Origin of the sequence: Rhodococcus sp. ACPA1 (assembly GCF_002300195.1) — a bacterium.
GTDB classification, from domain to species: Bacteria; Actinomycetota; Actinomycetes; order Mycobacteriales; family Mycobacteriaceae; genus Rhodococcus_F; species Rhodococcus_F opacus.
Window position 1 is genome coordinate 340,055 of the sequence record NZ_NSDX01000005.1, and the last position, 56,550, is coordinate 396,604.

Below are 56,550 nucleotides of genomic sequence, written 5' to 3' on the forward strand. Positions count from 1 at the left end.
AGTGGTGGCGCAAGGTGACGGTCCGGCGCTGGTACGGCTTTCTGCGCATGCAGAAGCGGGTGGCGCGTGCCATCCCCGCGCTGCTGACGGTGTCGCAGTCCTCCGCCGACGACATCAGCGTGGCCTTCGACGTTCCCGCCGACAACCTGCAGACCATCCCACTGGGCGTGGACACCGATGTCTTCCGACCCCCGGCCGCCGCCCGGGTTCCGGGCCGAATCGTGTGCGTCGCCAGCGCCGACATGCCCCTCAAGGGGGTGTCGACGCTTCTCGAGGCGGTCGCGAAGGTGCACACCGAGCGCGCCGTCGAACTGGTGCTGGTCACCAAACTCGCACCCGGGGGAGTGACGGAGAAGCTCATCGAGGCGCTGGCCATCGGCGACGTCGTCCGGACGGTGTCGGGTATCGACGACGCCGAACTGGCGTCGCTGCTGGCATCGGCCGACGTCGCATGCGTCCCGTCGCTGTACGAGGGCTTCTCGCTGCCCGCCGTCGAGGCGATGGCATGTGGCACCCCGCTGGTGGCGAGCCGCGCCGGCGCCATTCCCGAGGTGGTGGGAACGGACGAGGAGGCGTGTGTGCTGGTGACGCCCGGCGACCCACAGGAACTCGCGGACGTGCTGGGCGCATTGCTCGACGATCCGCAGCGCCGGGCCCGGCTCGGCGACGGTGGCCGTCGACGGGTGCTCGAGCGCTACAGCTGGGCCGCCGTGGCCGCGAGAACCGCGCAGACGTATGCCGAAGCGATAGCGCAGACCCGTGAAGGAGGCCGACCGTGCTGACCGTGGACTTCGACCGGCTGGGTGTCAAGCCCGGCGACAAGGTGATCGACATCGGGGCGGGCGCCGGACGGCACTCGTTCGAGCTGTATCGACGCGGCGCCGACGTCATCGCCTTCGACCACAACGCCGACGAACTCGCGGACGTCGAAAAGATGTTCGTGGCGATGGCCGAGGTCGGTGAGGTCCCCGCGGGAGCCTCGGCTCGGGTGGAGGTCGGCGACGCGCTGAACCTGCCGTACGAGGATGCGACGTTCGACGTCGTCCTCATCTCCGAGGTCCTCGAACACGTGCCCCGCGACGGCCGCGCCATCGCCGAGCTGACCCGCATCCTCAAGCCGGGTGGTGTTGCGGCGGTGACGGTTCCGCGGTGGCTGCCGGAGAAGATCTGCTGGGCGCTGTCCGACGCGTACCACGAGGTCGAGGGTGGCCACGTCCGCATCTACCGCGCCGACGAACTGGCGGAGAAGCTGACGACCGCCGGCCTGCAGGTCCGGGGCCGGGACCACGCCCACGCCCTGCATTCGCCGTACTGGTGGCTCAAGTGCGCGGTCGGGGTGGAGAACAACGACAACCCCCTCGCGAAGGCCTACCACCAAGTTCTGGTGTGGGACATGATGAAAGCCCCCTGGCTCACGCGCACCGCCGAGAAGGTCCTCAACCCTGTGGTCGGCAAGAGCGTCGTGTTCTACCTCGAGAAGCCGAGGGAACCGAGCGTGGTGAAGGCGCCGCGGTGAGAGCCGCCGGCGTCCCGTCGGTACCGAACGTGTTGTCGGAGAGCCAGGTCAGGCAGACAGCACGGTCGATCGCGGCAGCGCAGGAGTCGTCGGGGGCGCTGCCGTGGTTTCCCGGCGGGCACACCGACCCGTGGGATCACGTCGAATCCGCCATGGCCCTCACCGCCGCCGGCCTGATCGACGAGGCGGAGGGCGCGTACGAGTGGTCGCGGCGGACGCAACGCCCGGACGGTTCGTGGCCGATGAAGTTCCGCGACGGGGCTGTGGAGAATCACGATTCCGACAGCAACTTCTGCGCCTACCTCGCGGTGGGGGTGTGGCACCACTACCTGATCACCGGTGACCGGAATTTCGTCGACGCCCTGTGGCCGTCCGTGCAGGGCGGTCTCGATTTCGTCGTCGACATGCAGTCGTCGAGCGGCGAAATCTGGTGGGCCCGCGGCGAGAACGGTCAGGACTGCCCCGAGGCGCTGCTGACCGGGAACTCCAGCATCCATCACAGCCTGCACTGCGGTCTGCTCCTCGCCCGGCTGGTCGACGACCCGCAACCGGAATGGGAGTTCGCGAAATACACGCTGGGCCACGCGATCAGGCAGCACCCGGAGGCGTTCGCGATCAAGGACGAGTACTCCATGGACTGGTACTACCCGATCCTCGGGGGCGCCGTCCGCGGTGAGACCGCGTCGGACCGCATCGCGTCGCGGTGGGACGACTTCGTGGTCGAGGGACTCGGCATCCGCTGCGTGGACCACCGGCCGTGGGTGACCGGCGCCGAAACGTGTGAACTGGTGCTGGCTCTCGACGCGATGGGAGAACACAGCCGCGCGCTCGCACAGTTCGCCGCCATGCAGCACCTGCGGGATCCGGACGGCTCGTACTGGACGGGGCTCGTCTACAGCGACGGCAAGCGGTGGCCGGTCGAACAGACCACGTGGACGGGCGGGGCGATGATCCTCGCGGCCGACGCGCTGTCCCGCACCACGCCCGGACACGGAATCTTCCGGGACGCGGCGCTGCCCGTGGGACTACCGATCGGCCTCGACCGCTGCGGCGACTACTGTCACGCCAGCGGTTCGCCCGTCTGACCGCCCACCCGCTCGAGAACTCGCAGCGACCCGGTGACGGACGTCTCCTTGAATTGCCCCGTCCCCAAAGCCCGTTCGTAGATCTCGAACGGCGGTCGCCCGCCGTCCGCCGGGTCCGGGAACACGTCGTGGATCACCAGGGCGCCGCCGACGTTCACCCACGGCGCCCACCCCTCGAGATCCGCCGACGCCGCCTCCGACGTGTGGCCGCCGTCGATGAAGACGAAGTTCACGGGAGTACGCCAGAACGTCGCCACCGTCGACGACCGGCCCAGCACACCCACGACGTACTCCTCGAGCCCGGAGTCGGCCATCGTGTGCCGGAACCGGCCGACCGTGTCGAGCAGACCGGTGTGCGGGTCGACGAACGCCGGTTCGTGATACTCCCAGCCGGGCTGATGCTCCTCGGAACCGTGATGGTGATCGATGGTGACGATGCGGGCGCCCCGCGCCTTCGCCGCCGCCCCGAGGTAGATCGTCGAACGACCGCAGTACGTGCCGATCTCGACGCCCACCCCGCCGGGGGTCAGGTACTGCATCGCGGCCTCGTGCAGGGCCGTCCCCTCGTCCTCCGGCATGAAGCCGGGGGTGGAGTCGGCGAGTCGGAGAAGCTCTGGTGTCAGGTGTTCGGTGCTCATGTGGCCTCTGCGTCCGGGGCGGCCGCTCTGGCCGCTTTCTTCCGCTTGTGTAGCACCCCGCCGATCATCGAGTCGAGTTTCGTCCCCAACGGCCAGCCCACGTAGTGGCACAGGAACAGCGCGATCTCCCGGAGTTGGTCCTCGTCCAGTTCCTCGTTGTGCAGGGCAGCCCCCACCTGGATCTCGGCGACGTCGACGAGCCCCTGTGCGGTGAGCGCACCGAGGAGGAGAAGCCGGCGGTCGCGGATGCTCAGCCCGGGCCGCGACCAGATGTCGGCGAACAGGTGGTCGGCGGTGACGGCGAAATGCGCGCCGGGCCCGTCCTGCATCTCGAATCCGTAGACCTTCTCCATCATGGCCAGGCCACGGGTGCGGGTGTCGTCGGTCATGGTTGCTCCTTCTTGTCGACGGTGCTGTCGACGCCGAGTCCAGGACCCAGGCCCGTGAGCGCGAGCCGGGCGAGCGGCAGTGCGACGTCGAGTCGTTCGCCGAGCCCGATCGCCAGCGAGAGATCCTTCTCCCCGAGGTCGCGGACGTGGGTCATGATCGGGTACCAGTTGTCGGTCTCGTCGAGAGCGTCGGTGGTGTCGCGGAGCATGATCGCTCCGGCGCCACCGGTGATCGCGTCGGTGTGACGGACGACCTTTCCGAGTTCGGTGATGTCGAGACCGGCGGCCTCGGCGAGCCGCTGCGCCTCGGCGGCAGCCGTGAACGAGACGAAGTGCAGCAGGTTGCGGGCCAGCTTCATCCGCGTACCGGCGCCCACGTCTCCGGCGTGCACGACGAGTTCGGCCCAGTGCCCGAACGGCTCCCGGACCTTCTCGAACGCGTCGTCGCTCGCCCCGACCATCACCGCCAACTTTCCCTTGTGCGCGCCGGGTGCGCCGCCGCTGACGGGCGCGTCGATCAGGTCGACGCCGTGCACACGGCAGCGGTCGGCGAGTTCGACGGCGGTGACGTCGCTGATGGTGGAATGCACCGCCACGACGGTGCCCGGCCGCGCGGTGTCGAGGATCTGTGTGACGACCGCGCGCACCTGCTCGTCGTTCAGCACGGTCACCGAGATGACGTCCGCGTTCTCCGCCACCTCCCGCGGACTCGACGTCACCTTCGCGCCCGCCTTGCCGAACGGTTCCAGCGCCTCCGGCCGGGTATCGCACACGATGAGCCCGCCGGGCCGGTCCAGCAGCCGCTTCGCCATGGGCGCACCCATGTTTCCGAGGCCGATATAGCCGACGGATACCTGTTCGGTCGTGGTCATGCGCGGAAGATCTGTCCGCCGTCGACGTTGAAGATCTGCCCGGTGATCCAGCTCGCCTCGTCGGAGAGCAGGAAGAGGCAGGCGCCGACGAGGTCGTCCGGGGTGCCCATCCGCTTCAGTGGCAACGTCTTGACCATGTCTGCCACCATATTTCCCGGCGTGACGGTGCGGGTGGCTTCGGTGTCGATCGGCCCGGGCGCGATGGCGTTGACCCGGATGTTCATGCCGCCCACCTCGTGGGCGAGTTGCTGGGTGAGGCCGTTGATCCCGACCTTCGCGAGGCCGTAGAAGCCGGAGTACAGCCAGGCGGCCGTGGACGACTGGTTGACGATGGAGCCGCCACCGCCGCTGTTCATGTGCGGCCACACGGCCCGGGTCACGTTGAGGGCGCCGTCGAAGTTCACGGCCATGAACTTCTTGTAGTAGTCCCACGGCACGGTGATGAGGAGATCGAGCTTCATGCCGCCGTAGATCGCGGCGTTGTTCACGAGATGGTCGATGCCGCCGAACTTCTCGACCGTGAACTCGGCGAGTTGCTTCGCCGAATCCTCGTCGGCGACGTCGACATCCTTGAACACCGCAGTCCCGCCGTCCGCGCTGATCTGCTTGGCCACGGTCTCACCGAGCTCTGCATTGAGATCGGCCACCACCACGTTCGCACCCTCGCGGGCGAGGGCGCGCGCGTAGCCCTCGCCGATGCCCTGCGCGGCGCCGGTGACGATGGCGGTCTTACCGTCGAAACGTCCCATATCGATTGACTCCTGTGTTGTCGGGCCGGCTCGCCGGCGTACTATTGGGCCGGTTCCGCGACCAGCTTGGTCTCCAGGTATTCCTCGAAACCGGCCACACCCATCTCGCGGCCGATTCCGGACTGCTTGTATCCGCCGAACGGGGCGTCGGCCGAGTACCAGACGCCGCCGTTGACGCTGAGCGTGCCGGTGCGCACTCCACCGACGACCCGCTCGATGCGGGCGGGATCGGTGCCCCACACCGACCCGGACAGCCCGTACGGCGAGTCGTTGGCGATGCTGATCGCGTCCTCGTCGCCGTCGTGGGGAATGATCACCAGCACGGGTCCGAAGATCTCTTCCCGAGCCACCCGGGCGGTGTTGTCGAGGCCGGTGATCAGGGTGGGTTCGACGAAGAATCCACGGTCCCGATCGGCCGGGCGGCCGCCACCGACCACGATCGTGCCGCCTTCCTCCCGCGCGATCCGCAGGTAGTCCTCGACGCGGGCGCGTTGCCGCGCGGAGATGAGGGGACCGCAGATGGTGCCGGGTTTCGCAGGATCGCCCGCGTGCAATCCGCCGAGGGTCCGGGCCGTGGCCTCGACCGCCTCGTCGTACTTCTCCCGGGGAACGAGCAGCCGGGTGGTGATGGCGCAGCCCTGCCCCGCGTGGGTGGACACGGTGAATGCGGCGACCCCACACGCGCCCGCGAGGTCGGCGTCGTCGAGCACGATGAACGCCGATTTGCCGCCGAGTTCGAGGAAGACCTTCTTCAGCGACTCGGACGCCGCCGCCATGACGGCCTTGCCCGTGGCGGTCGAACCGGTGAACGACACGAGGTCCACGCGGGGGTCGGTGGAGAGCTGAGCGCCGAGGGAGTGGTCGCTCGACGTGACGATGTTGACGACACCGGCCGGGAGGTCGGTCTCCTCGGCGATCAGGTGCCCGACGAGGGCGGCGCACCACGGAGTGTCGGGCGCGGGCTTGAGGACCACCGTGTTGCCGGCCGCGAGTGCGGGGCCGATCTTGGCGAAGTTGATCTGGTGCGGGAAGTTCCACGGCGTGATGGCCCCGACGACGCCGACGGCCTCCTTGAGGACGCGTCGGCGGGTCTTGATGCCCATCGGCTCGGCGATGCCCAGATCCTGTTCCCAGGAATAGCTTTCGGCGAGGTCCGCGAAATACCCGAGGTCGGCGACCGGGCCTTCGAGTTGCGGTCCGCTGGTGAGGAAGGCGGGGGCGCCGACTTCGGCGATGGTGATGTCGCGCAGTTCCTCGATGTGGGACTGCAGCACGTCGCGCAGCTGCCGCAGGCAGCGGGCGCGGAAGGCGTGGTCGCGGGACCACGTGGTGTCGTCGAAGGCCCGCCGTGCGGCGGCGACCGCGGCGTCCATGTCGGACGCGGTGGCGTCGGCGGCTCTCCCGAGTACCTCCTCGGTGGCCGGGTTGATCACCTCGAACGTGCCGCCGGAACCGGGAATCAGTTTGCCGTCGATCAGGAGAGCAGAGCTGTCGGTGGGGCGCAGAGTCATGGGTATTCGCTTCCGAATCGGGTGAGTGTCACAGCGATCTCCGAAAACTGGACATGTGTCTGGACTATAGTTTGAACAACTGGATGCCGCAATGACGAGTTCGGCGGAGGTGTGATGAATTCACGCGACGAGAGACGGCTGGACGGGCGAGGCGCCGTCGTGACCGGCTCGAGCCGGGGGATCGGCCGGGCCGTCGCGCACGCGCTCGCGGCGGAGGGGGCCGGCGTGGTGGTCAACGGCCGTGATCCGGCCGCGGCGGAGAAGGTGGCCGACGCGATCGTGCTCGGCGGTGGCCGGGCGATCGCGGTGGCTGGTTCGGCGGCCGCGGACGGCGTCGCGGAGGCGCTGGTCGACGCCGCGGAATGTGCGTTCGGCCAGGTGGACGTGCTGATCAACTGCGCCGGTGTCGCGGAGCCTGCCGGGTCGTCCATCCTCACCGTCACCGACGAGCAATGGCGCGAACTCATCGATGCGCACCTGACGGCGACGTTCCGCACGTGCCGGGCCGCGGCGCCCCTGATGGCGGAACGGGGGCGCGGAGCGATTGTGAACACGAGTTCGTTCGCTTTCCTCGGCGACTACGGCGGAACCGGATATCCCGCCGGCAAGGGGGCGGTCAACAGCCTGACCCTCGCCATCGCGGCCGAACTCGCCGAGTCCGGCGTCCGCGCCAACGTCGTGTGCCCCGGTGCGAAGACCCGCCTGTCCGTGGGAGCGGAGTACGAGCAGCGCGTCGAGGAACTGCACAGGCGGGGGATGCTGGACGATGCAACACGCTACGGCTCGCTGCATCCGGCACCCGCCGACTACGTCGCCCGGCTGTACGCGTTCCTGGCCAGCGACCTCGCCGCCGGAATCACCGGCGGGATCTTCGCCGGATCAGGGTGCTTCGTCGGCAGATTCGACCGGCCGGCTCCGACTGTGCTGGCCTACCGCGACCACGAGACCGAGCCGCCGTGGTCGCTCGACGAGCTGGCGAAGTTGGTGGGTTCCGCTCACGGTGAGCGGTGATGTGAATTGTCCGGCATCGCATGGGCCACGACTTCGTCGTAGGCGGCCGGCGACGTGTCCCGGAAAGATCAGCCCTCCGTCCCGTAGGGATAAGTCTTTCGGATTCCGTGCCGCTACTATGGAATGCATCACGCCGCGGGAACTCGACGCCTACATCGGCAGAACCCGCGGCCCGCACGGGCGAGTGAAATCGTCCCGGCGCACGCGGCGGGCGACGCCGCGTACGAATCAAGGTCGAAAATAACACGAGCGCAAAGACTTCGGTAATCACGTCGCTCTGGCGGCGGATTACGGCTCGTGTAATCGACTTGTGCCTGGGTGAAAGCGGCCCAATGAAGCTGACGCAGAGGCCCGCGGATAGCCGAGCACTATGTATCGGCATTACGCACGGAGAGAATGTATGTTGTTTTGCACCAAGATTGTTCGACAGTGTCCTCCCGGTGAATGTGCTGGTGACGGACGATCGCGGGCAACGATAATTCGACGATCTGGCCGACGATCGACGTTGCCTTCACCGTTCGGTCTTGCACGGTTCGATGTGTTGGTCCGCTGGGGGAGACGGAGGTGGGCGTCGGCAGGGCAGGGTAGGGACAGGCGGCGGTCGGACCCGAACACCGCGCTGGGCTATTTGGAGCAGCTTCCGGCACTGAGGTTGCTCGAGCGGCTTCCGGTTCCCGCCCTTGCTGTCGATGAAGAGGGGTTGATTGTGCATGCCAACCCGGCACTCGGGCGGATGCTGGGGTACCCCGAGCACTGGTTCGCCGGGTGTTCGGTCGCGGACGTGGTCGTTCCGGCGTCGTCGCCGGGCGGCCCCGCATCGGTGGCGCTGCTGCGGGACTTTGCGGGAAAGGTAATCGAACTCGCCCATCGCGAAGGCTTCGTTGTGCGTGCAGCGGTGAGCAGGTCGGTGTTGTGCAGGAAGGACGACCCCGTCACGTTCGTGTGCTTCCAGGACCTCACCGAGCAGTTGTGGGGCGGTGGGCGGGCCCCCGACTTCGAGTGATGTCGTCGCCCGGTTTCCTCGCAGTACCGAGGGTGAGCATGCGTGGCGAGTTCAGGTGGGCGACGACTCCGAGTCGGTGCCGTCCGAGCCGGGATCGGCGAACATCGCCTCGATTCGGTTCGTTTACTTTCGGTGCGCGGTTGTGGACCGAGCGGAGCGGCCGGGGCGCGCGAGGGATTCGCGGCAACCGAACGGTCTCGCCGGCTGTGTCCGGTGGCCTTCTCGACCGGAACATTTGGATTCCAGGTGGGTGGGAAACCCCGCGGTTTCGACGCGAACGCACATCGAATCGGCGGACAATGAATGCACCCGGCAGTGGGTTGCGGCGAGGAAGGGGCGTCATGTCCGAAGGTTCGTCGGTCAAACAGGGCGTCGCGGCGGGGACCGCGATGGGTGCAGCGGTCATCATGGTCACCGTCGGACTCCTGCAGTTCTTCCAAGGGCTCGCGGCGGTCTATGAGAACGAGGAGTTCGTGGTGGGGGTGGAGTACCTCTACAAGTTCGACTTCACGGTCTGGGGCTGGATCCATCTCGTGCTGGGTGCGTTGGTCGCGGTGACCGGCCTCGCGTTGTTCACCGGCGCCGCGTGGGCCCGGGTGTCGGCGATCGTGATCGCCGCGATCTCGATCGTGGCCAATTTCCTATGGCTGCCGCACTACCCGTGGTGGTCGGTGATCGTCATCGCGCTCGACGTGGTGGTGATCTGGGCGATCTCGACGTGGCGGCCGAACCCTTCTGACGCCTGGGCCTGAGAACGGCACCAGTAGAGGTGGTGGCCTTTCAGGACGGGGTGTGCGCTCGCTCCGGCCACCCGACGCTGGACAGTGCTCCGCGCAGCACCGATTCGTAGATCGAGTCCAGGTCCAGCTCGTCGCCGAGGAAGTCGGTGTTCACCAGCATCACGAAGCCGTGCATCGCGGCGAAGATGCTGACGGCCGCGTCGAGGGTGTCCTCGGGCGGCAGTCCGCACGACGCCAGCATCGTGCGCAGCGCCGTGTTGGCGTCCAATGCCGCGGAGATGAAGGCGTCCCGGTCCACCGGGCTGGTGGTCAGCGTCTGATACCGATGCGGATGCTCGGTCGCCCAGACGCGGTGCGCGTCGACGAGCGCACGAAGGCCGTCCGGACCGCTTCGGCCCATGGCGATCTCGCGCAGGTGGGCACCGAGTTCCGCCATGGTGCGCACCTGGACGGCACCGCGGATGTCGTCGAGGTTGCGGACGTGGTTGTAGAGCGACGCGGTGACGACGTTCAGCCGGGCGGAGAGACTCGTCATCGACAGTGGCTCCCAGCCGAGTTCGTCGATGATCTCGATCGCGGCATCCACGACCTTGTCTCGCGTGAGTGTGCGCCGTCGGATCGGTCCGTTCTGCCCTTTCACCATGGGTCCAGCATAAGGGCTTCCATTACAAATGAAAGTGTGTAGTTTAAGACGCATCCCATTCGTTTATCGATCGAGGAGCAATGTATGACCGCGTCTCGGATTGATCTCAAATCCCCCGACGTCTACGCGGAAGGGGTCCCCTACACGTTCTTCGACCATCTGCGGGCGAGCGAACCCGTCTATTGGCAGCCCGAGGAGAACGGCACCGGGTTCTGGGCGGTGACCAAGCATGCCGACGTCGTCGCCGTGTCCCGCGACAGCGCGACGTTCTCATCGGCGGTGGGCACCACCCAGATCGACGATTTCGACGAGCAGACCCGCGCGAAGCAGGCCGCCATGCTCGTCAACCTCGACCCTCCCGACCACACCCGGCTCCGGCAGCTCGTCAGCCGCGGATTCACCCCGCGCACAGTCAAAGTGCTCGAGGGGCACATCCGCGACATCTGTGCGCGGATCGTCGATCGGCTGCTCGACGCACGCGACGTCGACTTCGTTCCCGAGGCGGCAGCGCCGTTGCCGCTCGAGGTCATCGCGGCGCTGCTGGGTGCGCCTGCCGGGGACGTCGACAAGCTGTACGACTGGTCGAACCGGATGATCGGCTTCGACGACCCCGAGTACGGCACCACCCAGGCCGACGGCGAGATGGCTGCGGCGGAGATCTTCCTGTACGCCAACGAGCTTGCGGCGCAACGCCGGATCGAACCTCGGGACGATATCGTCACCAAGCTCGTGCAGCCGGACGGGAACGGCGACACGCTCACCGAGATGGAATTCAACATGTTCTTCGTCCTGCTCGTGGTGGCGGGGAACGAAACGACGCGCAACGCGACCGCCGGTGGGATGCAGGCCTTTATCGATCATCCCGATCAGTGGCGACGACTTCAGTCCGAGCCGGAACTGGCTGCGAGCGCGGTGGAGGAGATCCTGCGGTGGGTGACCCCGGTGATGGACTTCCGGCGCACCGCCACCCGGGACGCCTACATCGGAGATCAGTTGGTCAGGGCCGGCGACAAGGTGGTGATCTACTACCCGAGCGCCAACCGGGACGAGGACGTCTTCGACGAGCCGTACCGGTTCGACATCGGCCGGAGTCCCAACCCGCAGATCGCGTTCGGCGGTAGCGGGGTGCACTTCTGTCTCGGCGCCCACCTGGCGCGTCTCGAGCTGAAGATCCTGTTCGAGACTCTCGCCGCGCGGATCGACCGCGTGGAACCCACCGGCCCGGTCGTCCGGCTGCGGTCGAATTTCATCAGCGGCATCAAGACGATGCCCGTGCGAATCCACCCGCGCAGTCCGGTGTGAGAGTCCGATTTTCGTTGCCAGCCGCTGGTAACTGTAGTAGCGTCCAGACACGTGTCCAGTAGTATGAATTTCGAGTCCACCCGCCGCCGTCTGACCGAGAAGCAGGCCGACACCGTCGACCGCCTCACCAAGGCGGCAGTCGAAGTGCTGCGTGAAGAGGGATTCGCGGGACTCACCGTCCGCTCGGTGGCCGGCATCGCCGGGGTCGCGCCCGCGACGGCCTACACATACTTCTCGTCCAAGGAGCACCTCGTCGCCGAGGTCTTCTGGCGGCGCCTCGCCGCCTCACCGCAGCCGGTGGACGACGGACTCGATCGCACTGGACGCGTGGTCGCTGTGCTCCGTCACATCGCTCTCCTGGTGGCGGACGAACCCGAACTCGCCGGCGCCGTCACCAACGCGCTGCTCGGCCGCGACCCCGACGTGGAGCACCTCCGCGCCCGCATCGGGCTGGAGATCCGCGACCGTCTCGCCACCGCACTGGGCGACGGCCACGATCCCGACGTCCTCGAAGCGCTGGAGTTGCTGTACGCCGGTGGCCTGGTCCGCGCGGGAATGGGCTACGGGTCCTACGCACAATTCGCCGATCGACTCGAAACTTCCGCCAAGCTGATTCTGGAGTAGATGCCATGACCGCAGCCTCGATGCCCGGGGTGTCACACAATCCGGTGACGTTCAATCCGTACGACTATGGCTTCCACGAAGATCCGTACGTCACGTATCGAAGACTGCGGGAAGAAGCGCCGGTCTACTACAACGAGGATCTCGACTTCTGGGCGTTGTCCCGGCACGAGGACGTCGTCGCGGCGTTCCGGGACAACCAGCGCCTGTCGAGCGCGAACGGGGTGTCGCTCGACCCGGCGGCCTACGGTCCGCACGCTCACAAGACGATGTCCTTTCTCGCGCTGGACGATCCGCGGCACATGCGGATGCGGCAGTTGGTGTCCCGCGGCTTCACTCCGAGGCGGGTGAACGAACTCGAGGGGCGGATCCTGGATCTGACCCGGCAGTACCTCGACCCGGCGCTCGCGGCGGGTGAGTTCGACTGGATCGGCGAGTTCGCCGGCAAGCTCCCGATGGACGTGATCTCGGAACTGATGGGGGTGCCGGAGGCCGACCGCGTGGAACTCCGCCGGCTCGCCGACCTGGTGGTGCACCGCGAGGAGGGCGTCCTCGACGTGCCCCACGCCGCGATGGAGGCGTCGCTCTACCTCGTCGGCTACTACGCCGACATGCTGGCCGAGCGGCGCAGGAAACCGACCGAGGACCTCACGTCCGCCCTGCTCGAGGCGGAGATCGACGGCGACCGGCTCACCGACGACGAGATCATCGCGTTCATGTTCCTGATGGTGGTGGCGGGTAACGAGACCACCACCAAACTGCTCGGCAACGCGCTGTACTGGGGTTTCCGCTATCCGGGCGAGGCCAGGCACGTGTTCGAGGATGCGAGCCGGGTGCCGGAGTGGGTGGAGGAGACCCTGCGTTTCGACACGTCCAGCCAGATGGTCGCCCGGACGGCGTCCGTCGACCTGGACTTCCACGACCGGACGGTTCCCGCCGGCGGCAAGGTGCTGATCCTCATCGGCTCCGCGAACCGTGACTCGGCGGTGTTCGAGGACGCCGACGAATACCGGATCGGCAGGGACACGTCCAACAAGCTCGCGAGCTTCGGCGGCGGCACCCACTTCTGCCTCGGCGCCCACATGGCCAGGCTCGAAGCGCGGATCGCGCTCACCGAACTCGTCTCCCGCATCGACGACTACGACATCGACGAGGCGAACAGTGTGCGCGTCCACTCGACCAACGTGCGCGGTTTCGCCACCCTCCCCATGAAAGTGCAGGTCCGCGATGCCTAGGTTCGAGCCCAACCCGCAGCGGCGCCCGTCGATCGTCGCCGGGGCCTCTTCGGGAATCGGCACGGCGACGGCCTATGCGCTGGCCGAGGCCGGTCACCCCGTCGCGCTCGGTGCCCGCCGGGTGGCCGAATGCGAGGAGATCGCGGAAAAGATCCGCAGCAACGGCGGAGAAGCGTTCGCGCACTACCTCGACGTCACCGACACCGCATCCGTCGACGAATTCGTCACCGCGGCGGAGAAAGCCCTCGGCCCCACCGAGATCGCGTTGTCGGGGGCAGGCGACCTGGAGTTCTCCGTCGCGCACGAGATGGACCCCGACCAGTTCCTGGGCCAGGTCAACGTCCATCTGGTCGGTGCGCAGCGTCTCGCGCACCGCCTCCTTCCCGGCATGATCGAACGCAGGCGCGGAGATTTCGTCCTGATCGGATCCGATTGCGCCGACACCCCCCGGCCCCGGATGGGCGCCTACAACGCCGCGAAGGCCGGCGTCGAGATGATGGGCCGGCAGATGCGAATGGAGCTGGAAGGCACCGGCGTCCGGGCGTCGGTCGTCCGTCCGGGCCCCACCCAGACATCCATGGGGATGAACACCACCGAGGAGGTCATCGGACCCGTCCTCGAAGACTGGGCGAAATGGGGATTCGCCCGGCACTCGTACTTCCTGCGCGCCTCCGCGATCGCCGACGCCGTCGTCGCCGCCGTCAGTGCGCCGCGCGGCGCACACATGGTGCTGATCGAAGTGCAGCCCGAGGCGCCCCTGCGAAAGGATGGAGAATGAACCTGGCTACCCCGCAACGGGTGTCCGGCGGTGAGCACGAGCACGGACATCTCGAAGAATTGCGCACCGACCCGATCGCGCTGATGCGCCGCGTCCGGGAGGAGTGCGGCAACGTCGGTGTCTTCCAGCTCGCCGACAAGAAAGTGGTGCTGCTGTCCGGCGGCGAGGCCAACGAATTCTTCTTCCGCTCCACCGACGAGGATCTCGACCAGCAGGCCGCCTACCCGTTCATGAAGCCGATCTTCGGCGAGGGAGTCGTGTTCGACGCGAGTCCCGAGCGCCGCAAGGAGATGCTGCACAACCAGGCGTTGCGCGGCGAGCAGATGAAGGGCCACGCCGCGACGATCGCGCACGAGGTCGACCGCATGGTGGCGCAATGGGGCGACGAGGGGGAGATCGATCTCCTCGAATTCTTCGCGGAGCTGACCATCTACACGTCCTCGGCCTGCCTGATCGGCAAGAAGTTCCGGGAACAGCTCGACGGCCGGTTCGCGCACCTGTACCACGAGCTCGAGCAGGGCACCGACCCCATCGCCTACGTCGACGCCTACGCCCCGATCGAGAGCTTCCGCCGGCGGGACGAGGCGAGGGTGCAGTTGGTGGCCCTCGTCCAGGAGATCATGAACGGGCGCATCGAGAACCCTCCTCAGGGCAAGGAGGATCGGGACATGCTCGACGTGCTCGTCTCGATCAAGGACGAGGACGGCAACGAGCGCTTCACGGCGGACGAGATCACCGGCATGTTCATTTCGATGATGTTCGCCGGGCACCACACCACGTCCGGCACCGCGGCCTGGACCCTGATCGAGCTGCTGCGGCACCCGGACTACGCCAAGCAAGTGGTCGCCGAACTCGACGACCTCTATTCGGACGGCTCCGACATCAGTTTCGGGGCGCTCAGGCAGATCCCGAAACTCGAAGCGGTGCTGAAGGAGACGCTGCGGTTGCACCCGCCGCTGATCATCCTACTGCGCGTCGCGCGGGGCGAGTTCGAGGTCGGCGGCTACCGGATCGCCGAGAACGACCTGGTGGCGGCCACGCCCGCGATCTCCAACCGGATCGCGGAGGACTTCCCGAACCCGGACACGTTCGATCCCGAACGCTACATCGACCCCAACCAGGAAGACATCGTCAACCGCTGGACGTGGATTCCGTTCGGCGCAGGCAGGCACCGTTGCGTCGGGGCCGCGTTCGCGCTGATGCAGTTGAAGGCGATCTTCTCGATTCTCCTGCAGGACTGGGAGTTCGAAATGGCGCAACCGTCCGACACGTACCGCAACGATCACAGCAAGATGGTGGTGCAGCTGCAGCAGCCGTGCACGGTGAGGTACCGGAAGCGAAGCACGTGATGAAAGTCGAAGCCGACCTCGACCTGTGTCAGGGTCATGCCGTGTGCGAGATGGAGGCACCGGACGTCTTCGCCGTCCCGAAACACGGCAAGGTCGAGATCCTCGACACCGACCCACCCGAGAACCTGCGCGCCGAAGTCGAGAGCGCCGTGCGTTTCTGCCCGACCCAGGCCCTGCGGATCCTCGGGGACGACGACTCTGAAGGAGATAGCTGATGGCACAGTTCGATCGAAGGATCGGCCCGGCGGTGCAGTTCGATCGTGCGGAGCTCGACGAGATGGTGCAGCGCTGGGTGGACGAGAACAAGCGGTGCGAGTCGCTCGGCGACTGGAAGCCGCTCGCCGAGATGTACACCGAGGACGCCACGTACGGATGGAACTACGGGCCGAAGGACGACTTCATGGCCGTCGGCCGGGACGAGATCCGCGACCTGGCGCTCGGGCAGGAAATGGACGGGCTCGAGGGCTGGCAGTACCCGTACCAGCAGTTCGTCATCGACGATCGCAGCGGCGACGTCATCGGATTCTGGAAGCAGGTGTCCGAACGCACCCGCGACGACGGCACGCACTATCAGGTCACCGGAATCGGCGGCAGCTGGTTCCGCTACGGCGGCAACTTCCAATGGTCCTGGCAGCGTGACTTCTTCGACTTCGGCAACGTCTCGAGTCTGTTCCTCGAGATGATCACGAACAACGCGATGTCCGACGGCATGAACGCGCGGATCCAGCGCGCGACGTCCGGTCGGCTGCCGGGGTGGTATCCGGTCGGCACGGCACCGGTCCCGCTGTGGTGAGTACGGTGAAGGTTCCGGCGTCGTTCGCCGATCTGTCGCGCGAGGATCTCGCGATTCTCGTTCCGGAACTGCTCCTGTGCGGTCATCTCATCGACCGCTCCGGTATGCCGCACCTCATCGGTGCGTTCGGTCGCGAGGGCATGACGCAGGTCGCGATCGAGGAGTGGATGGCGTCGAGCCCCCTCTACACGCGGCGTATGCAACGCGCGCTGGGATTCGAGGGCGACGGCGTCGTGACGATCTTCAAGGGTCTGCAACTCGACATCGGTGCGCCGCCCCAGTTCATGGACTTCCGGTACCGCGTCACCGATCACGACCACGGCGAATTCTGGCTGGATCACTGCGGCGCGTTGATGGACGTCGAACCGATGGGCGACGAGTACGTCACCGCGATGTGCCACGACATCGAGGACCCGACGTTCGACGCCACCGCATTGGCGACCAACCCGCATGCGCAGGTGCGTCCCGTGCACCGTCCGCCCCGCAGACCGGCGGACCGGACACCGCACTGTCTCTGGACGGTCACCATCGACGACACGAACGTGCCACCCCCGATTCCGGAAGGACTGGTGACGGTGGGGAAGTCGCGGGCGGCGACGGTCGAGTTGTCGCCGATCGACACCGGCGGGCCGGGGCAGCACGACTACGCGGGCGCGCTCCTCGACGACCTGCGGTTCCCGGACTTCTCCCATTCGGCTCTGACCCGGATCGCGGAGGAGGTGTGCCTGCAGCAGCACCTGCTGACCCTCGGTTTCCTGCTCGCGGTGCGGGCCCGCACCGATGCCGAATCCGCGCTCGACATCGCCCGCAAGCAACTCACCGGCATCGCCGGCCTCACGTCGGAGCGGATCCGGAACGCGCTCGGGCTGCCGGCTGACCTCGAGGGCCTCGCCGTCGTCCTCGCCGTGCATCCGGCGTTCAATCCCCGTCAGTACGTGGACGTCACCATCACCCTCGGCGACCGCATGCTGCTGACCCTCGGCAGGGACTGCGGAGCCGGGGAGGACGGGGCGTGGCCGTCCATGATCGACGCCGAGCACCTCGGGCCGTTGAACGCGCTCGTGCGCGGGGTGTCGCCGCGCTTCGCAGTGCAGGTGGTCGAGGAGACGGATGCGGCGCTGACCGTGGAAATCGTGATCGGTGAGCCGCCCGCGAAGGAGGCACCCGAGGTGGCGCTCACCCGGTTCAGCACGGGAGCCGACTTCGCGTTCACCGATCGAGGAATACCCCTACCACTCACAGTCGTCTGAGAGAGGACGCCCCCGTGGCCTACAACCTTGCGGACCTCTTCGAGCATTCCGTCGACGCGATGCCGGAACGGGTGGCGTTGATCTGCGGCGCCCGTCGCGTCACCTACCGCGAACTGGAGGACCGCGCCAACAGGCTGGCCCACCACTTCCTGGACGTCGGGCTGACCGTCGATTCGCACATCGGCGTGCACCTGCACAACTCCATCGAGACCATGGAGACGTTGCTGGCGGCGTACAAGATTCGTGCGGTTCCGGTCAACATCAACTACCGCTACACCAGCGACGAACTCGCCTATGTGTACGGCAACGCGGAACTCGACGCCGTGGTCCACCATCGGATCTACTCGCCGCGCATCGCGGAAGTCCTGCCCTCGCTGCCGCGGATCCGGCATACCGTCGTCGTCGAGGACGATGTCGGCGGCGCCGGTGTGCCCAGCGACTCGGTGCCGTACGAGGAGGCGCTGTCCGGTAGTGGCGACCGGGACTTCGGCGAGCGCAGCTCCGAGGACCTGTTCATCATGTACACCGGCGGCACCACCGGACGTCCCAAGGGTGTGGTGTGGACGCACGAGGCGATCTGGCGTGTCCTCGCGGGCGGTCTCGACTTCTACACCGGTGACGCGATCGAGGACGAGTACCAGCAGTCACGGTTCGGGTCGCAGGGGGAGCCGACCCTGTGGTTCGCGTTGCCGCCGTTGATCCACGCGGCCGCGATGATGCCGACGTTCACCGCGCTGTTCAGCGGGAACACCGTGCTGCTGGAATCGAAGTTCGACGCCGACCGGACGTGGGAGTTGGTCGAACGGCACAGGGTGCAGATCCTGATCATCACCGGCGACGCGATGGGACGGCCGCTGATCGAGGCGCATCAGTCCTCGCGCACCGACACGTCGAGTCTGGGTGTGGTGGCATCCGGGGCCGCGCTGTTCTCGCCGGTGATCAAGGACGCCTTCCTCGACGCGTTCCCGGGACTGCTGGTCTCCGATTCCATCGGCGCGTCGGAGACAGGTTTCGGCGGAATCGGTTTCGCGACCAAGGGGGAGAAGCAGGTGGGTGGGCCCCGGGTGCCTGCCGGACGGTACGCCCTGGTGATCGACGAGGACGACGTTCCCGTCGAACCGGGGTCGGGGAGGGACGGCTGGTTCGCGAAGGGCGGGTACGTCCCGGTGGGTTACTACAACGACCCGGACAAGACCCGGGAGATCTTCCGGGAGGTCGACGGGCGACCCGTCGTCATCACCGGCGACCGCGCGCGGATCGAGGCCGACGGATCGATCACCCTGCTCGGCCGCGGCAACATGGTGATCAACACCGGCGGCGAGAAGGTGTTCGCCGAAGAGGTCGAGAGCGCGGTGAAGGCGTACCACGACGTCTACGACGCCATCGTCGTCGGCGTCCCCGACGAACGGTGGGGGCACCGGGTCTCCGCGGTCGTGCAGGCGCGCGACGGGCGGGGCGTCGACTTCGCCGGACTCGAGGAACACGTACGGCAGAGCCTGGCCGGCTACAAGATTCCGCGCCTGGTGTGGGTGGAAGACACCGTCCAGCGCACCCCGAGCGGCAAGCCCGACTACCGCTGGGCCCAGGGCGTCACCAAACAGCGCGACCCCGACCACCGTACGTGAGTGGCGAAGCGTGCTCCCGCACGCTTCGCCACTCACGTACGGGTCAGGCGGGGGCGCGGACGACCAGGACCGTTCCCGGGAACTCCGCGGCGAGTTCCTGACGGCTGTGCTTCACGGCCGCGGTGCCGTAGCCCTTCTTCCGGGCGTCGGGGGCGATCCAGATGGCGACGTCGACCTCGCGTCCCGACAGTTCGCCGAACACCATGCCGACGGCCGTGTTCTCCGCGGTGTCCTCACACACGAACCACGCTGCGGACTCGTCGTCGACACGGCTCAGGCCTTCCGTGCGTTCCTTCTCGACCCGCTCCTCGGACCACTGCGTGCCCGCGTCGTCGACCTGCTCGCCGCAGCGGCGGCGGAACAGTTCGGCGTCTTCCTCGGTTTCGGTGAACGGACGGAGGCGGAAGTTCCGCCCGGTGCTCGCCGGCCGGTCCGTCGACGTCCACTCGAGGGTGGCGTCGAGGTCCTTCAGTTCCGTCTGGATGCGGAGCCGTTCGACCTTGGTGAGACGGCGAAACGTCAGGTTGAGGACGGCTTCCGCGTACGCCTCGGACGTGTCGAGGAGTCCGGCGACGGTGGTGAGGGCCTCGGCGTGGTCCTCGCTGTCGACGATGGCGTCGAGAACCTCGTGGCGCTGCTCGAGTGCGCGCAGCAGGACCGCGGTGAGCTCTCGACGGTCGTGTATCCGATCTTGAACCTGTGTACTCATGTCTGCAATTCCTCGCCCTCGGCCGTCGTACAAGTCCGTACGCGTCAATACTGCAAGAAGTCCTCCGACATGGCACCCGTTACCCGGCGGTACATACACGTGCTATCGGGGGTTGCAGACCACGACGGGGATCGTGCGGTCCGTCCAGGCCTGGTAATTGTCGAAATCTGGGTACATGTCGACGAGCCGCGGCCACAGGCGCGCGCGTTCCTCGGGATCCGCCACGTGGGCGGTCATCGGCCGCACCCGCGACTTCACCTGGACGGTCACCCCCGGGTTGGCGCGCAGGTTGAGGTACCACATCGGGTGCTTCGGGAGGCCGCCCTGCGAGGCGACGAGGATGATGCGGTCGCCGTCCTGGAGGAACAGCAGCGGGCTGATTCTCGGCTCGCCGCTCTTCCGTCCGGTGGTGGTGAGCAGGCAGACGGGCAACCCGCGCGGGAAGGCGCTGCCCACCCGCCACTTGCTGCCCAAGCGCCCGCCCGTCCGCCGGTACAGCACCACGTTGATCTTCGACATCCACTTGATGAAGGAGACCGTCCACTTCGAGTCGAGGCCGGGCGGTCGGGCGGGGGCGGGTGCATTCATCGGCAGATCCTAGATCCGCTCGATGATGGTGCCGGTGGCGAGCGCGCCGCCGGCACACATCGTGATCAGTGCCGTCGACCCGTCGGTGCGTTCGAGTTCGTGCAGCGCGGTGGTGATGAGACGAGACCCGGTGCTGCCCACGGGATGGCCGAGTGCGAGCGCACCGCCGTTGACGTTGACCCGATCCATGTCGGGCTCGTGCACCGACGCCCACGACAGCAGTACCGACGCGAAGGCCTCGTTCACCTCGAACAGGTCGAGGTCGCCGATCTTCATGCCGCTGCGTTCGAGGACGCGCGCCGTGGCCTGGACGGGTCCGTCGAGGTGGAATTCGGGTTCGGAGCCGACGAGCGCCTGGGAGATGATGCGGGCCCGGGGCTTCAGACCGAGGGCGCGCGCCCTGGATTCGTCCATCAGCATGACGGCGGCGGCGCCGTCGGAGATCTGCGAGGACGTGCCCGCCGTGTGGATGCCGCCCTCGAGAACGGGCTTCAGCTTGGCGAGCGACTCCGCGGTGGTATCGCGCAGACCCTGATCGCGCGTCACCACCCGGGTCTCACCGGTGAGGTTGCCTTCCTTGTCCACCACGGGTGCGGTCACGTGCAACACTTCCCGGTCGAAACGCCCTTCGTCCCACGCCTGCTTGGCGCGTGCCTGCGAACGGACTCCGAGGGCCTCGACGTCCGCGCGGGTGATTCCGCGGCGACGGGCGATGCGCTCGGCGGCCTCGAACTGGTTGGGCATGTCGATGTCCCAGTCGGCGGGTCTGCGCGGCCCGGCGTTCTCGCCGACGTTCGCCCCGAGCGGCACCTGGCTCATTGCTTCGATGCCGCAGGCGATTCCGACGTCGATCGCGTCGGTGGCGATCAGGCCTGCGATCAGGTGGTTGGCCTGTTGCGCGGAGCCGCACTGGCAGTCGATCGTGGTGGCGCCGACCTGCCAGGGCAGTCCGGCATGCAGCCACGCGGTCCGGGTGATGTTGTTCGACTGCGCCCCGGCCTGGGTGACGCAACCACCGATCACCTGCTCCACCAGTTCGGGGTCGATGCCGGAGCGGTCGAGGATGCCCCGCTGAGCGGCGCCGAGGATCTCGGCGGCATGCAATCCGGACAGCCAGCCACCGCGCTTTCCGATCGGGGTGCGTACTGCCTCGACGATTACTGGTGTGCCCACGGTGGGCTCCTTTCCTTGTCCTCAGAAAATAGAACAGGTTCTGCTGTCCGGGCAAGGTCTGAATGAGCTTTCCTTTGCTAGTCGCCCGGCTTGTGCTTCAATGCTAGTAGAACGTGTTCCACATCACGGAGTGGTGTATGGCTTAGGGCAGGAGACAGCAGTGGCGCAGCCCAATCTTCCAGAGGGTTTCGACTTCACCGACCCGGACATCTACGCAGAGCGCATCCCGTACCAGGAGTTCGCCGAACTGCGGAAGACTGCCCCGATCTGGTGGAACCCGCAGCCGCCGGAGATCGGTGGCTTCCACGACGACGGCTACTGGGTCGTCAGCAAGCTCGAGGACGTCAAGGAGGTGTCGCGGCGCAGCGACGTCTTCTCCACACACGAGAACACCGCGATCGTGCGGTTCGCCGACGACATTCCGCGCGAGAACATCGAGATGCAGCGTTTCATCCTCATCAACAAGGACGCTCCCGAGCACACCAAGCTCCGCAAACTCGTCTCCCGCGGATTCACGCCCCGCGCGATCAACAGCCTGCGCGAAGAACTCACCGAGCGCGCCGAGAAGATCGTGAAGGAGGCCGCCGAATCGGGGGCCGGCGACTTCGTCACCCAGGTGGCGTGTGAGCTTCCGCTGCAGGCGATCGCCGAACTGCTCGGCGTGCCGCAGGAGGATCGCCTGAAGGTGTTCGACTGGTCGAACCAGATGACGGGCTACGACGACCCCGAACTGGACATCGACCCGCAGGCCGCGTCGATGGAGATCCTCGGCTACGCGTACCAGATGGCGGACGAGCGCAAGAAGTGCCCCGCCGACGACATCGTCACGACGCTGATCGAAGCGGACATCGATGGAAATGAGCTTTCTCCCGAGGAATTCGGTTTCTTCGTGATCCTGCTGGCGGTTGCCGGCAACGAGACCACGCGCAATGCGATCACACACGGCATGATGGCGTTCCTGGACCATCCCGATCAGTGGGAACTCTACAAGAAGGAGCGCCCCAAGACGGCGGCGGACGAGATCGTCCGGTGGGCGACCCCGGTCAACTCGTTCCAGCGCACCGCACTGGAAGACACCGAACTCGGCGGAGTGCAGATCAAGAAGGGGCAGCGAGTCGTAATGCTCTACGGCTCTGCGAATTTCGACGAGGACACGTTCGAGAACCCGGAGAAGTTCGACATCATGCGGGAGAACAACCCGCACGTCGGATTCGGTGGAACGGGCGCCCACTTCTGCCTCGGCGCCAACCTGGCGCGACTCGAGATCGACCTGATCTTCAACGCGATTGCGGATCACCTGCCCGATATCACCAAGCTGGGAGATCCGCGGCGGTTGCGCTCGGGCTGGCTCAACGGTATCAAGGAGTTTCAGGTCGATTACAAGACTGCGTCAGGCGGTTGCCCGGTCAGACACTGACCCCCCTGATTCAGCGGCGTCGGAGGGCACCCTCATCCTCTCCGACGCCGCTGTTCTCTTTCGGTCCGAGGAAGGGTGGGAGCAGGCCATGACTGTGCAGTCCACCATCCACGACCTGGGTGCCGTCTTCTCGGCGCCGGGAGACCCGACCGTCACCGCTGCCCTCGGCGCATTCCTCCGTCGCCTGGACTCCGCGCCTCGCCTCCTCGGGTTCGGCGAGCCCATGCACGGGGAGGAGAGTTTTCTGCGGCTCCGCAACCAGCTGTTCCGGTTCCTCGTCGAACACGAGGGCTATCGATCCATTGCGATCGAAAGCAGTTGCTTGAAGGGGATACTCGTCGACTCGTTCGTGAGGGGTAGGGACCGCCTGCCGCTCGACGACGTCATGGAGCACGGCTTCAGCCACGGCTTCGGTGAGTCCCGGGCGAACCGCGATCTGATCCTGTGGATGGCCGAATACAACCGTCGACGCGAACCGGACGAGCAACTCCGATTCTTCGGATTCGACGGCCCCATCGAGATGACGTCCGCGGACAGCCCGAGGCAGGCCCTGACCTTCCTCGACACCTACCTGCGGACCCACCTCGACGATCAGGATCTGCCGTGCACTCCGGACAGGATCTCCGCACTGATCGGCGACGACGACCGCTGGAGCAATCCGGAAGTCGCCATGGACCCGACCCAGGCCGTCGGTGCCACGCCCGGGGCCGTCGAGTTGCGTCTCATCGCCGACGACCTGATGACGCTGCTGGCGTCACAGGCGCCTCGCCTCGTGGCCGAAGGCACGCGAGACGAATTGTGGGAGGCCGAGCTTCACGGTCGCGTCGCCGCCCGCCTGCTCAGCTATCACGCAGGAATGGCAGAGAACTCTCCACGCCGCATCGCCCGGCTGCTGGGAATCCGCGACACCCTCATGGCGGACAACCTGTCCGCGCTCGTGCAGAGGGAAGCCGATCGAGGCCCGACGTTCGTCTTCGCTCACAACGGCCATCTGTCGAAAGGCGAAACCCACTGGGATCTCGCCGGACTGCATCTGCACTGGTGGTGCGCCGGTGCCCACCTGGGCCTGCGGCTCGGCGATGCGTACACGGTCATCGGTGGGGCCGTCGGGGAGGCGCCCGGCCACGGCATCGGGACGCCGCCACCCGACACCGTCGAGGGCCGGCTCTTCGCCGTGGGGGAAAGCTGTCTCGTACCTGCCGCGCCGGTGGTCCGCAGGATCGGAGACGTGGAGAAGCGTGCCGATCCGTCGGGCAACTCCACGTACTTCCCGCTGGACCCCGCCGGCCTCGGCGACCTCGACGCGATCCTCTTCGTCCGGCACCTCGACGACGCCGACACGTAATTGGGGCCTTCAGGCCTTCCGCAGTGTCTTCATCGCCCGCTCTACCTCCCAGAAGGCCCGCAGGGACGTGATCTTGCCGTCCTCGTTCACGCGGTAGATGAACACGCCCTCGGCGTCGATCCGAGATCCCGCCACCGTGGACCGGATGGTCCCGATGTTCACGTTCTCGTTCCCGCACACCAGTGAATCGGCGATGAGGAACTCGAGCGATTCGGTGGTCGCGATCGTCATGTCGTAGAACCGCGAGATCGCGTCGAGGCCGCGGTGACCCTTGCCTTCGGGGTCGAAACCCGAAGGGCCGACGGGGTCTTCGACAACCGCGTCCTCGGCGAACAGGGCCAGCCACTCGTCCTTGCGCCTACCGCTGGCCGCCTCGCGGGAAGCCTGCCCGGCGAGGCGGGCGGGATGGTCGGTCGTCGTCATGTCCACACCCCTATCCGATGTACTGGTCGGCGAACTTGCGCAACGATTCCTGCTTGGCCTCGAGTGGTCCGTCGAAGCCGATGCCGTCGAAAACCCACGGGACGACGATCGTGTCGGTCACTCCGGCATCCGCCAATTCGGCGTAGCCGTCCTTGCCGAAACGGTCGATGCACACGGTCTGGATCTCATAGGGCAGATCGGCTCGGCCGTATTCCTCCCGGAGTTCCCGCAATCGCGCGATTACCTGAACGAGATCGTCGAACTTGATCATCGCGGACGTCCAGCCGTCGCCCACCCGGGCGGCGCGTCGTAGCGCGACGTCGGTGTGTCCGCCGACGTAGAACGGCACCGGCTTCGTCGGCGCCGGGCTCATCTGCAGGCGGTCGAAGTCGAAGAACTCGCCGTGGTACTCGACCATGCCGCCGCCGAGGATCAGCTTGATGACATCGATCATCTCGTCGACGCGCGCACCGCGCTTCTTGTACGGCACGCCGCACCATTCGAATTCCTCGGGTGCCCAGCCGATCCCGACGCCGAACCCGAAACGGTTGCCGATGAGGTTGGCGACCGAACCCACCTGGCGGGCGAGGAGTACCGGGTTGCGGGAACCCAGCTTGAGGACCTGGGTGTAGAACTCGATCTTCGACGTCACCGCGCCCATGGCGGCCGCCGCGATCAGCGGATCCACCCACGGGGTTTCCTCGTTCCACATCCGCGAGCCGTCCGGGGTGTACGGGTAGTCGGCGCTCTGCTTCTCCATGAAGAACAGTGAGTCGGGAAGTGCGATGGACGCGAACCCACACTCCTCGGCTGTTTTCGCGAGAGCAGGCAGTTGGTCGAGGGGATTCATGGCGATGCCGACGGTGAACTTCATGGTGATGCCCGCTCCTAATTGTTCGGCCGGTCGGAACCGACCACCCACATCGAGAAGTACTGCGAACCGCCGCCGTAGGCGTGGCCGAGTGCCTTGCGTGCGTCCTTCACCTGATGGTCGCCGGCGCGGTGCATCACCTGCATCGCCGACTCGGCGAACCGGATCATGCCCGAGGCGCCGATGGGATTGGACGACAGGACGCCGCCGGACGCGTTGAGCGGAAGCCGGCCGCCGATGGCCGTCTCGCCGGCCTCGGTCAGCTTCCAGCCCTCGCCCTCGGAGACGAACCCCAGATTCTCGAGCCACATCGGTTCGAACCAGGAGAAGGGGACGTAGATTTCCGCCACGTCGATCTCGTCGAGCGGATCCTTGATGCCCGCGGCCTTCCACAGTGCGGCCGCGGCGTCCCGGCCGGCCTGCGGATTCACCTGGTCGCGTCCCGCGAACGTGGTGGGCTCGGTGCGCATCGCGGTGGCGTGGATCCAGGCCACCTCACGACCGTCCGCCGTGACCTGCTCGGCCGCCTCCTCGTTGCCGATCACCATCGCGCAGGCGCCGTCCGAGGACGGACACGTCTCGTCGTAGCGGATGGGATCCCACAGCATCTGCGAGGCCTGCACGGATTCGAGCGTGATGTCGGGTTGCTTGAGGTGGGCGTACGGGTTGAGGCTGCCGTTCAGCCGGTCCTTCACCGCCACCATCGCACCGATGTGATCGGGTGCGCCCGACCGCCGGATGTACGAGCGGACGTGCGGCGCGAAGTATCCGCCCGCGCCCGCGCCGACCGGCATGTGGAACGGAATGGGGGTGGACAGCGCCCACATGGCGTTCGATTCGGACTGCTTCTCCCATGCCACCGTCAGTACCCGCTTGTGCACCCCCGACTTCACGAGGCTCGACGCCACCACCGCGGTCGAGCCCCCGACGGAGCCTGCGGTGTGTACGCGCAGGAGTGGTTTGCCGTTGGCGCCCAGCGCATCCGACATCGCGAGCTCCGGCATCATCGAGCCCTCGAAGAGGTCGGGGGCCTTCCCGATCACGACCGCGTCGATGTCGTCCCAACCCACCCGGGCGTCTTCCATCGCGCGGTCGATCGCCTCGCGAACCAGCCCCGCCATGGACACGTCGTGCCGCTTCGCCACGTAGTGCGTCTGACCGGTGCCGAGCACCGCGGCCAATTGATTCGCCATCAGTTGCGTCCCTCCAAGACTGCGACCAGATTCTGTTGCAGCACAGCGCCACTCGTGGCGTGCGCCAGCGTGCGCCCGGCGTTGCCGTCCATGATGGCCTTGGCTGCGTAACCTATCCGTTCCAGACCCGCCGCGAACATCGGGTTCCCGCTCAGCGGGCCGCCCGACGGGTTGATCGCCGTCGCATCGGACAGTCCGATGGCCTCGCGGAGGATCAGTTCCTGATGGGTGAACGGTCCGTGCAGTTCGGCCACGTCGATTCCGCCGACGTCCCCTCCGGTGGCGGCGCGGGCGGAAGCCGTCGTCGACGGCGAGACCGTCAGGTCGCGGGCGCCGAAGTTCGGGGAATCGATCCGATGCTCGATTCCGGTGATCCACGCAGGCCGCTCGCACAGCTCACGGGCACGATCGCCGGCGGCGAGCACGACAGCGGCCGCGCCGTCCGTGATCGGTGCGCAGTCGTGGGCGCGCAACGGGTCCGCGACGAACGGGCTGGCGAGCAGCGTGTTGATGTCGACGTGCCCCGACAGCTGGGTGTTCGGATTGCTCTCGGCGGCGGCCCGGCTGCGCGCGGCCACGGCCGCCATCTCCTCGGCCGTCCACTTGCCGGCGTCGAGTCCGAGGCGGGCCTGCAGTCCGGCGAGCGACACGGAGTCGAGCGCGAGCGGGGTGACGAGGTAAGGGTCTAGTTGCATCGACAGGATCTTGCGGAGGTTGCCCGCCGACGACTTCCCGAAGCCGTAGACGAGGGCGGTGTCGACCTCGCCGGTCATGATCTTGATCCAGGCCTCGTAGAACGCCCACGCCGCATCCATCTCGACGTGCGACTCGTTGATCGGCGGCACCGCGCCGATCGAGTCGACCGCGGAGATGAAGGAGAACGAACGGCCGGCCAGGTAGTCAGACGACCCCGAACACCAGAAACCGATGTCGGACTTGGTGATTCCGAGTTCCTCGTACAGCTGCTGGAAGCAGGGAACGAGCATCTCGACGCCGTTGGTGGTGCCGGTGGTCTCGCGCACGTGAGGTGCGTGCGCGAACCCGACGACTGCGATATCTGTCATTGTGCCGCGCCCTTACAGGTGGTGTTTGTAGGTGTCGTACTCGGCGTCGGGCTCACCCGTCGGCCTGAAGTACTCGATGTTCTCGAGGGTGTAGCCCCACTCCTCGCGCGGCTTCCATTTGGCCTCCACGCGCATGCCCATCCGCACGTCGGCGGCGTCGCAGTCGAGGATCAGGTGCAGGAACGCGATGTCCGCGCCGTCGAGGAGCACGTAGGCGGCGACGTACGGAGGCTTGATCCGCTGTCCGAGGAAGGGGACGTTCACGATGCAGAAGGTGGTGACGATGCCCCTGTCCGGCAGTTCCACCTGCTCCTTCGTCGGGATGCCGTCGGTGGGGTTGGCGCTGCGCGGCGGGATGTACACCTTGCCGTCCGGTCCGGTGCGGCCGCCGATCAGCTTGCCCGCCTTCAGCCCTCGGAGGTAGTAGCTCTCCTCGGCGGAGGCGGAGTGCATGTAGTCGAGATCGATCGGCGTCGTGACCATCGTGACCGGTTCGGACTCCGCGGACGGTTCGGGTTCGCCGGTCGACTCCCCGGGCTCGAAGCACACGATGTCCTGGATGCGCCCGACCCGCTCCTGCGCCCACCGTGCCCGGACCCGCATACCGGTGCTCATTCCGGCGGGGGAGCCGACGTCCACGGCGTGCACCAGTGACGTGTCGGCGCCGTCCAGCTTGATCAGCGCCCACGCGAAGGGGGTGGTGAGTGGCTGTCCGGCAATCGGTTCCGGCATCCACGTCCAGCTCACCACGGTCCCGGCGTCCGAGACTCCGACGAAGTCGGTGAGAGGTTCGGCGGTGTTCGGATCGAATTCGGGCGGTGGCACGTAGACGCGTCCGTCCGAGCCGCGGGCGCCGATGACCTTGCGGTCGCGCAGTGCGGTCACGAAGGCTCCGATGGTCGGACCCACCGATCGGGTGTAGTCGAATTGAAGTTTCAGCGGGGCGCTCAACGGTTCGTTCGAGAATTTTTCGGCCACCGCGCTCTTTCCCATGCTCACAACTTCGAGTAGAACAGGTTCTAGTGTTTGTGGCAAGGGTCACTTCTGACGACGGTCGATGCGGAGGCACACGATGAAGCTCGGGTTGCAACTGGGATACTGGGGCGCACAGCCGCCGGCGGATGTCCCGGAGTTGATCGCCGCGGCCGAAGCCGAGGGATTCGACGCCGTCTTCGCCGCCGAATCCTGGGGTTCCGACGCGTTCACCCCCCTCGCCTGGTGGGGTTCGAGCACCGAACGCGTCCGCCTGGGCACGTCCGTCGTACAGATCTCCGCGCGCACGCCCACCAGCACCGCCATGCACGCACTCACCCTCGACCACCTCAGCGGCGGCCGGGCGATCCTCGGGCTCGGCGTGTCCGGGCCGCAGGTCGTCGAGGGGTGGTACGGGCAGCCGTTCACGAAGCCGCTCGCCCGCACCCGCGAATACGTCTCCATCATCCGGAAAGTCCTGTCGCGGGAGGAACACGTCACGAGCGACGGCCCGCACTTCCCGCTGCCCTACACCGGGCCCGGCAGCACCGGTCTCGGGAAACCGCTCAAGCCCATCACCCACCCGTTGCGTGCCGACATCCCCATCTGGCTCGGCGCCGAAGGTCCGAAGAACGTCGCGCTCACCGCCGAGATCGCCGACGGCTGGCTCGCCATCTACTACTCGCCCCGCCTCGCACCCATGTACAACGAATGGCTCGACGAGGGCTTCGCCCGCCCCGGCGCCCATCGCAGCCGCGAAGACTTCGAGGTCGCGGCCACCTGTCAGGTGATCGTCACCGACGACCGCGCCGCCGCCATCGCCGGCCTCAAACCGATCACCGCCCTGTACGTCGGCGGCATGGGCGCACCCGAACTCAACTTCCACGCCCAGGTTTACACCCGCATGGGCTACGGCGAACAGGTCGAGGAAATCGGGCGCCTCTTCCGCGCAGGCCGCAAGGACCAAGCCGCCGCCGTCGTCCCCGACGAGATGGTCACCGAGACCATGATCATCGGCAACGTCGACGAAGTCCGCGCCGACGTCAAACACTGGGCCGACGCCGGCGTCACCATGCTCCTCGTCTCCTGCCGCGACGCGGACCACGTCCGCGAACTGTCCGCGGCGGTCCTCGGCTGACCTCCCGGCCGGGCGAATGTACCTTTCGGCGCACCTGAGGCGTTGAACGGCGCATTTACCCGGGCGCTCTGAGCATCCTGACCTCCGGCCGGGGGCGGGACGACGCCAGCTGGTAGTGCGACCGGAGGTCGGCGATCACGCGGTCGGGGTCGTCGCGGACGGCGCTCGGCAGCGTCGGCAGCACGATGATGCCGTGGTTTTGCATCCGGGTGCGGCGCTCGACTGTCGATTTGTACGCCTTCGGTGCCAGATGCCAGTCGAGGGAGTCGATGTCCCAGGCGAATGCGACGTCGTCGATCCATCCGTCCGGCATGGCGATGAACTGTCCGTCGGCGTCGACGATCTTGCGGTTGAAAACCATTCGGGGCAGTCCGCTGCGCAGCCATAGTCTGCGCGCTTCGGCCTCGGACACCGAGTGGACGTCGGCACTCACTTCGCGCAGCACTGTCCGAGGGAGTGCTGCACCCCGGCCGCTACCCGAGTCCAACTCCGCGATCAGCTCGGCAACGCTCACCTCGCCTCGCTGGATCACCTCGGCGACGAGGGATCGAGTGCTGTCCAGGGTGCGGCACCGTCGTGCCGCGTCGAGCAACGCGCGTGGAAGCGGGGCGCAGGGAAGCCCGTTGCGTGTCACCGGCACGGGCAACCGCGTCGTACGTTCGACGAGGACGAAGCCCGTGGACTGCACGCGCCGGTGCGTGGCGATCAGAACGTGGGCGTCGCCGGAGTACGACGTTCCGTAGCCGTATTCGTGCAGCGCTGCTCGCCCGGTGAGGACTGCGTTCTCGCCGCTGAGCACGATCGCGGCCACGGCACGCTGACGCGCGGTCGGGTGGCCGTTGCCGAGCATCACGACACCCGGAAGGATGCGTTGCCACGGCCCGCCCGGACGGCATCGAGCGTCGATCGCCGAATTCGATACCCCCCACTGCCTCAACTCGGCGGTGCGGATGATTCCGGATCGGCTCACTCCGTACAGGTCTTCGAGGCGATGCCCCCACTCTCCCCGTCGCATGGAGTCGATGATGACGCACTCGCTGTCGGCGGCAGGTGTGGTCGCCAGGCGATTTGGTGAGGTCTGTGGATAACTTGGGGCTGTGGATAACCCTCACATCCTGGGCGAATGTACCTCTCGCCGCCTCAGATGCGCCGAAAGGTACATTCGCCCGGGATTTGTGCACCCGGGGTCAGCGGCCCTCGAATTTCGGCGCGCGCTTTTCGGAGAAGGCGCGGGGGCCTTCCTTCGCGTCGGCGCTCTTGAAGACCTCGGTGCCGAGGGCGGCGTCGATCTGGAATGCCTCTTCCTCGTGCATGCCTTCGGTGTCGCGGATGGTCTTCAGGATCGCCTGGACGGCGAGGGGGCCGTTGGCGGAGATGAGGTCGGCGAGTTCGAGGGCCTTGTCGAGGGCCTGACCGTCGGGGACGACGTGCCCGATGAGGCCGATCTCCTTGGCCTCGGGGGCCTTGATATGACGTCCGGTCAGCAGGATGTCGGCGGCGACGGTGTACGGAATCTGCCGGACGAGGCGCACGGCGGAGCCGCCGAGGGGGAAGAGTCCCCATTTGGCTTCGGAGACACCGAATTTGGCACTCTCTCCGGCGACGCGGATGTCGGTGCCCTGGAGGATCTCGGTGCCGCCGGCGATGGCGGGACCCTCGACTGCGGCGATGAGGGGCTTGGTGAGGCGCCGTCCCTTCAGGAGTGCCTCGATCTTGGACAGGTCCCAGCCGCCACCGGAGAACGAGTCGCCGGGGTGCTGTGACGTCATGGCCTTGAGGTCGGCGCCCGCGCAGAATGAGCCGCCTGCGCCGGTGAGGATGGCGACCCGGATGTCCGGGTCGGAGTCGACCTGATCCCACGCGTCCCGCATGATCGCCATCATTTCGCCGGACAGCGCGTTCTTCGCCTCGGGGCGGTTCATCGTCACGATCAGGACGTGCCCGCGCTTCTCCACGAGGCAGTGCGGCGACTGTGCCGAAATGTCGGATTTCTCGGTCGTTGTAGAGGACACTGAAGTCTCCCGAAGGGTGTGTGAGCTGGCTCTCAAATTAGGTCTTGCCAGAAACGGTAACACGTTCTACTTTGTTGACGTGGCCCTTAATATCGCAGACCTCGTAGAGCACGCAATCGACCTCGTTCCGGACCGCGTCGCGTTGGTGTCCGACGACCGGGAAGTGACGTACGCGCAGATGGAGGAGAGGGCCAATCGCCTCGGCCACTACCTGCGCGAACAGGGTGTCCAGCCCGGCGACAAAGTGGGCATCTACTGCCGGAACACCATCGAGGCCATCGAGGCCATGGTGGCGGTCTTCAAGATCCGTGCCGTGATGGTGAACGTCAACTACCGGTACATCGAGAACGAGTTGCAATACATCTTCGACAATTCGGACATGGTCGCGCTCGTTCACGAGCGCCGCTACTCCGACAAGGTGGCGAACGTGCTCCCCGAGACGCCGCTCCTGAAGACCACCGTCGTGGTCGAGGACGGCACCGATCTCGACTACGAGGGCACCGAATACGAGGCCGCACTGGCGCAGGGTTCCCCCGACCGCGACTTCGGCGAGCGCAGCAACGACGACTTGTACATGCTCTACACCGGTGGCACCACCGGCAAACCCAAGGGCGTCATGTGGCGTCACGAGGACGTCTGGCGGGTTCTCGGCGGCGGCATCAACTTCATGACCGGTGAATACGTCGAGGACGAGTGGGACCTCGCGAAGCTGGGCGCCGAGAGCCCCGGCATGACCCGCTTCCCGATCCCGCCGATGATCCACGGCGGCAGCCAGTGGGCGGTGTTCCAGAGTCTGTTCGGCGGCGGAAAGTGCGTGATGCACCCCGAATTCGACGGCCACGACGTGTGGCGGATCGTCGATCAGCACAAGGTCAACCTCATCTTCATCACCGGTGACGCGATGGCGCGACCGATGCTCGACGCGCTGGTGGAGGGCGACAAGGCGAGCGGCGAACCCTACGACCTGTCGTCGCTGTTCCTGATGGCGAGTTCGGCGGCGCTGTTCTCGCCCAGCATCAAGGAGAAGTACCTCGAACTGCTGCCCAACCGGATGATCACCGATTCGATCGGTTCGTCCGAGACCGGTTTCGGCGGCCTGAGCGTGGTCGCGAAGGGCGACTCGCACGGCGGCGGCCCGACGGTCAAGATCGACGCGTCCACGTCCGTCCTCGGCGAGGACGGCAACCCGGTGGAGCCCGGCTCCGGCGTGATCGGCATCCTGGCGCGCAAGGGGCACATCCCGATCGGCTACTACAAGGACGAAGAGAAGACCAAGGCCACGTTCAAGGAGATCAACGGCATCCGCTACTCCATCCCCGGCGATTTCGCGCAGGTGGAGGCGGACGGCACGGTGACGATGCTCGGCCGCGGCTCGGTGTCCATCAACAGCGGCGGCGAGAAGATCTTCCCCGAGGAGGTCGAGGGCGCGCTCAAGTCGCATCCCGACGTCTTCGACGCCATCGTGGTCGGTATCCCCGACGAACGCTTCGGCCAGCGGGTCGCCGCCGTCATCCAGGCCCGCGGCGGGGCGCGTCCGAGCCTGCACGAGATCGCCGACGCGGCACGCAAGGAGATTGCGGGATACAAGGTTCCGCGCAGCCTCTGGTTCGTCGACGAGATCAAGCGCTCGCCGGCAGGAAAGCCCGACTACCGCTGGGCCAAGGAACAGACCGAGACCCGTCCGGCCGACGATCACAACGGCAACGGTTCGCCCGAAAGCAAAGGCGCGTAAATGCACACCAGTCTGAGCGAGAAGTTCGGCATCGAGTACCCGGTCTTCGGGTTCACCCCCTCCGAACACGTGGCCGCGGCGATCTCCCGGGCCGGTGGCCTGGGTGTGCTGGGCTGCGTCCGGTTCAACGACCCCGAGGAGCTCGAGGCCGTCCTGTCGTGGATGGACGAGAACACCGACGGCAAGCCGTACGGCGTCGACATCGTGATGCCCGCCAAGGTTCCCACCGAGGGCACGTCGGTGGACCTCGAGTCGCTGATCCCCGCCGAACACCGCGCGTTCGTCGACCGGACCCTGGCCGAGCTGGGGGTGCCGCCATTGGATTCGGGTGCCGAACACGCGACCGGCGTGCTCGGCTGGCTGCACTCGGTGGCGCGCTCGCATGTGGACGTGGCCCTGAATCATCGAATTGCGTTGATCGCCAACGCTCTCGGTTCACCGCCGAAGGATGTCATCGACCAGGCCCACGAGAAGGGCGTTCCGGTGGCCGCGCTGGCCGGCGCCGTCGAGCACGCGCGCAGGCACGTCGCGAACGGTGTCGACATCGTCATCGCGCAGGGGTACGAGGCCGGTGGGCACACCGGTGAGATCGCGTCGATGGTGCTGGTTCCCGAGATCGTCGATGCCATCGGTGATTCCGCCGCGGTCCTCGCGGCCGGTGGTATCGGCAGCGGACGTCAGGTCGCCGCTGCGCTGTCGCTGGGGGCGGCGGGGGTGTGGATGGGGTCGTACTGGCTCACCACCTCCGAGTACAAACTCGGCAGCGCGTCGTCCGAGGGGCCGTCCGCGATCCAGCGCGCCCTGCTCGGTGCGACGTCCGCCGACACGGTGCGGTCCCGGATCTACTCGGGCAAGCCCGCGCGCCTGCTCAAGACCAAGTGGACCGACGCCTGGTCGAAGCCGGACGCGCCGGCACCGCTACCGATGCCGTTGCAGAATCTGCTGGTCAGCGAGGCGCATCAGCGGATCGCCGCGTCGGAGAACCCGGATGTCGTCGCGATGCCGGTGGGGCAGATCGTCGGCCGGATGAACGAGATCCGTCCGGTGGCCGAGGTGATGGACGAACTCGTCAAGGGCTTCGATTCGGCGGTGTCCCGCCTCGACAGCTTCCGGTAGCCGATGTGAGTGGCAAAGTATGCGTCAGCACACTTTGCCACTCACCTGGGGGAGTAGCCGGAACCTTCGCGGACCCACACCGGGTCGGTGCACTCGGCGGCCTCGGCGCTCAACACGCGGGTGAGGACCTTGAACGTGGCGGTCCGCGGGAACTCGGCACACACCCGGATCAGGCTCGGGCGCTGCTTCGGACCCAGATCGGACTGCGCGTCGAGGAAGCTCGTGAAGGCCGCGGGATCGAAGTCACGCGTCGGGACGACGGCCGCCATCACCCGATCCCCGGTTTCGGGATCGGGCACCGCGTACACCGACACCTGGGCGAAGCCGTCGTACCGCATCAGGATGCGTTCGATGGGCGCCGAACCGATGTTCTCGCCGTCGACGCGCAACCATCCGGAACTGCGCCCCGCGAAGTACACGAACCCGTCGGCGTCCCGGTATGCGAGGTCGCCGCTCCAGTACTTGCCGTCGCGGATCCGCTCGGCGTCGGCCTCGGGATTGTTGTAGTAGCCCGCGAACGCACCCGACCCCGCGACGTTGACGAGTTCACCGGTCGCGGCCTCGGCATTGAGCACCCGGCCGGCGGAATCGAATTCGGCCGGGGGACAGGGATCGCCGGTCTCGGGGTCGAGGATCGCGATGCCCTCGGGGAGCTTGCCCAGGGAGCCTGCCGGCGTCCCGGGGCTGGTGGAGATGGCGACGCCGCCCTCGGTGGAGCCGAATCCGTCGACCACCGCGGTGCCGAAGCGGCGCGCGAAGGCTGCGACCGCGGGCGCGGACCCCTCGTTGCCGTACATCACCCTCAACGTGTTGTCGGCGTCGTCGGGCATCTCGGGGGTCGCCAGCACATACGACAGCGGCTTTCCGACGTAGTTGGCGTACGTGACGCCGAACTTCCGCACATCGGACAGGAAACTCGACGCGGAGAACTTGCGCCGCAGCGCAATCGAGCTGTGTCCCGCGAGCGCCACGGACCATGCCGCCATCATGGCGTTGGAATGGAACATGGGCATCGACATGTAGACGACGTCGTCCGGCGTCAGCCCGAAGCGTTCGGCGAGCATGATTCCGGGTCCGGTGATCTTCGCGTGGGTGCAGCGCACCGCCTTCGGATCGCCGCTCGTGCCCGACGTGAAGATGAGCATGAACAGGTCGTCGGCTGCGGCCGGCCTGGGTGTGAATTCGGGGCGCTCCTCGGCGAGCAGCGCGGACCATGCCGGTGAATCCACGTCGACGACGGGAACGCGAGGGTCGAGACCGTCCAGCAGTGCGGACTGCCCGGAGTCGGTGAAGACCACCTGGCAGTCGGCCAGCGCGATGTCGCGGGCCAGCGCCGCCCCGCGTCGAGTGGTGTTGAGCCCCACGAGCACGGCGCCGGACAGCGCGGCCGCCCCGGCGAGGAGCGAGAACTCGGGGACGTTGTCCATCAGGACACCGAAGTGCCGGGGACGCCGTGCATCGAGCAGATCTTCGAAGATCGCGGCGCGCCGCAGGCTCGCCCGCACGTGTTCGGACCACGACAGGAACCGGTCCTCGAAGTACAGGCCCTGGGCGTCGGATTCTGCGACGCCCAGGAGCAGGTCCGATACCGTGCGCGCGAGCGTGGCGGTCATGCCGGGACGGTGGCCAGTTCGGCGCCGAGGATCCGCAGCTGCTGCGTGGCCGAGCCGAGCCGGAACTCGAGTGCCTTGGCGGCGAGGAAGTACCGGTGCACGGGGTGGTCCTCGTCGAGTCCGACGCCACCGTGGACGTGGACGAGGGTATGGGCCACCCGGTGTCCGGCGTCGGACGCCCAGAAGTTGGCGGTCTGGATGTCGCCCTCGCTGGGCAGGCCTTCGCTGAGCCGCCACGCCGCCTGCCACAGCGTGAGCCGGACGCCCTTCACGTCGATGTAGCCGTCGGCGAGTCGCTGGGCCACGGCCTGGAAACTGCCGATGGGCCGACCGAACTGCACCCGCTCGCGGGCGTAGGCCGCGGTGAGTTTCAGGGCTTCGTCGAGGACGCCGTACTGGTATGCGCAGGCGCCGAGCGAGCCGCGCTCGACGAGCCAGTCCACGATTTCGCCGCCCTGGTCGAGGGCGCCGAGCACGCGGTCCTCGGTCAGCGACACTCCGTGGAGGGTCACCTCTCCGGTGCTGGCCAGGTCGACGGTCTGCTGGCGGGTGACGGTCACTCCGGCGTCGTCGGGGCGGACGAGGAAGACGGCAACACCGTCCGGGGTCGTTGCCGGGACCAGGAAGAGGTCGGCGGACGGCGCCGCGTCGACCACGATCTTGGTGCCGTCGAGGGTCCAGCCGCCCGCGCCGCGTTCGGCACGGGTGACGGGCGCACCCGGAGTGTCGTTGAGTTCCTCGTCGAGGGCGGCGGTGAGGATCTTCTCTCCACTCGCTGCCGGAGTGCCCCAGTCGGAACGCTGCCGTTCGGTTCCGAACTTCGCGATGGCCCCTGCCGCCATCACGATCGACGATAGATAGGGCACCGGCGCGACGGCGCGGCCCAGTTCGACGAGGATGCTGCACTGCTCGAGGACACCGAATCCGTCGCCGCCCACCGACTCCGGCAGCGCGGCGCTCAGGACGCCGGACGACGCGAGTGCGGACCACAGCCGGCGATCGAGGCGGTCCTCCGCGTTGTCGAGTTCGCGCAGCCGGTCGTTGGTGACGAGGTCCGAGACGATTCCTCGGGTGAGCCCGGCCAGATCCTGCTGAGCCTCGGTGGGGGTGAAGTCCATTGTCGTAGTCCTAACGCTTCGCTGGGGGCAGGCCGAGGGCGGTCATGGCGATGATGTCGCGCTGCACCTCGTTGGTTCCGCCGCCGAACGTGAGGATCAGCGACGACCGGTGCATCCGTTCGAGTCGCCCGCGCAGCAGGACCCCGGGGGAGTTCTGCCGCAGCGTGGCCGAAGGTCCGAGGATCTCCATCAGCAGCCGGTACGCCTCCGTGGCGAACTCCGTGCCGTAGACCTTGTTGGCGGACGCCGCCTCCGGGCCCGGCGCGTGGTCGGTGGACGAGGCGATCTCCCAGTTCATCAACTTGAGGTACTCGGCTTTGGCGTGGACCCGGGCCAGATTGATCTGCACCCATTCCTGGTCGATGACGCGGCGGCCGTCCGGCAACTTTGTGTTCTGCGCCCATTCGCGCACTTCACGCTGGGCGGTGAGGACCGGCCCGGCGGATGTCAGGGCGACGCGCTCGTGGTTGAGCTGATTGGTGATCAGTGCCCAGCCGCCGTGTTCGGGGCCGACCAGCGCGGACGACGGAACCCGCACGTCCTGGTAGTAAGTGGCGCTCGTGTCCGGACCCGCCATCGTGTGGACGGGGGTGTACGAGAAGCCTTCGGCGGTGGTCGGGACGATCAGCATGCTGATGCCCTTGTGCTTCTTGGCTTCGGGATCGGTGCGGCACGCCAACCACACGTAATCGGCGTACGCGATCAGGCTCGTCCACATCTTCTGGCCGTTGATGACGTAGTCGTCGCCGTCCTTGACGGCGGTGGTCCGGAGGCTGGCGAGGTCGGTGCCCGCTTCGGGCTCGGAGTAGCCGATGGAGAAGTGGAGTTCGCCGGCCGAGATCTTGGGCAGGAAGAACGCCTTCTGCTCGGGGGTGCCGAAGTGCATGATCGTCGGCGCCACCGAGTTGATGGTGAGGAAGGGGACCGGGGCGCCGGCGATGGCGGCCTCGTCCGTGAAGATCAGCTGCTCCATGGCCGACCGTTCCTGGCCGCCGTACTCCTTGGGCCACCCGAGTGTCAGCCAGCCGTCCTTGCCCATCTGGGCGACGACGTCGCGGTAGACGTTGCCCTCGCCGTATTCGCCGGTGGTGGCGGCCAGTGCCTCTCGACGCTCCGGCGTCATCAGCTTCGCGAAGTACGCGCGCAGCTCTTCCCGCAGCTGTTGCTGCTGCGGTGTGTAAGTGATGTGCATCGAAGTACCTCTCCAGTCCGAGAGCGGAATCAGCTGAAATCTGGCACAGGTTCCAGTCTCTGCGGTGCATTCGCGGAGTCGGCCCCGGCCGACCCCGGAGCGTGCCCGGTAGGCGTGCTCGCAGTCGTGGAACGAATCATTGCACACGACTGGAACAGGTTCTAGTGTTATCGCAGGAACGGAGTGCGCCGCAGCCCGGCGGCACCCGGATCCGCGAGTGACGAGACGAGGAGAAGTGAGGGTTGCCATGGAGGTCAGAGTCGATTTCGACCGTTGCGAGGCCAATGGTGTGTGCGTGGGGATCGCACCCGACATCTTCGAGCTCGACGACGACGATCAGCTGCACATTTCGAGTGCAGTTCCTCCCGCTGACCGGGAGGAGGACGTGCGTACGGCGATCGCCCAGTGTCCGAGGGCTGCGCTCTCCGAGCATCCTTGAGGATTGTTGCCCGGAATGAGAACACGTTCTACAGTGACGTCGACCTACCGCCGTGTCGTGGTTCGCGACCTGCGGCGAGTGCACAGAACCAGGAGAGCGTGTTCATGAATGCTGTGGCTGACCGCGATGTGAACGTGGACGGCATGGTCGCCGTCGTGACCGGCGCCGGATCCGGACTCGGGAAGTACGAGGCGATCGCGCTGGCCCGCGCGGGTGCGTCCGTCGTCGTCAACGACCTGGTTGCGAACGACGCCGTGGAGGCCACGCTCGAGGAGATCCGGGGCCTGGGTGCGAAGGTCGAGTTCGTGGCAGGCGACATCGGGGAACGGTCCACCGCCGACGCGATCATGGACGCGGCGCAAAGCCGGCTCGGCAGCCTCGACATCCTGGTGAACAATGCGGGCATCACGCGGGATCGCATGCTGTTCAACATGTCCGACGAGGACTGGGACCTGGTGCTGAAGGTTCATCTGCGCGGCCACTTCCTGCTGTGCCGCGCAGCCGCGGCGTACTGGCGGGGCAAGTCGAAGGAGGCTGGTGCGCCGGTGTACGGGCGCATCGTCAACACCTCGTCCGAGGCAGGACTGCTCGGCCCCGAGGGGCAGGCGAACTACGGCGCCGCCAAAGCAGGAATCACGGCGCTCACGCTGTCGGCGGCCCGTGGGCTGTCCCGGTACGGCGTCCGAGCCAACGCGATCTGCCCTCGCGCCCGCACGTCGATGACGGAGAACGTCTTCGGAGAGGCGCCGGCCGAGGGGGTCGACCCGTTGTCGCCCGAGCACGTGGCCGCGCTGGTCGCCTACCTCGCATCGCCCGCCGCCGACTCCGTGAACGGTCAGGTCTTCGTCGTCTACGGCCCGATGGTGGCATTGATGGCGGCACCGGTCGTGGAGCGGCGTTTCGACGCCGTGGACGGTCGGTGGACACCCGGTGCGCTCGCGGCGGAACTCGGGAACTACTTCGGGGATCGGGATCCTGCCGCCATGTTCTCGGCCTCCGCGGCGCTACGCGAACTGGGCTGATCTGCGTCTCCGGGGCCGAAGAGCCGACACGAAGGTTGTTTCCGTATCGTTTCCGCAGGTAATGCGCCCGCGATGGGCGATACTGAAGACAACTGAAGAGCGGCGGAACGGGGGTCGGGTGACCGTGGTGGGGTGTTCGAGAGGTGTGCCGGATATGACTAGATCGTGTTCTAGTTCTGCTGCCGTCGAGCAGTTCGATCGAGCCTGCCCATCCGGCCCGGAAGCTCCCGGTGCCGACCTCCGTGCACGGTCGTCGAGAACTGGGGCCGGCAACGATTCCGGAGTTCGTCGGAGCGCGGTCACCTTCGCTCAAAGTGCTTGTGCTATAACATCTTAGGTCCGCGACTCGGATTTCCGCACGGCGCGAATTGCCGAGTCCGATCGGACGGAGACACGCCCGGCTTTTCGGTTGAATTCGGCCCTCGGGGCGTGCTGAATGTGGGACGATTCATGCTGATGAGGGACCACCTTTGACAGGTGAACACGTTCTAGTTAATATGACCTGAGTCACAGACCGTCGGGGGGCTGGGCTCGAACTGACAGTCGGTGCTGGGCGAGATCATGGACGAGGAGGACGGATGGTAGACCTCCTCGAGGTGCCGTTGCGTGCGGTCGGCGGGTTCTTCTCGATGTCGGGCGAAACGTTGAGGGCAGTCTTTTCGAGGCCCTTCCAGCGTCGCGAGTTCGTCGACCAGGCGTGGTTCGTCGCCCGGGTCTCGATGGTGCCCACCGTGCTGGTGGCCATCCCGTTCACGGTGCTGGTGAGCTTCACGATCAACATCCTCCTCCGTGAGATCGGCGCCGCCGACCTCAGTGGCGCCGGCGCCGCTCTCGGCACCGTGACCCAGGTCGGTCCCATCGTCACCGTGCTCATCGTGGCGGGTGCAGGCGCCACCGCCATCTGCGCAGACCTCTCCGCCCGCACCATCCGTGAAGAGATCGACGCGATGCGGGTACTGGGCATCAATCCGATCCACCGCCTGGTCGTGCCACGAGTGCTGGCGTCGACCGTCGTGGCGCTCCTGCTCAACGGGTTGGTCTGCACCATCGGCATCCTCGGCGGCTTCGTCTTCTCGGTCTACATCCAGGACGTCAACCCGGGTGCGTTCGTCAACGGCATCACCCTGCTCACCGGATTCGGGGAGCTCGTGATCTCGGAAGTCAAAGCCGGTCTGTTCGGCATGATCGCCGGCCTCGTCGCCGCCTACCTCGGCCTGAACGTCAGGGGTGGCGCGAAGAGCGTCGGTGACGCCGTCAACCAGACCGTCGTGTTCTCGTTCATGGCCCTGTTCGTGGTCAACGTTCTCGTCACCGCCGTCGGCATCAAGCTGACGGCAGGGTGATCGACATGGTGGTGGAGTAGATGGCACTAGCGGCGGCCGGGCGCTTTCCCCGAACTCGCAAACGGTTCGCGTCGGCGTCCCGCTCGATCGACCGGCTCGGTGAGCAGGCGCTGTTCTTCGCGCGTGCCATCGGATGGGCGCCCCGCGCCCTGATGCACTACCCGAAGGAGACGCTGCGGCTCATCGCCGAGATCAGCATGGGCACGGGTGCTCTCGCCGTGATCGGCGGAACGGTCGTCATCGTCGGCTTCCTGACCCTGTTCACCGGCGGCACCATCGCGGTGCAGGGCTACAGCTCGCTCGGCAACATCGGCGTCGAAGCCCTCACCGGCTTCTTCGCGGCCTTCATCAACGTGCGTATCGCGGCGCCGGTCATCGCGGGCATCGGGCTGGCGGCCACCATCGGCGCCGGCTCCACCGCCCAGCTCGGCGCCATGCGCGTCTCGGAGGAGATCGACGCGCTCGAGACGATGGCGATCCCGTCGATCCCATACCTGGTCAGCACACGTGTGATGGCGGGGATGATCGCCATCATCCCGCTGTACGCCCTGGCGGTGATCGCGTCGTTCATGGCCAGCCGGTTCGCGACGGTGGTGCTGTACGACCAGTCGTCCGGCGTGTACGACCACTACTTCTCGACGTTCCTGATACCCACGGACATCCTGTGGTCGTTCGCCCAGGCCATCGTCATGGCGATCGCGATCATGCTCATCCACACCTACTACGGTTTCAACGCCTCGGGCGGTCCGGTCGGCGTCGGTGTGGCAGTCGGCAACGCGGTGCGCTCCTCGCTGATCGCCGTCGTCACCGTCACCCTGCTCATCTCGCTCGCCATCTACGGCGGGTCCGGCAACTTCAACCTTTCGGGATAGGAGTGCCGGTAGATGACTGATTCGGGTGGGAAGAAGAAGCTCGCGGCACTCGTCCTCGTCGTGAGTCTTCTCGCGATCATCGGTGTGTCACTGGCCATGTTCAACGGAACCTTCAGCGAGTCCACGCCCGTCACCGTCACGTCGGATCGCTCCGGGCTGGTGATGGAACCCGACGCCAAGGTCAAGCTCCTCGGCGTCGAGGTCGGCCGCGTCGGCTCCATCGAACACGTGACGGACGGCGCCGAGCTGAAACTGGCGATGTATCCCGACATGATGTCGCTGATACCCTCCAACGCGACCGTGGAGATCAAGTCCACCACCGTGTTCGGCGCCAAGTACGTCAACTTCGTGATGCCGGAGAACCCGGCGTCCACCCATCTCCAGCCGGGGGCGGTCATCGCGTCCGACAACGTCACCGTCGAGTTCAACACGGTCTTCCAGCACCTGTCCGACGTACTGACTCAGGTGCAGCCGGAGAAGCTCAACGCCACGCTCGGTGCCATCTCCTCGGCGCTGCGCGGACGCGGCGAAGAACTCGGCGCCCTGCTCGAGCAGAGCGACAGCTACCTGGCGAAGATGAATCCGAGTCTGCCTCAGCTGCAGGAAGATCTGGCGAAGGCCGCGCAGGTCACCGACGTGTACGCCGACACCGCACCGGACCTGCTGCGGGTGCTCGACAACGCGACGGCCACCAGCGCCACCGTCGTCGACGAACAGGACAACCTGGATGCCGTGCTGCTCAACGTCACGGGGCTGGCCGACACGGCGAACACGGTGCTGACCGAGAACGAGCAGAACCTGAACTCCTCCCTCGACCTGCTGCTCCCGACGACGGATCTGCTCGCCGAGTACTCGCCCGAGATCTCCTGCTTCATCGTCGGCCTGAACAACGTGATCCCCCTCGCCGAACAGCTCATCGGCGGCAATCAGCCGGGTATCGCGCTGAGCGCCAGCTTCATGTACGGGCAGGAGCCGTACACCTATCCGAAGGACCTGCCGAAAGTGAACGCGACAGGTGGGCCGAACTGCCACGGTCTTCCCAACCCTGATCTCAGCAAGCATGCGAACTTCGTCGTGGCCGACACCGGAACGGTGCCGTTCGTGCCGTCGACGGAAGTCCAGGTGCACCTGCCCAAGGTGTTCCAGCTGCTGTTCGCGGGTGTGTACCCCGGGCAGGGTGGGCAGTGACTGTGCGAGCGACCACGGTCAAACTGCTGATCTTCGCGACGGTGATGTCGGTGATCTTCGCCGGACTCGCCCTGGTGTTCAGCCAGTACCGGTTCAGCAGTTCCGACGGCTACCACGCCACGTTCACCGACGTGTCCGGGCTCAAGCCCGGCGACAAGGTGCGCATCGCCGGCGTTCCCGTCGGCGCCGTCGAGAAGGTGAGCATCGACGACGACAATCTTGCCGACGTCGATTTCACCGTCGACACCAAGTACTCGCTGTTCGACGGGACCAAGGCCACGGTGCGGTACGAGAATCTCGTCGGCGACCGGTACATGGAACTTCTCGAAGGTGCCGGATCGGTGGAACCCCTGCCGGACGGTGGATCCATCCCCGTCGAGAACACCTCTCCCGCACTCGATCTCGACCTCCTGCTGGGTGGGTTCAAACCGTTGCTGCGGGCACTGGACCCGCAGCAGGTCAACGACCTGTCGCAGGCCCTCGTCCAGGTGTTCCAGGGGCAGGGCGGAACGCTCGTCTCACTCCTCGGCAGCACGAGTTCGTTCACGAACACCCTGGCCGACCGGGACCAGTTGATCGGCGAGGTGATCACGAACCTCAACCAGGTCCTCGGCACCATCAACGACCGCGGCGACCAGTTCCGGTCGACGCTCGACCAGTTGCAGCAGTTGGTCAGCGGGCTCTCCCAGGACCGCGATCAGATCGGTGACGCCATTCCCCGCATCGCGGGGGCGACGGGGGATCTCGCGAGTCTGCTCGAAGGTGTGCGGCCGCCGTTGCAGAGCACGATCGCCGAGGCCAACCGCACTGCAACTCAGCTCCAGGCGGGGGAGGACGACCTCGACTGGGTGCTCCAGAATCTGCCCGACGCCTACCGGAGGCTCATCCGCATCGGCACGTACGGCAGCTTCTTCCAGATGTACGTCTGCACGGTCAAGTTCAAGTTCTCCGGCCCGGACGGATCGGATCTGCTCCTCAATATGCCGGGCGGTCAGACGGCAGGGAGGTGTGCACCGTAGCCATGAAGCGCGAACGTAATCCCGTACAGGTGGGAATCATCGGTGTCGCCATCGCGAGCATGATCGTGATCGCCACCCTGCAATACGATCAGCTGCAATTCCTTTCGGGCGGAACGCAGTACTCCGCCTACTTCGAGGACGCGGGTGGGCTGATGACCGGCGACACGGTGACGCTCGCAGGCGTCGACGTCGGGAAGGTCGCCGAGGTCGAACTCGACGGTCAACACGTGCTCGTCACGTTCACGATCCAGGACGGCGTCGCCCTCGGCGACGCCACCGAAGCGAACATCAAGACGAACACCGTCCTCGGGCGCAAGTCTCTGGCCGTCACCCCGCTCGGGTACGACACGATGCCGGTGGGCTCGACGATTCCGTTGGAGCGCACCAACTCTCCGTACTCTCTCAACGACGCGCTCGGCGATCTGTCGACGACCGTGTCCGAACTCGACACCGACGAGGTCAACAACGCGTTGAACGCGATGTCCGGCGCTCTCGAGAACACACCGCCCGAGTTGCGCACCGCACTGGACGGCCTGTCCCGCTTGTCGGAGAGCATCAATTCGCGGGACGAGACTCTGCGACAGCTGCTCTCGCGTGCCGAGAACGTGACGGGAATCCTCGCCGAGCGCAGCGGGCAGATCAACTCGCTGATCGTCGACGGGAACCAGCTGTTCGGCGAGCTCGACCGTCGCCGTACGGCGATCAGCCAGCTGATCGTGAACATCTCCGCGGTGTCCCGGCAGCTCACGGGACTGGTCCAGGACAACGAGGAGCAGATGAAACCGACGCTCGACAAGCTGAACTCGGTGGTCGACATCCTGCAGCGGAACAAGGACAACATCTCGCAGGCTCTCGACGGCCTCGCGCCGTACGCCACTCAGCTCGGCGAGTCGGTCGGTAGCGGTCCGTTCTTCATGGCGTACGTCTACAACATCGGCATCGGCAACCTGTTCCAGGGGCTCAGCGACGCGGTGACCTGGCCGGAGCATCTCCCCAACGACCTCCAGGCCTACCTGCAGACAGGTCCGTCCATCGAGCTGAGGGAACCGCCGCGATGACGACGAACCCCGAAATCACCAACACGCGGAAGAAGTGGCTGATCCGCGGCGGCGTCGCCGCGGTCGTGGTGGTGCTGATCGTCGGCGCCGCAGTGATGTTCGTGCCCAAACTCTTCCAGAACACGATCACCGCGTACTTCCCGGCGACCACCGGGCTGTATTCGGGTGACGACGTCCGCGTCCTCGGTGTGAAGGTGGGGACGATCGATTCGATCGAGCCCGGCGCCGACTTCGCGCGGGTCACGATGAACGTGAAGAAGAGCGTCGAGATTCCGGCCGACGCGAAGGCCGTCATCGTCGCACCCAGCCTGGTGTCGGGACGGTTCGTCCAGCTGACACCCGTGTACGCGGGTGGGCCGACGATGGGCGACGGTGCGAGCATCCCCGTGGAGCGCACCGCCGTCCCGGTGGAGTGGGACGAGATCAAGACCGAGCTGAACAAGCTGTCGGAGGCGCTCGGACCGCAGGGCGCGGACCCGCAGGGCTCGCTCGGCACGTTCATCGACACCGCCGCCGACAATCTCGACGGCAACGGAGAGTCGTTGCGGAACACGCTGCGGGAATTGTCGGAGACCATGCGGACCCTGTCCGACGGCCGGACCGACCTGTTCTCCACCATCCGCAACCTGCAGACATTCGTGGCGGCTCTGTCGTCGAGTAACGAGCAGATCGTCCAGTTCGAGGGCAGGCTCGCTTCGGTGTCGAACATGCTCGCCACCAACTCCGACGAACTCGGAACCGCGCTGAACGATCTCGACATCGCGCTCGGCGACGTCAACCGGTTCGTCGTGGAGAACCGGGCAAGTCTCAGCGAACAGGTCGGCCGCCTGGCCGACGCCACCCAGGTGCTCGCCGACAAGAGGCCGCAGATCGAGCAGGTGCTCCACGTCGCGCCCACGGCGCTGGCCAACTTCAGCAACATCTACAAGCCGGCGCAGGGATCACTGGTCGGTGCAGTCGCGATGGCGAACTTCGGGAACCCCGTGAACTTCATGTGCGGTGCCATCCAGAGCCTGCAGGCCAACGAGGCGAACCGGAGCGCGGACCTGTGTACCCAGTACCTGTCGCCGGTCCTGAACTCGCTGACGGCGAACTACCTGCCCATCCTCACCAACCCGACGACGGGTGTGAACGCATTCCCCGACCAGATCGAATTCACCCCGCCGAGTCTCGAGGCCTCCGTACCTCCGCGGTCCGCGCCGCCGATGACCGGGACCCTCGCCGGGATGCCGACCGTCGCCGTGCCCAAGGACCTGAACGATCTGTTGCAGCCGGGAGGTGGGCGATGACGAAGCACACACGGGTGCGTCGCGGCGCCATCGCGGCCGTGGCGATCACGTTGTCCCTCACCCTGACCGGGTGCGAGTGGGAAGGGCTGAACTCGCTTCCCCTGCCGGGCACCGATGGGCAGGGCGACGACGCCTACACGGTCGAGATCCAGATGCCCAATGTCACGACGCTGTCGCAGAACTCGCCGGTCCGCGTGAACGACGTGACGGTGGGTTCGGTGACGGGCATCGACGTGCAGGACTGGCACGCGCTGGTCACCGTCTCGATCAACGGCGACGTCCAACTGCCCGCCAACGCGACCGCCAAGATCGGCCAGACCAGCCTCCTCGGCTCGCAGCACCTCGAACTGGCTCCGCCGACCGACACCGAGCCCGAGGGCAGGCTCGAGGACGGCGACGTGATCCCCATCGAGCGGGCGGGCGCCTACCCGACCACCGAGCAGACGTTGTCGTCACTGTCGGTGGTGCTCAACGGTGGCGGCATCGCCCAGATCCACGACATCACCCAGGAACTCAACGCCGCACTGGGTGGCCGGGAGGACTCGATCCGGGATCTTCTCCCGCAGCTCGACCAGCTCGTCACGAGCCTGGATCAGCAGCGCGGAGACATCATCGGCGCGATGGAGGGACTCGACCGGTTGGCGGGTACCGTCAACGAGCAGAAGGCCACCCTGGACGCGGCGCTGGACGGCATCCCGCCCGCGCTGGAAGTGCTCGTCACCCAACGGCAGAACCTCACCACCGCACTGGTCGAGGTGGGCAAGCTCAGTGACACCGCTTCCCGGCTCGTGGAGAGCAGCGGCGAGGAACTGAAAGCGAACCTGGCAAACCTGACACCGGTGCTGCGTGAACTCGCCAACTCGGGAAGCGCGCTGACCGAGGTGCTGACCCTGATGCTCACGTACCCCTTCCCGATGAAGACGATGGACAAGGCGATTCAGGGCGATTACGCGAACCTCATGATGACGGTCGACATGACCAACGAACGCGTGGACAACAACTTCCTGACCGGAACCGGCCTCGGCGGATCGCTCGGCGGCGTCGAGGGCGCCGTGGGATCGCTCGCCGGGGTGGCCGGGCAGTCGGGCGATCCGCTGCAGGCACCCCTGCAGCCGGCTCCGAAGCCGGCACCCGCACCGCCGGTGATTCCGGGTCTTCCGCAGATACCCGGACTGCCGCAGATACCGGGCCTTCCGCCGCAATTGGGAGGGGCGCCGACACCATGAGAATGACGAGATTCGTTCGCATTCAGCTGATCATCTTCTCGATTCTCACTGTCATCGGGCTCGTGGTGATGTCGATCCAGTACGTGAAGGTGCCGGTGCTGTTCGGCGTCGGGCGCTACGAGGTGAGTGTCCGACTGCCGTCCACCGGTGGGCTCTACTCGCACGCCAATGTCGCCTATCGAGGCACCAACATCGGTGTCGTCGAGAACGTGACGCTCACCGGCGACGGTGTGGAAGCGAAGATGTCGCTCGACAGTGACTACAAGATTCCGGCCGACGTCGACGCGGCAGTCAAGAGCGTGTCGGCGGTCGGCGAGCAGTACGTCGATCTGATCCCCCGGGATGGCGCCGCCGAGGCCGACGGCCCGTACCTGGCGAACGGCGACGTGATCCCGTTGGATCGTGCCACCATTCCGCAGGACGTCGGCGAGATGCTCGACCAGGCCGACGAACTGCTCGCGAGCATTTCGGACACCAGGTTGCAGACGGTGATCGACGAGGCGTTCACGGCGTTCAACGGATCGGGCCCCGACCTGCAGCGGCTCATCGACTCGGCCCGGTTGTTCGTCGAGGAAGCCGACGCGAACAGCGACGCGACGAAGGCCCTGATCGACCAGGTCGGCCCACTGCTCGACACCCAGACGGTCAGCAGCGACGCCATCCGGTCGTGGACCCAGGACCTGGTGACGTTCACCGACCAGTTGCGGGCGAGCGACCCGAGCCTGCGGTCGGTGCTGGAGAAGGGCCCGGGAACGGCGCAGGAGGCCACCCAGCTTTTCCAGGACCTGCAGCCGACACTGCCGATTCTGCTGCGGAACCTGGTGAGCGTCGGACAGGTCGGGGTGATCTACAACAAGAGCATCGAGCAGGTTCTGGTCATCTACCCGCCCCTGACCGCGGCGCTCGTGACGGCGGCGACGGGCGGGCCGGTGGAGGACGGCGCGATCGTCGACTTCGCGCTGCAACTGCACGACCCGCCGGCCTGCACGACGGGATTCCTGCCCCCGGAGCAACGCCGGTCGGGAGATCAGACCGACCCGATCGCGACACCGAACGACTTGTACTGCAAGGCCGCTCCGGACGACCCGGCCGTGGTGCGTGGCGCGCGGAACCTGCCGTGCATGGAGTTCCCGGGACGTCGCGCGCCGACGGTCGAGGCGTGCCGCGAGGGCTGGGAGGCATCGGGCAACAACCCGCCGTACGGGCCGATCATGCCGCCGGATGTACCCTCGTACACAGCCGTTCCGAGTTCCTACGAAGGCGCCGCGGGTGCACCGGTCGCGGCCGTGCCCTACGACCCGGCCACCGGTAGCTTCATTGGTTCGGATGGAAAGACGTACACCCAACCGGATCTGGCGGTGCAGGGAAAGGACTCGACGTGGCAGACGATGATGACAGGTCAGCAGATTTGAGTTCCAGCACAGACGAGCGCGCAACAGACTCCGCGGAGCAGGCGACCGAGCAGACACCCGCGGCGAAGGACCGGAGCAGGCGAAGGGCCGTCCGGCACGCGGGCCCGCCGGTAGGGGAGACCGAGGCCCCGAAGCCGGTGGTCCTCGCCAAGCCGGTGGACGCGAACGCCGCGCCCGAGGCGGAGAAGGTCTCGAAAACGAAGGCCGCGTCCCAGGACGCTCGGCCGCTCGACGCACCGAAGCAGCGTCGTCCCCTGAAGTCGTTGCTCGCGTGGGGCGTTACCGCGGTGGTCGTCGTCGCACTGGTTGTCGCGGCGGTGGTGCTGCTGCTCGCCCAACAGTCCGCACGGGAACGGGACGATCGCCGTCAGGCCTTCGTCGACACAGCCCGGCAGACGGTGCTCAACCTGACGACCATCCATCCCGAGACCGCAAAGGAAGACGTCGACCGGATCATCGCCGGCGCGTCGGGTCAGTTCCTCGAAGAGTTCCAGGGCCGTGAGGATCCGTTCGTCGGTGTCGTCCAGGACGCGAACGTGACCACCGAGGGCGAGGTCGTCGAGGCGGGCGTGGAGAACGGGAGCGAGACGTCGATCTCGGCGAACGTGCTCGTGGCAGCGCGGACGATGGTGAGCAGCAAGGAACAGCCGGACCCCTCGCCGCGAGACTTCCGGATGCGGGTGACGATCAGCGACGTCGACGGCAAGTTGACCGCATCGAAGGTGGAGTTCGTCCCATGAGCGAGAACAACGAAGGCAAGCGAAAGTTCGCGATCACCAAGCAGGCAGCGCTGAAGATCGCGGCCGCGGTCGTGGTGGTTGCGCTCGCCGTCGGAGTGGGCTTCCTCTGGTACGGCCACCGGCAGGATCAACTCTCGGAGCAGGCGCGCATCGACGCCGTCGACGCCGCGGGCAAGCAGGCGGTCGCGATGCTGGCGTATGACTTCGCCGACGTCGACAACCAGTTGGCTGCTGCCGCAGACGGACTCACCGGTTCGTTCCGCGACGACTACACCACACTCGTGCAGGAAACCATCGCGCCGGGCGCCAAGGAGAAGCAACTCACCGTGCAGGTGTCGGTGCAGGCCGCGGCGCCCGTGTCGACGACACCCGACGAGGCGGTGGTGCTGCTGTACCTCAACCAGACGACGACGAGCGCGGACGCCCCCGACGCCCGAACGTCGGGCAGTCGCGTGCGGGTGTCGCTGCAGAAGGTCGACGACCGCTGGCTCGTCGATCAGCTGACCCCGGTGTAGGGGTGCCGGATCCCACGCCGACCGTGGCGGAACTCCTTGCTGCCGTGGGCCGTTCACCGTCCGCGGTCGCGGTGCACGACCGCGCCGCGTGGGTTGGACTCTTCTCGGACGGCGCTCGGGTCAACGACCCGGTGGGCTCGCGGCCACACGTCGGTACGGCGGCGATCGAACGGTTCTACGACACGTTCATCGCCCCCAACTCGATCACATTCCAAGTGAAGCGGGACGTGGTGTGCGGGATGTCCGTGGTCCGCGACCTCGACCTCGAGACCCGGATGTCGACGGGAGTGGTGCTGACGGTGCCGATGCACCTGCGCTACGACCTCGTGGCGGAGTCGGGTGTCGTGGCCGTCGATGCGTTGTATGCGCACTGGGAACTGCCCGTGATGATCGCCCAACTGGCCAGGGCGGGGTGGCGGGGCGCGGCCGCGTCGGTGAAGCTGGCGCCGCAACTTCTCTCGAATCAGGGCGTACTCGGTGCAACAGGTTTCATGCGGGGGCTGCGAACAGTGGGGCGTCCGGGTAGGAATGCCGCCACCGGATTTCTGGTCGCCGTCCGGCGTCGGGACACGGCCGCGATGTCGGAGAGGCTTGCTCCCGGTGCGGTTCTCGAGCTGTCGCCGGGTACCCCGCTCTCGCTCGCTCAGTTCGCGGAAAGTCTCGGTGAACTGCAGTGGAGCAAGATGATCGTGGCGGGGCGCGCCGTGACCGCATCCGTGCGCGCGGCCGCGTGGGAGGGTGTGGCCCTCCTGGAGTTCGCGCACCGATCTCACGAGATCTCACGAGTGCGAATGTTCGTCGAGGCGGTCACCCCCTTCACAAAATGAAACAAGTTCTAGTACTGTCGGGGTCCACTGGCCGATTGCCGACGCACGACGCTGCGTTGCGGGGCCACAACCGAACGGGGAGTCGTCGATGAAGGTTGCAGTAACCGGCGCCGCGGGATTCGTGGGCAACAATCTGCTGAATCTGTTGGTCGAGGCGGGGCACGAGGTGACCGCAATCGACCGCGTGCGTTCCCGGTACGCACCCGAATACGGGGTCACGTGGGTGAACGCCGACGTGCTCGACGTCGAATCCATGAAGCGGGCGCTGGACGGCACCGAGGTGGTCTACCACCTGGTCGCGATGATCACCCTCGCCCAGAAGGACGACCTGGCCTGGGCCGTCAACACCAAGGGCGTCCGGACCGTCGCCGAAGCCGCTCTCGCCGTGGGTGTTCGGCGGATGGTGCATTGCAGTTCCGTGCACTCCTTCGATCAGAGCAGTTGCGGCGGAACGCTCGACGAGAACTCGCCTCGATCCGTCGACGCGTCGATCCCGGTGTACGACAGGTCCAAATGGGCGGGCGAGATCGAACTCCGCGAGGTGGTCCAGGCCGGGCTCGACGCGGTGATCTGCAATCCCACCGGGGTGTACGGGCCCGTCGACTACGGACTGTCGCGAGTGAACGCGTTGCTGCGCAACGCCGCTCGCGGCCGCGTTCCCGCGGCAGTGCAGGGCGGTTTCGACTTCGTGGACGTCCGCGACGTCGCCGCCGGACTGATCGCCGCCGGGGAGAAGGGCCGGACCGGTGAGAACTACCTGATCTCGGGGCACATGCTCGGCATGCACGATGCCGTGAGGAGGGCTGCGCGTGCGGCGGGTCGTCGGGGGCCGCTGTACTCGTTCCCACTCAGCGTCATCGAACGCCTGCTGCCGATCGCCGAACCCATCGGGACCCGGTTCGGCTCCGACGTGCTGTCGCGGTCGGCGATGGCGGCGCTGCTCGCGGCGCCCGTCATCGACGGCACCAAGGCGCGGTCCGAACTCGGCTACGTTCCGCGTCCCGCCGACGAGACGATCCGCGACTTCGTCGCCTTCCTGGTGACGTCCGGTCAGCTGAGCCGGGGCGGTCAGTTCTCCCCGGTCGCGTCCTCGTTGTAGTCGGACTCGGAAGCCTCGGCGGGAGCGATCAGTGCCGGGCCGGCGGCGCCCCCGTGAGCGAGGGCGTCGAGGAAGGACCTGGCCCACCGGTCGACGTCGTGTGCGAGGACCTGCCTGCGCAGGGCACGCATGTGGCGTCGGCCGTCCTCCTTCGGCTGCTCGAGGGCCTGCTCCATCGCGTCCTTGACGCTGTCGAGATCGTGCGGATTGCACAGGAACGCCTGACGCAGTTCGGCGGCCGCGCCGGTGAACTCGCTGAGCAGCAGCGCGCCGCCGAGATCACTGCGGCACGCCACGTACTCCTTGGCGACGAGGTTCATGCCGTCACGCAGCGGAGTCACCAGCATCACGTCGGCGGCGACGAAGAAGGCGATCAGCTCCTCGCGGGGGATCGGCCGGTGCAGGTAATGCACCACCGGCCGGCCGACCTCGCTGTACTCGCCGTTGATCCGCGACACCTTGCGTTCGATGTCGTCGCGCATCTGCACGTAGCTGTCGACTCGCTCGCGGCTCGGCGTCGCCAGCTGCACCATCACCGTGTCGGCGGGATCGATGCGCTGCTCGTCGAGCAGTTCGTGCAGCGCGGCGAGGCGGACGTCGATGCCCTTCGTGTAATCGAGGCGGTCGACACCGAGCATGATGTGTTTGGGATTGCCCAGTTCCTTGCGGATCTTCTTGGCGCGGTCCCGGATCGACTTGGACCGGGACTGTTCGTCCAGCTGCCCCGAGTCGATGGAGATCGGGAACGCGCCGACGCGGACCGTGCGGAACCCCACCTGCACGACGCCCAGCTTGGAGCGGACGCCGACGTTGCCGCGGGAGGTCTGCTGACCGGCGAGTTTGCGGGCCAGGTAGAGGAAGTTCTGGGCACCGCCCGGCAGGTGGAACCCGATCAGGTCGGCGCCCAGCAGACCCTCGATGATCTCGGTGCGCCACGGCATCTGCATGAACAGTTCCACCGGCGGGAACGGAATGTGCAGGAAGAACCCGATGGTGAGGTCGGGGCGGAGCATGCGCAGCATCTTCGGAACGAGCTGCAGCTGATAGTCCTGGATCCACACCGTGGCGCCGTGTGCGGCCGCCTTCGACGTGGCCTCCGCGAAACGCCGGTTGACCTCGACGTAGGCGTTCCACCAGTCGCGGTTGTACTCGGGCTTGACGATGACGTCGTGGTAGAGCGGCCACAGGGTTGCGTTGGAGAAGCCCTCGTAGTAGTCGGCGATCTCCGCGGCGCTCAGCGGAACGGGGTAGAGCTCGAGATCGTCCTCGACGACGGGATCGAGCTCGGCGTCCGCAACCCCCGCCCAGCCGACCCATGCGCCCTTGTTGCGGCGCAGGATCGGCTCGAGCGCGGTGACGAGGCCACCGGGGCTGCGCTTCCAGCGCGTGGTGCCGTCCGGAAGGCGTTCGAGGTCGACGGGGAGTCGGTTCGCGACGACGACGAAGTCGGCTTGCCCGGAAACAGGATCAGAAGTCGAGCGTGATGACGATGCTGACGATTCCGAACTGGCAGCCACGGGCTTCCTTCGCAGTCGAAGTGGATGAAATTCTCAGTCGAGCTTGGTGGTGGGTCCGATTCCGAGCATGGAGAGCAGCATCCTGCACTCGTCGGCATCTTCGGCGTATGCAGCGACAACGCGCTGCGCCTGGCGGGCGGTCTCGTCGGCTAGGGGTTCGAGATCCTCGTCCGCGATGTCGTTTTCGGCGGTCGTCTTCGCGGCCATCTTTGTCCTCTCGGGCTTGCTGCTGCGTCACGCGCAGTAGTTCGTATCGGCGACTCTATGAGAACCGGGCATGTCAACGCTAGTTGCCCATCGATTAGGGTTCATCTAGTTAGGGTCTGCTTACTTGGTTGGTGGGTGGGGAAGCGTCGGCGTTGGGAGTTACGCGCGTGAAGACTGGTGGCACCGCAATTCTGCGTCGCACGCTGGTGCGGAATCGTGTTCGGCTGGGGATCGGCACCGTGCTCGTCTGCCTGCATCAGGTGGCGGAGACGCTGGTCCCGATCTCGATCGGCGTGATCGTCGACCGGGCCGTCGCTACCGGGGACGTGTTCGCTCTCGCGGCGTGGCTGTGCGCCCTGGCGCTGCTGTTCCTGGTGCTCACCGCGGCGTGGCGTTTCGGTGCCCGGTTCATCGTCGTGGCGATGCAGAACGAGGCGCACCAGCTGCGGATGGAGGTGGCGCACCGCATCCTCGACCCGCGGGGAGTGCGCACCGACCTGCGTGCCGGTGAACTGCTGTCGGTGTCGACGTCGGACGCCGACCGCGCGGCCTGGATCGCGGACATCACACCGCGGGCCGCGGCGGCCCTCACCGCGGCGATCGGATCCGCCGTCGCCCTCCTGCTGATCGACGTGCCGCTCGGACTCGCCGTTCTGATCGGCACCCCCGTCATCCTCGGTCTCCTCCAGCTCGCGGCGCCGCTGATCACCCGCCGGGCCACCGATCAGCAGGCCGCCGTCGCGCGCGCGTCGGCCATGGCCACCGACCTCGTCAGCGGGCTCCGCCCCCTGCGCGGGATCGGCGCCGAGGTGTCGGCGTCGCGGCGATACCGGACGGCCAGCCGCGAGGCGCTCGGCGCCACCCTGCACACGGCGAAGAGTTCCGCCGTGTTCGCTGGGGTCTCGATGACCGTCAGCGCCCTCCTCGCCGTCGGTGTCGCGGGTGTCGCAGGCTGGTTCGCCCTCGAGGGGCGCATCACCATCGGCGAGCTGATCACCGTCGTCGGACTGTCCCAGTTCTTCATCGAACCGCTCGGCGTCCTGGCCGGTCTGCCCGGGTTCCTCGCCCTCGCCCGCGCGTCGGCGGACCGCCTCGCCCTGGTCCTCGATGCGGAACCTCTGCTGCCCGCCGGATCGGGCCGGACACTCGACGGCAGCGAGCTCAGCCTGACCGGGGTGTCCTACCGGTCCCTGAGCGCGGTGGACCTCCAGGTCACCCCCGGCGAACTGCTCGGGGTCGTCGCGTACCGCCCGCAGGACGCGGAGGCGCTGGCCGCGCTGCTGTCCGGGCAGGTTCCCCCCGACCGGTACGACGGCGAACTGACGGTGGGCGGAGTGCGGCTGTCGGACGCGGATCTCGCGCAGGCCCGCCGGGCGCTGCTCGTCGAACCGCACAACGGCGACCTGTTCTCCGGAACCGTCGCGTCGAACGTGACCGCAGGCAGGCCCGGCGCGACGGCGGCCGAGGTGCAGGCGGCGCTGTCCGCGTCCGCGGCGGTGGACGTCGTCGAAGCACACCCCGAGGGGCTCGACCATGAGGTCGCCGACCGCGGGTCCTCGCTGTCCGGGGGTCAGCGGCAGCGGGTCGCCCTCGCACGTGCACTGGTGGCGCAGTCGCCGGTGATGGTGCTGCACGATCCGACGACCGCCGTGGACGCGGTCACCGAACACACGATCGCGGGCGGCATCGCGGACCTGCGGCATCGCGGCTCCGCGGACGGGCAGACGACGATCCTCATCACGAGCAGCCCCGCGCTGCTGTCCGTGACCGACCGCGTCGTCGTCCTCGACGACGGAACGGTGGTCGGCGAGGGCACACACTCGCAATTGGCGACCGAGAACGCGAACTACCGTCAGGCGGTCCTGCGATGAGTGAACTGCTGCCCATCGCGAACGCACGCGACACGTGGGCGTGGCTGAAGTCCGAACTGGGACACCGCCGCGGCCGGAGCGTCTTCACCCTGCTGGTCGCCGCCGTCGCGGCGGGCATGG

Annotated in this window: 57 protein-coding genes (2 of these 57 only partly in view); 36 read left to right on the top strand and 21 right to left on the bottom strand. The window is 66.9% G+C overall.

Annotated elements, in window-relative coordinates; all coding sequences use genetic code 11:
* The 3 genes in view from CJ177_RS25990 to CJ177_RS26000 are tightly spaced (each overlapping or abutting the next) and all read left to right on the top strand, a layout consistent with a single transcriptional unit that may run on beyond the window.
* Positions 1–782, top strand: the 3' portion of a protein-coding gene (locus CJ177_RS25990) for a glycosyltransferase family 4 protein (protein ID WP_095868962.1). 466 nt of this gene lie to the left of the window's left edge; the window shows 782 of its 1,248 coding nt (coding positions 467–1,248); its start codon lies off the left edge, out of view; its stop codon occupies positions 780–782.
* A complete protein-coding gene (locus CJ177_RS25995; protein ID WP_095868963.1) occupies positions 776–1,516 on the top strand; it encodes a class I SAM-dependent methyltransferase in 741 nt (246 codons plus the stop codon). Before CJ177_RS25990 ends, CJ177_RS25995 begins: the two co-directional genes overlap by 7 nt.
* Positions 1,513–2,601: a prenyltransferase gene (locus CJ177_RS26000; RefSeq protein ID WP_061042281.1), complete on the top strand. Its 1,089-nt coding sequence runs from the start codon at positions 1,513–1,515 to the stop codon at positions 2,599–2,601. The genes CJ177_RS25995 and CJ177_RS26000 overlap by 4 nt, the downstream gene beginning before the upstream one ends.
* Here the strand turns inward: CJ177_RS26000 and CJ177_RS26005 are convergent.
* The 5 genes from CJ177_RS26005 to CJ177_RS26025 are packed head-to-tail and all read right to left on the bottom strand — an operon-like array spanning position 2,577 to position 6,760.
* Positions 2,577–3,239: a class I SAM-dependent methyltransferase gene (locus tag CJ177_RS26005; RefSeq protein ID WP_005244589.1), complete on the bottom strand. Its 663-nt coding sequence runs from the start codon at positions 3,237–3,239 to the stop codon at positions 2,577–2,579. The two genes, CJ177_RS26000 and CJ177_RS26005, sit on opposite strands and share 25 nt — an antisense overlap.
* Positions 3,236–3,628, bottom strand: a complete 393-nt coding sequence (locus tag CJ177_RS26010; RefSeq protein WP_005244588.1) for a carboxymuconolactone decarboxylase family protein — start codon at positions 3,626–3,628, stop codon at positions 3,236–3,238. The genes CJ177_RS26005 and CJ177_RS26010 overlap by 4 nt, the downstream gene beginning before the upstream one ends.
* A complete protein-coding gene (locus tag CJ177_RS26015; protein ID WP_061697499.1) occupies positions 3,625–4,500 on the bottom strand; it encodes an NAD(P)-dependent oxidoreductase in 876 nt (291 codons plus the stop codon). The genes CJ177_RS26010 and CJ177_RS26015 overlap by 4 nt, the downstream gene beginning before the upstream one ends.
* Entirely contained in the window at positions 4,497–5,249 is a 753-nt protein-coding gene (locus CJ177_RS26020; protein ID WP_005244586.1) for an SDR family oxidoreductase, read from the bottom strand. The genes CJ177_RS26015 and CJ177_RS26020 overlap by 4 nt, the downstream gene beginning before the upstream one ends.
* Before the next feature lie 41 nt (positions 5,250–5,290).
* The gene (locus CJ177_RS26025) at positions 5,291–6,760 is read right to left on the bottom strand and encodes an aldehyde dehydrogenase (protein ID WP_095868964.1); all 1,470 of its coding nucleotides are present in this window, start codon (positions 6,758–6,760) and stop codon (positions 5,291–5,293) included.
* 114 nt (positions 6,761–6,874) lie between these two features.
* On the opposite strand from CJ177_RS26025, the gene CJ177_RS26030 reads away from it, so the two are divergent.
* The 3 genes from CJ177_RS26030 to CJ177_RS26040 all read left to right on the top strand — a co-directional run bounded on the left by CJ177_RS26030 (position 6,875) and on the right by CJ177_RS26040 (position 9,526).
* On the top strand, positions 6,875–7,771 hold the full coding sequence (locus tag CJ177_RS26030) for an SDR family NAD(P)-dependent oxidoreductase (protein WP_061042276.1): 897 nt from the start codon (positions 6,875–6,877) through the stop codon (positions 7,769–7,771).
* A 538-nt stretch (positions 7,772–8,309) separates the two neighbouring features.
* Entirely contained in the window at positions 8,310–8,774 is a 465-nt protein-coding gene (locus CJ177_RS26035; RefSeq protein ID WP_179443300.1) for a PAS domain-containing protein, read from the top strand.
* A gap of 341 nt (positions 8,775–9,115) precedes the next feature.
* The gene (locus tag CJ177_RS26040; RefSeq protein ID WP_025431822.1) at positions 9,116–9,526 is read left to right on the top strand and encodes a hypothetical protein; all 411 of its coding nucleotides are present in this window, start codon (positions 9,116–9,118) and stop codon (positions 9,524–9,526) included.
* A gap of 28 nt (positions 9,527–9,554) precedes the next feature.
* Here the strand turns inward: CJ177_RS26040 and CJ177_RS26045 are convergent, their stop codons facing one another.
* Positions 9,555–10,157, bottom strand: a complete 603-nt coding sequence (locus CJ177_RS26045) for a TetR/AcrR family transcriptional regulator (protein ID WP_005244580.1) — start codon at positions 10,155–10,157, stop codon at positions 9,555–9,557.
* 84 nt (positions 10,158–10,241) lie between these two features.
* Here CJ177_RS26045 and CJ177_RS26050 point away from each other — a divergent pair, with 84 nt between their 5' ends.
* From CJ177_RS26050 to CJ177_RS26090, 9 genes are all read left to right on the top strand, one after another.
* A complete protein-coding gene (locus tag CJ177_RS26050; RefSeq protein ID WP_095868965.1) occupies positions 10,242–11,459 on the top strand; it encodes a cytochrome P450 in 1,218 nt (405 codons plus the stop codon).
* Positions 11,460–11,522: 63 nt separating this feature from the next.
* Positions 11,523–12,083, top strand: a complete 561-nt coding sequence (locus tag CJ177_RS26055; protein WP_061697502.1) for a TetR/AcrR family transcriptional regulator — start codon at positions 11,523–11,525, stop codon at positions 12,081–12,083.
* A gap of 5 nt (positions 12,084–12,088) precedes the next feature.
* Positions 12,089–13,315, top strand: a complete 1,227-nt coding sequence (locus CJ177_RS26060; protein WP_095868966.1) for a cytochrome P450 — start codon at positions 12,089–12,091, stop codon at positions 13,313–13,315.
* Positions 13,308–14,093: an SDR family oxidoreductase gene (locus CJ177_RS26065; RefSeq protein WP_005244576.1), complete on the top strand. Its 786-nt coding sequence runs from the start codon at positions 13,308–13,310 to the stop codon at positions 14,091–14,093. Before CJ177_RS26060 ends, CJ177_RS26065 begins: the two co-directional genes overlap by 8 nt.
* Entirely contained in the window at positions 14,090–15,442 is a 1,353-nt protein-coding gene (locus CJ177_RS26070; RefSeq protein ID WP_095868967.1) for a cytochrome P450, read from the top strand. Before CJ177_RS26065 ends, CJ177_RS26070 begins: the two co-directional genes overlap by 4 nt.
* Positions 15,442–15,657 (top strand): ferredoxin, encoded by a 216-nt coding sequence (locus CJ177_RS26075; protein ID WP_095868968.1) that lies wholly within the window; start codon positions 15,442–15,444, stop codon positions 15,655–15,657. Before CJ177_RS26070 ends, CJ177_RS26075 begins: the two co-directional genes overlap by 1 nt.
* Entirely contained in the window at positions 15,657–16,235 is a 579-nt protein-coding gene (locus CJ177_RS26080; protein ID WP_005244573.1) for a hypothetical protein, read from the top strand. The genes CJ177_RS26075 and CJ177_RS26080 overlap by 1 nt, the downstream gene beginning before the upstream one ends.
* Positions 16,229–17,485 carry a hypothetical protein gene (locus CJ177_RS26085; protein ID WP_095869232.1) on the top strand — a complete coding sequence of 419 codons (1,257 nt, stop codon included), beginning with the start codon at positions 16,229–16,231 and terminating at the stop codon, positions 17,483–17,485. The genes CJ177_RS26080 and CJ177_RS26085 overlap by 7 nt, the downstream gene beginning before the upstream one ends.
* Before the next feature lie 14 nt (positions 17,486–17,499).
* The gene (locus CJ177_RS26090) at positions 17,500–19,110 is read left to right on the top strand and encodes an acyl-CoA synthetase (RefSeq protein WP_095868969.1); all 1,611 of its coding nucleotides are present in this window, start codon (positions 17,500–17,502) and stop codon (positions 19,108–19,110) included.
* A 43-nt stretch (positions 19,111–19,153) separates the two neighbouring features.
* Here the strand turns inward: CJ177_RS26090 and CJ177_RS26095 are convergent, their stop codons facing one another.
* The 3 genes from CJ177_RS26095 to CJ177_RS26105 all read right to left on the bottom strand — a co-directional run bounded on the left by CJ177_RS26095 (position 19,154) and on the right by CJ177_RS26105 (position 21,580).
* Positions 19,154–19,819 (bottom strand): GNAT family N-acetyltransferase, encoded by a 666-nt coding sequence (locus CJ177_RS26095; RefSeq protein ID WP_025431825.1) that lies wholly within the window; start codon positions 19,817–19,819, stop codon positions 19,154–19,156.
* 102 nt (positions 19,820–19,921) lie between these two features.
* Complete coding sequence (locus CJ177_RS26100; protein ID WP_005244569.1) at positions 19,922–20,407, bottom strand: nitroreductase family deazaflavin-dependent oxidoreductase; 486 nt, start codon at positions 20,405–20,407, stop codon at positions 19,922–19,924.
* A gap of 9 nt (positions 20,408–20,416) precedes the next feature.
* On the bottom strand, positions 20,417–21,580 hold the full coding sequence (locus CJ177_RS26105) for a steroid 3-ketoacyl-CoA thiolase (protein ID WP_005244568.1): 1,164 nt from the start codon (positions 21,578–21,580) through the stop codon (positions 20,417–20,419).
* A 160-nt stretch (positions 21,581–21,740) separates the two neighbouring features.
* On the opposite strand from CJ177_RS26105, the gene CJ177_RS26110 reads away from it, so the two are divergent.
* Both CJ177_RS26110 and CJ177_RS26115 read left to right on the top strand, forming a co-directional pair.
* On the top strand, positions 21,741–22,997 hold the full coding sequence (locus CJ177_RS26110) for a cytochrome P450 (protein ID WP_095868970.1): 1,257 nt from the start codon (positions 21,741–21,743) through the stop codon (positions 22,995–22,997).
* Positions 22,998–23,085: 88 nt separating this feature from the next.
* Entirely contained in the window at positions 23,086–24,342 is a 1,257-nt protein-coding gene (locus tag CJ177_RS26115; RefSeq protein ID WP_095868971.1) for an erythromycin esterase family protein, read from the top strand.
* A 9-nt stretch (positions 24,343–24,351) separates the two neighbouring features.
* On the opposite strand, the gene CJ177_RS26120 is transcribed toward CJ177_RS26115, so the two are convergent.
* From CJ177_RS26120 to CJ177_RS26140, 5 genes are read right to left on the bottom strand one after another with little or no spacing between them, the layout of a single operon-like run.
* On the bottom strand, positions 24,352–24,765 hold the full coding sequence (locus CJ177_RS26120) for a nuclear transport factor 2 family protein (protein ID WP_005244565.1): 414 nt from the start codon (positions 24,763–24,765) through the stop codon (positions 24,352–24,354).
* Between the two features lie 10 nt (positions 24,766–24,775).
* Positions 24,776–25,639 (bottom strand): TIGR03619 family F420-dependent LLM class oxidoreductase, encoded by an 864-nt coding sequence (locus CJ177_RS26125; protein WP_095868972.1) that lies wholly within the window; start codon positions 25,637–25,639, stop codon positions 24,776–24,778.
* Positions 25,640–25,653: 14 nt separating this feature from the next.
* Positions 25,654–26,829, bottom strand: a complete 1,176-nt coding sequence (locus tag CJ177_RS26130; RefSeq protein ID WP_009477750.1) for a thiolase domain-containing protein — start codon at positions 26,827–26,829, stop codon at positions 25,654–25,656.
* Positions 26,829–27,893: a thiolase domain-containing protein gene (locus CJ177_RS26135; RefSeq protein ID WP_095868973.1), complete on the bottom strand. Its 1,065-nt coding sequence runs from the start codon at positions 27,891–27,893 to the stop codon at positions 26,829–26,831. The genes CJ177_RS26130 and CJ177_RS26135 overlap by 1 nt, the downstream gene beginning before the upstream one ends.
* Positions 27,894–27,905: 12 nt before the next feature.
* Entirely contained in the window at positions 27,906–28,886 is a 981-nt protein-coding gene (locus CJ177_RS26140; protein WP_037179935.1) for a Zn-ribbon domain-containing OB-fold protein, read from the bottom strand.
* Positions 28,887–28,965: 79 nt separating this feature from the next.
* On the opposite strand from CJ177_RS26140, the gene CJ177_RS26145 reads away from it, so the two are divergent.
* Positions 28,966–30,003 carry an LLM class F420-dependent oxidoreductase gene (locus CJ177_RS26145; protein WP_095868974.1) on the top strand — a complete coding sequence of 346 codons (1,038 nt, stop codon included), beginning with the start codon at positions 28,966–28,968 and terminating at the stop codon, positions 30,001–30,003.
* A gap of 55 nt (positions 30,004–30,058) precedes the next feature.
* On the opposite strand, the gene CJ177_RS26150 is transcribed toward CJ177_RS26145, so the two are convergent.
* Complete coding sequence (locus CJ177_RS26150) at positions 30,059–31,018, bottom strand: hypothetical protein (protein ID WP_061042262.1); 960 nt, start codon at positions 31,016–31,018, stop codon at positions 30,059–30,061.
* Positions 31,019–31,190: 172 nt separating this feature from the next.
* The gene (locus CJ177_RS26155) at positions 31,191–32,015 is read right to left on the bottom strand and encodes a crotonase/enoyl-CoA hydratase family protein (protein ID WP_095868975.1); all 825 of its coding nucleotides are present in this window, start codon (positions 32,013–32,015) and stop codon (positions 31,191–31,193) included.
* Between the two features lie 79 nt (positions 32,016–32,094).
* Between CJ177_RS26155 and CJ177_RS26160 the strand changes: the two genes are divergently transcribed.
* Together CJ177_RS26160 and CJ177_RS26165 are read left to right on the top strand one after the other, a co-directional pair.
* The gene (locus tag CJ177_RS26160; RefSeq protein ID WP_095868976.1) at positions 32,095–33,747 is read left to right on the top strand and encodes an acyl-CoA synthetase; all 1,653 of its coding nucleotides are present in this window, start codon (positions 32,095–32,097) and stop codon (positions 33,745–33,747) included.
* Positions 33,748–34,863 (top strand): nitronate monooxygenase family protein, encoded by a 1,116-nt coding sequence (locus tag CJ177_RS26165; protein WP_005262901.1) that lies wholly within the window; start codon positions 33,748–33,750, stop codon positions 34,861–34,863.
* A gap of 41 nt (positions 34,864–34,904) precedes the next feature.
* Here CJ177_RS26165 and CJ177_RS26170 read toward each other — a convergent pair whose 3' ends face one another.
* The 3 genes from CJ177_RS26170 to CJ177_RS26180 are packed head-to-tail and all read right to left on the bottom strand — an operon-like array spanning position 34,905 to position 38,786.
* Complete coding sequence (locus tag CJ177_RS26170) at positions 34,905–36,476, bottom strand: long-chain-fatty-acid--CoA ligase (protein WP_095868977.1); 1,572 nt, start codon at positions 36,474–36,476, stop codon at positions 34,905–34,907.
* The gene (locus CJ177_RS26175; RefSeq protein WP_005244553.1) at positions 36,473–37,594 is read right to left on the bottom strand and encodes an acyl-CoA dehydrogenase family protein; all 1,122 of its coding nucleotides are present in this window, start codon (positions 37,592–37,594) and stop codon (positions 36,473–36,475) included. The genes CJ177_RS26170 and CJ177_RS26175 overlap by 4 nt, the downstream gene beginning before the upstream one ends.
* 10 nt (positions 37,595–37,604) lie before the next feature.
* Positions 37,605–38,786, bottom strand: coding sequence for an acyl-CoA dehydrogenase family protein (locus tag CJ177_RS26180; protein ID WP_005244551.1), 1,182 nt, complete (start codon positions 38,784–38,786; stop codon positions 37,605–37,607).
* 247 nt (positions 38,787–39,033) lie between these two features.
* Here CJ177_RS26180 and CJ177_RS26185 point away from each other — a divergent pair, with 247 nt between their 5' ends.
* The 14 genes from CJ177_RS26185 to CJ177_RS26250 all read left to right on the top strand — a co-directional run bounded on the left by CJ177_RS26185 (position 39,034) and on the right by CJ177_RS26250 (position 52,835).
* Positions 39,034–39,225 carry a ferredoxin gene (locus CJ177_RS26185; RefSeq protein ID WP_005244549.1) on the top strand — a complete coding sequence of 64 codons (192 nt, stop codon included), beginning with the start codon at positions 39,034–39,036 and terminating at the stop codon, positions 39,223–39,225.
* 104 nt (positions 39,226–39,329) lie between these two features.
* A complete protein-coding gene (locus CJ177_RS26190; protein WP_095869233.1) occupies positions 39,330–40,247 on the top strand; it encodes a 3-oxoacyl-ACP reductase in 918 nt (305 codons plus the stop codon).
* 578 nt (positions 40,248–40,825) lie between these two features.
* Positions 40,826–41,590 carry an ABC transporter permease gene (locus CJ177_RS26195; protein ID WP_005262890.1) on the top strand — a complete coding sequence of 255 codons (765 nt, stop codon included), beginning with the start codon at positions 40,826–40,828 and terminating at the stop codon, positions 41,588–41,590.
* A 20-nt stretch (positions 41,591–41,610) separates the two neighbouring features.
* On the top strand, positions 41,611–42,462 hold the full coding sequence (locus tag CJ177_RS26200; RefSeq protein WP_005244538.1) for an ABC transporter permease: 852 nt from the start codon (positions 41,611–41,613) through the stop codon (positions 42,460–42,462).
* A 12-nt stretch (positions 42,463–42,474) separates the two neighbouring features.
* The gene (locus CJ177_RS26205) at positions 42,475–43,650 is read left to right on the top strand and encodes an MCE family protein (protein WP_005244537.1); all 1,176 of its coding nucleotides are present in this window, start codon (positions 42,475–42,477) and stop codon (positions 43,648–43,650) included.
* Positions 43,647–44,669, top strand: a complete 1,023-nt coding sequence (locus tag CJ177_RS26210) for an MCE family protein (protein ID WP_025431831.1) — start codon at positions 43,647–43,649, stop codon at positions 44,667–44,669. The genes CJ177_RS26205 and CJ177_RS26210 overlap by 4 nt, the downstream gene beginning before the upstream one ends.
* Before the next feature lie 2 nt (positions 44,670–44,671).
* Positions 44,672–45,727 carry an MCE family protein gene (locus CJ177_RS26215; protein ID WP_005244534.1) on the top strand — a complete coding sequence of 352 codons (1,056 nt, stop codon included), beginning with the start codon at positions 44,672–44,674 and terminating at the stop codon, positions 45,725–45,727.
* Entirely contained in the window at positions 45,724–47,016 is a 1,293-nt protein-coding gene (locus CJ177_RS26220) for an MCE family protein (protein WP_005244533.1), read from the top strand. The genes CJ177_RS26215 and CJ177_RS26220 overlap by 4 nt, the downstream gene beginning before the upstream one ends.
* Entirely contained in the window at positions 47,013–48,242 is a 1,230-nt protein-coding gene (locus CJ177_RS26225; protein ID WP_095868978.1) for an MCE family protein, read from the top strand. Before CJ177_RS26220 ends, CJ177_RS26225 begins: the two co-directional genes overlap by 4 nt.
* Positions 48,239–49,654, top strand: coding sequence for an MCE family protein (locus CJ177_RS26230; RefSeq protein WP_005244531.1), 1,416 nt, complete (start codon positions 48,239–48,241; stop codon positions 49,652–49,654). The genes CJ177_RS26225 and CJ177_RS26230 overlap by 4 nt, the downstream gene beginning before the upstream one ends.
* Positions 49,651–50,394: a hypothetical protein gene (locus CJ177_RS26235; protein ID WP_025431833.1), complete on the top strand. Its 744-nt coding sequence runs from the start codon at positions 49,651–49,653 to the stop codon at positions 50,392–50,394. The genes CJ177_RS26230 and CJ177_RS26235 overlap by 4 nt, the downstream gene beginning before the upstream one ends.
* Positions 50,391–50,909, top strand: coding sequence for a hypothetical protein (locus CJ177_RS26240; protein ID WP_005244529.1), 519 nt, complete (start codon positions 50,391–50,393; stop codon positions 50,907–50,909). Before CJ177_RS26235 ends, CJ177_RS26240 begins: the two co-directional genes overlap by 4 nt.
* A gap of 2 nt (positions 50,910–50,911) precedes the next feature.
* Positions 50,912–51,736: a nuclear transport factor 2 family protein gene (locus tag CJ177_RS26245; protein ID WP_095868979.1), complete on the top strand. Its 825-nt coding sequence runs from the start codon at positions 50,912–50,914 to the stop codon at positions 51,734–51,736.
* Positions 51,737–51,824: 88 nt separating this feature from the next.
* Entirely contained in the window at positions 51,825–52,835 is a 1,011-nt protein-coding gene (locus tag CJ177_RS26250) for an NAD-dependent epimerase/dehydratase family protein (protein WP_095868980.1), read from the top strand.
* Here the strand turns inward: CJ177_RS26250 and CJ177_RS26255 are convergent.
* Positions 52,805–54,352 (bottom strand): trehalose-6-phosphate synthase, encoded by a 1,548-nt coding sequence (locus CJ177_RS26255; RefSeq protein ID WP_005244526.1) that lies wholly within the window; start codon positions 54,350–54,352, stop codon positions 52,805–52,807. The two genes, CJ177_RS26250 and CJ177_RS26255, sit on opposite strands and share 31 nt — an antisense overlap.
* A gap of 33 nt (positions 54,353–54,385) precedes the next feature.
* Positions 54,386–54,559 carry a hypothetical protein gene (locus CJ177_RS47455; RefSeq protein ID WP_005244525.1) on the bottom strand — a complete coding sequence of 58 codons (174 nt, stop codon included), beginning with the start codon at positions 54,557–54,559 and terminating at the stop codon, positions 54,386–54,388.
* 167 nt (positions 54,560–54,726) lie between these two features.
* On the opposite strand from CJ177_RS47455, the gene CJ177_RS26260 reads away from it, so the two are divergent.
* Positions 54,727–56,430: an ABC transporter ATP-binding protein gene (locus CJ177_RS26260; RefSeq protein ID WP_061042253.1), complete on the top strand. Its 1,704-nt coding sequence runs from the start codon at positions 54,727–54,729 to the stop codon at positions 56,428–56,430.
* On the top strand, positions 56,427–56,550 hold the 5' end (the start) of the coding sequence (locus CJ177_RS26265; RefSeq protein ID WP_095868981.1) for an ABC transporter ATP-binding protein. The gene runs 1,625 nt beyond the window's last position; 124 of the gene's 1,749 nt are visible here — the first part of the coding sequence; it begins with the start codon at positions 56,427–56,429; its stop codon lies off the right edge, out of view. The genes CJ177_RS26260 and CJ177_RS26265 overlap by 4 nt, the downstream gene beginning before the upstream one ends.

Coding starts and splice junctions, on each gene's coding strand:
- CJ177_RS26100 (WP_005244569.1), bottom strand. CDS start 20,407: ATGAATGCACCCGCCCCCGCCCGACCGCCCGGCCTCGACTCGAAGTGG.
- CJ177_RS26025 (WP_095868964.1), bottom strand. CDS start 6,760: ATGACTCTGCGCCCCACCGACAGCTCTGCTCTCCTGATCGACGGCAAA.
- CJ177_RS26120 (WP_005244565.1), bottom strand. CDS start 24,765: ATGACGACGACCGACCATCCCGCCCGCCTCGCCGGGCAGGCTTCCCGC.
- CJ177_RS26055 (WP_061697502.1), top strand. CDS start 11,523: ATGAATTTCGAGTCCACCCGCCGCCGTCTGACCGAGAAGCAGGCCGAC.
- CJ177_RS26230 (WP_005244531.1), top strand. CDS start 48,239: ATGAGAATGACGAGATTCGTTCGCATTCAGCTGATCATCTTCTCGATT.
- CJ177_RS26045 (WP_005244580.1), bottom strand. CDS start 10,157: ATGGTGAAAGGGCAGAACGGACCGATCCGACGGCGCACACTCACGCGA.
- CJ177_RS26135 (WP_095868973.1), bottom strand. CDS start 27,893: ATGACAGATATCGCAGTCGTCGGGTTCGCGCACGCACCTCACGTGCGC.
- CJ177_RS26115 (WP_095868971.1), top strand. CDS start 23,086: ATGACTGTGCAGTCCACCATCCACGACCTGGGTGCCGTCTTCTCGGCG.
- CJ177_RS26020 (WP_005244586.1), bottom strand. CDS start 5,249: ATGGGACGTTTCGACGGTAAGACCGCCATCGTCACCGGCGCCGCGCAG.
- CJ177_RS26165 (WP_005262901.1), top strand. CDS start 33,748: ATGCACACCAGTCTGAGCGAGAAGTTCGGCATCGAGTACCCGGTCTTC.
- CJ177_RS47455 (WP_005244525.1), bottom strand. CDS start 54,559: ATGGCCGCGAAGACGACCGCCGAAAACGACATCGCGGACGAGGATCTC.
- CJ177_RS26065 (WP_005244576.1), top strand. CDS start 13,308: ATGCCTAGGTTCGAGCCCAACCCGCAGCGGCGCCCGTCGATCGTCGCC.
- CJ177_RS26225 (WP_095868978.1), top strand. CDS start 47,013: ATGACGAAGCACACACGGGTGCGTCGCGGCGCCATCGCGGCCGTGGCG.
- CJ177_RS26220 (WP_005244533.1), top strand. CDS start 45,724: ATGACGACGAACCCCGAAATCACCAACACGCGGAAGAAGTGGCTGATC.
- CJ177_RS26215 (WP_005244534.1), top strand. CDS start 44,672: ATGAAGCGCGAACGTAATCCCGTACAGGTGGGAATCATCGGTGTCGCC.
- CJ177_RS26030 (WP_061042276.1), top strand. CDS start 6,875: ATGAATTCACGCGACGAGAGACGGCTGGACGGGCGAGGCGCCGTCGTG.
- CJ177_RS26180 (WP_005244551.1), bottom strand. CDS start 38,786: ATGCACATCACTTACACACCGCAGCAGCAACAGCTGCGGGAAGAGCTG.
- CJ177_RS26205 (WP_005244537.1), top strand. CDS start 42,475: ATGACTGATTCGGGTGGGAAGAAGAAGCTCGCGGCACTCGTCCTCGTC.
- CJ177_RS26015 (WP_061697499.1), bottom strand. CDS start 4,500: ATGACCACGACCGAACAGGTATCCGTCGGCTATATCGGCCTCGGAAAC.
- CJ177_RS26200 (WP_005244538.1), top strand. CDS start 41,611: ATGGCACTAGCGGCGGCCGGGCGCTTTCCCCGAACTCGCAAACGGTTC.
- CJ177_RS26190 (WP_095869233.1), top strand. CDS start 39,330: ATGAATGCTGTGGCTGACCGCGATGTGAACGTGGACGGCATGGTCGCC.
- CJ177_RS26140 (WP_037179935.1), bottom strand. CDS start 28,886: ATGGGAAAGAGCGCGGTGGCCGAAAAATTCTCGAACGAACCGTTGAGC.
- CJ177_RS26125 (WP_095868972.1), bottom strand. CDS start 25,639: ATGAAGTTCACCGTCGGCATCGCCATGAATCCCCTCGACCAACTGCCT.
- CJ177_RS26170 (WP_095868977.1), bottom strand. CDS start 36,476: ATGACCGCCACGCTCGCGCGCACGGTATCGGACCTGCTCCTGGGCGTC.
- CJ177_RS26240 (WP_005244529.1), top strand. CDS start 50,391: ATGAGCGAGAACAACGAAGGCAAGCGAAAGTTCGCGATCACCAAGCAG.
- CJ177_RS26005 (WP_005244589.1), bottom strand. CDS start 3,239: ATGAGCACCGAACACCTGACACCAGAGCTTCTCCGACTCGCCGACTCC.
- CJ177_RS26185 (WP_005244549.1), top strand. CDS start 39,034: ATGGAGGTCAGAGTCGATTTCGACCGTTGCGAGGCCAATGGTGTGTGC.
- CJ177_RS26145 (WP_095868974.1), top strand. CDS start 28,966: ATGAAGCTCGGGTTGCAACTGGGATACTGGGGCGCACAGCCGCCGGCG.
- CJ177_RS26075 (WP_095868968.1), top strand. CDS start 15,442: ATGAAAGTCGAAGCCGACCTCGACCTGTGTCAGGGTCATGCCGTGTGC.
- CJ177_RS26195 (WP_005262890.1), top strand. CDS start 40,826: ATGGTAGACCTCCTCGAGGTGCCGTTGCGTGCGGTCGGCGGGTTCTTC.
- CJ177_RS26050 (WP_095868965.1), top strand. CDS start 10,242: ATGACCGCGTCTCGGATTGATCTCAAATCCCCCGACGTCTACGCGGAA.
- CJ177_RS26250 (WP_095868980.1), top strand. CDS start 51,825: ATGAAGGTTGCAGTAACCGGCGCCGCGGGATTCGTGGGCAACAATCTG.
- CJ177_RS26010 (WP_005244588.1), bottom strand. CDS start 3,628: ATGACCGACGACACCCGCACCCGTGGCCTGGCCATGATGGAGAAGGTC.
- CJ177_RS26175 (WP_005244553.1), bottom strand. CDS start 37,594: ATGGACTTCACCCCCACCGAGGCTCAGCAGGATCTGGCCGGGCTCACC.
- CJ177_RS26040 (WP_025431822.1), top strand. CDS start 9,116: ATGTCCGAAGGTTCGTCGGTCAAACAGGGCGTCGCGGCGGGGACCGCG.
- CJ177_RS26095 (WP_025431825.1), bottom strand. CDS start 19,819: ATGAGTACACAGGTTCAAGATCGGATACACGACCGTCGAGAGCTCACC.
- CJ177_RS26080 (WP_005244573.1), top strand. CDS start 15,657: ATGGCACAGTTCGATCGAAGGATCGGCCCGGCGGTGCAGTTCGATCGT.
- CJ177_RS26070 (WP_095868967.1), top strand. CDS start 14,090: ATGAACCTGGCTACCCCGCAACGGGTGTCCGGCGGTGAGCACGAGCAC.
- CJ177_RS26150 (WP_061042262.1), bottom strand. CDS start 31,018: ATGCGACGGGGAGAGTGGGGGCATCGCCTCGAAGACCTGTACGGAGTG.
- CJ177_RS26130 (WP_009477750.1), bottom strand. CDS start 26,829: ATGGCGAATCAATTGGCCGCGGTGCTCGGCACCGGTCAGACGCACTAC.
- CJ177_RS26060 (WP_095868966.1), top strand. CDS start 12,089: ATGACCGCAGCCTCGATGCCCGGGGTGTCACACAATCCGGTGACGTTC.